This is a genomic window from Deinococcus alpinitundrae (assembly GCF_009982895.1).
GTDB classification, from domain to species: domain Bacteria; phylum Deinococcota; class Deinococci; order Deinococcales; family Deinococcaceae; genus Deinococcus; species Deinococcus alpinitundrae.
In genome coordinates this window covers 57,672-114,488 of the sequence record NZ_WXZL01000007.1, presented here as the reverse complement: position 1 = coordinate 114,488, position 56,817 = coordinate 57,672, and the positions used below count along the sequence as shown (strand labels likewise).

Annotated in this window: 53 protein-coding genes and 1 riboswitch (2 of these 54 running past the window's edge); of the genes, 40 read left to right on the top strand and 13 right to left on the bottom strand. The window is 64.4% G+C overall.

Features of this window, described 5'->3' with window-relative positions:
- The 4 genes from GUI70_RS08530 to queA form a co-directional block, all read left to right on the top strand.
- A protein-coding gene (locus GUI70_RS08530; protein ID WP_161881882.1) for an META domain-containing protein crosses the window boundary here: on the top strand, positions 1-471 show its 3' portion. Its footprint begins 378 nt before the window's first position; the window shows 471 of its 849 coding nt (coding positions 379-849); its start codon lies off the left edge, out of view; its stop codon occupies positions 469-471.
- An 88-nt stretch (positions 472-559) separates the two neighbouring features.
- Entirely contained in the window at positions 560-1,303 is a 744-nt protein-coding gene (locus GUI70_RS08525; protein WP_161881881.1) for an AIM24 family protein, read from the top strand.
- Between the two features lie 295 nt (positions 1,304-1,598).
- Positions 1,599-2,141 carry a LabA-like NYN domain-containing protein gene (locus GUI70_RS08520; protein WP_161881880.1) on the top strand — a complete coding sequence of 181 codons (543 nt, stop codon included), beginning with the start codon at positions 1,599-1,601 and terminating at the stop codon, positions 2,139-2,141.
- 5 nt (positions 2,142-2,146) lie between these two features.
- Complete coding sequence (gene queA / locus GUI70_RS08515; RefSeq protein ID WP_161881879.1) at positions 2,147-3,190, top strand: tRNA preQ1(34) S-adenosylmethionine ribosyltransferase-isomerase QueA; 1,044 nt, start codon at positions 2,147-2,149, stop codon at positions 3,188-3,190.
- Here the strand turns inward: queA and GUI70_RS08510 are convergent.
- The gene (locus GUI70_RS08510) at positions 3,187-4,179 is read right to left on the bottom strand and encodes a GNAT family N-acetyltransferase (protein ID WP_161881878.1); all 993 of its coding nucleotides are present in this window, start codon (positions 4,177-4,179) and stop codon (positions 3,187-3,189) included. The two genes, queA and GUI70_RS08510, sit on opposite strands and share 4 nt — an antisense overlap.
- A gap of 61 nt (positions 4,180-4,240) precedes the next feature.
- On the bottom strand, positions 4,241-6,481 hold the full coding sequence (locus GUI70_RS08505; protein ID WP_161881877.1) for an ATP-binding cassette domain-containing protein: 2,241 nt from the start codon (positions 6,479-6,481) through the stop codon (positions 4,241-4,243).
- Positions 6,482-6,769: 288 nt separating this feature from the next.
- Here GUI70_RS08505 and GUI70_RS08500 point away from each other — a divergent pair, with 288 nt between their 5' ends.
- The 18 genes from GUI70_RS08500 (at position 6,770) to GUI70_RS08415 (ending at position 25,851) form a co-directional block, all read left to right on the top strand.
- The gene (locus GUI70_RS08500) at positions 6,770-8,845 is read left to right on the top strand and encodes a M3 family metallopeptidase (protein ID WP_161881876.1); all 2,076 of its coding nucleotides are present in this window, start codon (positions 6,770-6,772) and stop codon (positions 8,843-8,845) included.
- 73 nt (positions 8,846-8,918) lie between these two features.
- The gene (locus GUI70_RS08495) at positions 8,919-10,076 is read left to right on the top strand and encodes an ATP-binding protein (protein ID WP_161881875.1); all 1,158 of its coding nucleotides are present in this window, start codon (positions 8,919-8,921) and stop codon (positions 10,074-10,076) included.
- 372 nt (positions 10,077-10,448) lie between these two features.
- Positions 10,449-10,775 carry an NADH-quinone oxidoreductase subunit A gene (locus GUI70_RS08490; RefSeq protein WP_161881969.1) on the top strand — a complete coding sequence of 109 codons (327 nt, stop codon included), beginning with the start codon at positions 10,449-10,451 and terminating at the stop codon, positions 10,773-10,775.
- A gap of 28 nt (positions 10,776-10,803) precedes the next feature.
- Complete coding sequence (locus tag GUI70_RS08485) at positions 10,804-11,340, top strand: NuoB/complex I 20 kDa subunit family protein (RefSeq protein ID WP_124867232.1); 537 nt, start codon at positions 10,804-10,806, stop codon at positions 11,338-11,340.
- Positions 11,328-11,996, top strand: a complete 669-nt coding sequence (locus GUI70_RS08480; protein ID WP_306468283.1) for an NADH-quinone oxidoreductase subunit C — start codon at positions 11,328-11,330, stop codon at positions 11,994-11,996. The genes GUI70_RS08485 and GUI70_RS08480 overlap by 13 nt, the downstream gene beginning before the upstream one ends.
- A gap of 193 nt (positions 11,997-12,189) precedes the next feature.
- Positions 12,190-13,359 (top strand): NADH dehydrogenase (quinone) subunit D, encoded by a 1,170-nt coding sequence (gene nuoD, locus GUI70_RS08475; RefSeq protein WP_237724800.1) that lies wholly within the window; start codon positions 12,190-12,192, stop codon positions 13,357-13,359.
- Positions 13,356-13,733: a DinB family protein gene (locus GUI70_RS08470; RefSeq protein ID WP_161881874.1), complete on the top strand. Its 378-nt coding sequence runs from the start codon at positions 13,356-13,358 to the stop codon at positions 13,731-13,733. The genes nuoD and GUI70_RS08470 overlap by 4 nt, the downstream gene beginning before the upstream one ends.
- A gap of 6 nt (positions 13,734-13,739) precedes the next feature.
- Positions 13,740-14,195 carry a hypothetical protein gene (locus GUI70_RS08465; protein ID WP_161881873.1) on the top strand — a complete coding sequence of 152 codons (456 nt, stop codon included), beginning with the start codon at positions 13,740-13,742 and terminating at the stop codon, positions 14,193-14,195.
- The gene (nuoE, locus tag GUI70_RS08460) at positions 14,192-14,821 is read left to right on the top strand and encodes an NADH-quinone oxidoreductase subunit NuoE (RefSeq protein ID WP_161881872.1); all 630 of its coding nucleotides are present in this window, start codon (positions 14,192-14,194) and stop codon (positions 14,819-14,821) included. Before GUI70_RS08465 ends, nuoE begins: the two co-directional genes overlap by 4 nt.
- Positions 14,818-16,152, top strand: coding sequence for an NADH-quinone oxidoreductase subunit NuoF (nuoF, locus tag GUI70_RS08455; protein ID WP_161881871.1), 1,335 nt, complete (start codon positions 14,818-14,820; stop codon positions 16,150-16,152). Before nuoE ends, nuoF begins: the two co-directional genes overlap by 4 nt.
- 58 nt (positions 16,153-16,210) lie before the next feature.
- A complete protein-coding gene (gene nuoG, locus GUI70_RS08450; RefSeq protein WP_161881870.1) occupies positions 16,211-18,370 on the top strand; it encodes an NADH-quinone oxidoreductase subunit NuoG in 2,160 nt (719 codons plus the stop codon).
- Entirely contained in the window at positions 18,370-19,545 is a 1,176-nt protein-coding gene (nuoH, locus tag GUI70_RS08445) for an NADH-quinone oxidoreductase subunit NuoH (protein ID WP_161881869.1), read from the top strand. Before nuoG ends, nuoH begins: the two co-directional genes overlap by 1 nt.
- 35 nt (positions 19,546-19,580) lie before the next feature.
- Positions 19,581-20,120 carry an NADH-quinone oxidoreductase subunit NuoI gene (gene nuoI / locus GUI70_RS08440; RefSeq protein ID WP_161881868.1) on the top strand — a complete coding sequence of 180 codons (540 nt, stop codon included), beginning with the start codon at positions 19,581-19,583 and terminating at the stop codon, positions 20,118-20,120.
- Positions 20,117-20,671, top strand: coding sequence for an NADH-quinone oxidoreductase subunit J family protein (locus tag GUI70_RS08435; protein ID WP_161881867.1), 555 nt, complete (start codon positions 20,117-20,119; stop codon positions 20,669-20,671). The genes nuoI and GUI70_RS08435 overlap by 4 nt, the downstream gene beginning before the upstream one ends.
- A gap of 1 nt (position 20,672) precedes the next feature.
- Complete coding sequence (nuoK, locus tag GUI70_RS08430; protein WP_161881866.1) at positions 20,673-20,981, top strand: NADH-quinone oxidoreductase subunit NuoK; 309 nt, start codon at positions 20,673-20,675, stop codon at positions 20,979-20,981.
- 4 nt (positions 20,982-20,985) lie between these two features.
- Entirely contained in the window at positions 20,986-22,896 is a 1,911-nt protein-coding gene (nuoL, locus tag GUI70_RS08425; RefSeq protein WP_161881865.1) for an NADH-quinone oxidoreductase subunit L, read from the top strand.
- Entirely contained in the window at positions 22,893-24,320 is a 1,428-nt protein-coding gene (locus tag GUI70_RS08420; protein WP_161881864.1) for an NADH-quinone oxidoreductase subunit M, read from the top strand. The genes nuoL and GUI70_RS08420 overlap by 4 nt, the downstream gene beginning before the upstream one ends.
- A gap of 76 nt (positions 24,321-24,396) precedes the next feature.
- Positions 24,397-25,851: an NADH-quinone oxidoreductase subunit N gene (locus tag GUI70_RS08415; protein WP_161881863.1), complete on the top strand. Its 1,455-nt coding sequence runs from the start codon at positions 24,397-24,399 to the stop codon at positions 25,849-25,851.
- 76 nt (positions 25,852-25,927) lie between these two features.
- Here the strand turns inward: GUI70_RS08415 and GUI70_RS08410 are convergent, their stop codons facing one another.
- The 10 genes from GUI70_RS08410 to menC form a co-directional block, all read right to left on the bottom strand.
- Complete coding sequence (locus GUI70_RS08410; protein ID WP_161881862.1) at positions 25,928-26,782, bottom strand: MurR/RpiR family transcriptional regulator; 855 nt, start codon at positions 26,780-26,782, stop codon at positions 25,928-25,930.
- Between the two features lie 12 nt (positions 26,783-26,794).
- Positions 26,795-28,453: an N-acyl-D-amino-acid deacylase family protein gene (locus tag GUI70_RS08405; protein WP_161881861.1), complete on the bottom strand. Its 1,659-nt coding sequence runs from the start codon at positions 28,451-28,453 to the stop codon at positions 26,795-26,797.
- Positions 28,450-29,892: a serine hydrolase domain-containing protein gene (locus GUI70_RS08400; protein ID WP_161881860.1), complete on the bottom strand. Its 1,443-nt coding sequence runs from the start codon at positions 29,890-29,892 to the stop codon at positions 28,450-28,452. Before GUI70_RS08400 ends, GUI70_RS08405 begins: the two co-directional genes overlap by 4 nt.
- A gap of 39 nt (positions 29,893-29,931) precedes the next feature.
- Entirely contained in the window at positions 29,932-31,395 is a 1,464-nt protein-coding gene (locus tag GUI70_RS08395) for a serine hydrolase domain-containing protein (RefSeq protein WP_161881859.1), read from the bottom strand.
- A 48-nt stretch (positions 31,396-31,443) separates the two neighbouring features.
- Positions 31,444-32,904 carry a serine hydrolase domain-containing protein gene (locus GUI70_RS08390; RefSeq protein WP_161881858.1) on the bottom strand — a complete coding sequence of 487 codons (1,461 nt, stop codon included), beginning with the start codon at positions 32,902-32,904 and terminating at the stop codon, positions 31,444-31,446.
- A gap of 123 nt (positions 32,905-33,027) precedes the next feature.
- Positions 33,028-34,701: an ABC transporter substrate-binding protein gene (locus GUI70_RS08385; RefSeq protein ID WP_161881857.1), complete on the bottom strand. Its 1,674-nt coding sequence runs from the start codon at positions 34,699-34,701 to the stop codon at positions 33,028-33,030.
- A 37-nt stretch (positions 34,702-34,738) separates the two neighbouring features.
- On the bottom strand, positions 34,739-35,737 hold the full coding sequence (locus GUI70_RS08380; RefSeq protein ID WP_161881856.1) for an ABC transporter permease: 999 nt from the start codon (positions 35,735-35,737) through the stop codon (positions 34,739-34,741).
- Positions 35,734-36,762 (bottom strand): ABC transporter permease, encoded by a 1,029-nt coding sequence (locus tag GUI70_RS08375; protein ID WP_161881855.1) that lies wholly within the window; start codon positions 36,760-36,762, stop codon positions 35,734-35,736. The genes GUI70_RS08380 and GUI70_RS08375 overlap by 4 nt, the downstream gene beginning before the upstream one ends.
- Positions 36,756-37,550, bottom strand: a complete 795-nt coding sequence (locus GUI70_RS08370; protein ID WP_161881854.1) for a GNAT family N-acetyltransferase — start codon at positions 37,548-37,550, stop codon at positions 36,756-36,758. Before GUI70_RS08370 ends, GUI70_RS08375 begins: the two co-directional genes overlap by 7 nt.
- Complete coding sequence (gene menC, locus GUI70_RS08365) at positions 37,547-38,683, bottom strand: o-succinylbenzoate synthase (RefSeq protein WP_161881853.1); 1,137 nt, start codon at positions 38,681-38,683, stop codon at positions 37,547-37,549. Before menC ends, GUI70_RS08370 begins: the two co-directional genes overlap by 4 nt.
- 359 nt (positions 38,684-39,042) lie before the next feature.
- Between menC and GUI70_RS08360 the strand changes: the two genes are divergently transcribed.
- From GUI70_RS08360 to GUI70_RS08350, 3 genes are all read left to right on the top strand, one after another.
- Positions 39,043-39,693 carry an HAD family hydrolase gene (locus GUI70_RS08360; protein ID WP_161881852.1) on the top strand — a complete coding sequence of 217 codons (651 nt, stop codon included), beginning with the start codon at positions 39,043-39,045 and terminating at the stop codon, positions 39,691-39,693.
- Positions 39,694-39,769: 76 nt separating this feature from the next.
- Complete coding sequence (locus GUI70_RS08355) at positions 39,770-40,240, top strand: hypothetical protein (protein ID WP_161881851.1); 471 nt, start codon at positions 39,770-39,772, stop codon at positions 40,238-40,240.
- A 119-nt stretch (positions 40,241-40,359) separates the two neighbouring features.
- Positions 40,360-41,478, top strand: a complete 1,119-nt coding sequence (locus tag GUI70_RS08350; protein ID WP_161881850.1) for a pyridoxal phosphate-dependent aminotransferase — start codon at positions 40,360-40,362, stop codon at positions 41,476-41,478.
- 8 nt (positions 41,479-41,486) lie between these two features.
- Here GUI70_RS08350 and GUI70_RS08345 read toward each other — a convergent pair whose 3' ends face one another.
- On the bottom strand, positions 41,487-42,083 hold the full coding sequence (locus GUI70_RS08345) for a toast rack family protein (protein ID WP_161881849.1): 597 nt from the start codon (positions 42,081-42,083) through the stop codon (positions 41,487-41,489).
- A gap of 351 nt (positions 42,084-42,434) precedes the next feature.
- On the opposite strand from GUI70_RS08345, the gene GUI70_RS08340 reads away from it, so the two are divergent.
- The 15 genes from GUI70_RS08340 to GUI70_RS08270 form a co-directional block, all read left to right on the top strand.
- Complete coding sequence (locus GUI70_RS08340; RefSeq protein ID WP_161881848.1) at positions 42,435-43,682, top strand: argininosuccinate synthase; 1,248 nt, start codon at positions 42,435-42,437, stop codon at positions 43,680-43,682.
- A gap of 2 nt (positions 43,683-43,684) precedes the next feature.
- Complete coding sequence (locus GUI70_RS08335; RefSeq protein WP_161881847.1) at positions 43,685-44,122, top strand: DinB family protein; 438 nt, start codon at positions 43,685-43,687, stop codon at positions 44,120-44,122.
- Positions 44,119-44,589 (top strand): GNAT family N-acetyltransferase, encoded by a 471-nt coding sequence (locus tag GUI70_RS08330; protein WP_161881846.1) that lies wholly within the window; start codon positions 44,119-44,121, stop codon positions 44,587-44,589. Before GUI70_RS08335 ends, GUI70_RS08330 begins: the two co-directional genes overlap by 4 nt.
- Complete coding sequence (locus GUI70_RS08325) at positions 44,586-45,074, top strand: GNAT family N-acetyltransferase (protein WP_161881845.1); 489 nt, start codon at positions 44,586-44,588, stop codon at positions 45,072-45,074. The genes GUI70_RS08330 and GUI70_RS08325 overlap by 4 nt, the downstream gene beginning before the upstream one ends.
- A 209-nt stretch (positions 45,075-45,283) precedes the next feature.
- Positions 45,284-45,460, top strand: a complete 177-nt coding sequence (locus GUI70_RS08320) for a hypothetical protein (protein WP_161881844.1) — start codon at positions 45,284-45,286, stop codon at positions 45,458-45,460.
- Between the two features lie 26 nt (positions 45,461-45,486).
- Positions 45,487-46,908, top strand: a complete 1,422-nt coding sequence (gene argH / locus GUI70_RS08315) for an argininosuccinate lyase (RefSeq protein WP_161881843.1) — start codon at positions 45,487-45,489, stop codon at positions 46,906-46,908.
- Positions 46,905-47,387 carry an HIT family protein gene (locus tag GUI70_RS08310; RefSeq protein WP_161881842.1) on the top strand — a complete coding sequence of 161 codons (483 nt, stop codon included), beginning with the start codon at positions 46,905-46,907 and terminating at the stop codon, positions 47,385-47,387. The genes argH and GUI70_RS08310 overlap by 4 nt, the downstream gene beginning before the upstream one ends.
- Before the next feature lie 46 nt (positions 47,388-47,433).
- Positions 47,434-47,943, top strand: a complete 510-nt coding sequence (locus GUI70_RS08305) for a GNAT family N-acetyltransferase (RefSeq protein WP_161881841.1) — start codon at positions 47,434-47,436, stop codon at positions 47,941-47,943.
- Between the two features lie 132 nt (positions 47,944-48,075).
- A complete protein-coding gene (locus GUI70_RS08300; RefSeq protein WP_161881840.1) occupies positions 48,076-48,537 on the top strand; it encodes a GNAT family N-acetyltransferase in 462 nt (153 codons plus the stop codon).
- Positions 48,538-48,649: 112 nt separating this feature from the next.
- The gene (locus GUI70_RS08295; RefSeq protein ID WP_161881839.1) at positions 48,650-49,177 is read left to right on the top strand and encodes an N-acetyltransferase; all 528 of its coding nucleotides are present in this window, start codon (positions 48,650-48,652) and stop codon (positions 49,175-49,177) included.
- A gap of 66 nt (positions 49,178-49,243) precedes the next feature.
- On the top strand, positions 49,244-50,941 hold the full coding sequence (locus GUI70_RS08290; RefSeq protein ID WP_237724790.1) for a hypothetical protein: 1,698 nt from the start codon (positions 49,244-49,246) through the stop codon (positions 50,939-50,941).
- 302 nt (positions 50,942-51,243) lie between these two features.
- On the top strand, positions 51,244-52,428 hold the full coding sequence (carA, locus tag GUI70_RS08285; protein ID WP_161881838.1) for a glutamine-hydrolyzing carbamoyl-phosphate synthase small subunit: 1,185 nt from the start codon (positions 51,244-51,246) through the stop codon (positions 52,426-52,428).
- Between the two features lie 468 nt (positions 52,429-52,896).
- Positions 52,897-52,981, top strand: a riboswitch (cyclic di-GMP riboswitch).
- Between the two features lie 101 nt (positions 52,982-53,082).
- A complete protein-coding gene (locus GUI70_RS08280) occupies positions 53,083-53,535 on the top strand; it encodes a hypothetical protein (protein WP_161881837.1) in 453 nt (150 codons plus the stop codon).
- Between the two features lie 118 nt (positions 53,536-53,653).
- Positions 53,654-55,642 (top strand): DUF11 domain-containing protein, encoded by a 1,989-nt coding sequence (locus tag GUI70_RS08275; protein ID WP_161881836.1) that lies wholly within the window; start codon positions 53,654-53,656, stop codon positions 55,640-55,642.
- Positions 55,643-55,850: 208 nt separating this feature from the next.
- On the top strand, positions 55,851-56,817 hold the beginning of the coding sequence (locus tag GUI70_RS08270; protein ID WP_161881835.1) for a DUF11 domain-containing protein. It continues 1,826 nt past the right edge of the window; the window shows 967 of its 2,793 coding nt (coding positions 1-967); the start codon lies at positions 55,851-55,853; its stop codon lies off the right edge, out of view.

Below are 56,817 nucleotides of genomic sequence, written 5' to 3'. Positions count from 1 at the left end.
CAGTACCTCAAGCTGCTGCGCCGGGTCAACCGCTTTGAGATCAGTGGCACGCCCGGCAACCAGACCCTGACGCTGTTTTCCGGCAGCGCCGACAGCCTGGTGTTCGGGCAGAGCGTGGGCACGGGCGAGGTGGCGACGGTGGGGATTCGCAGCAAGTACGACGGCACCTGGGTGCTGACGCGTGCGCCCGCCGGGCTAACGATTTCACCCGATGCCCGCGCCACCCAGTTCACTCTGCGCGGTATTGAGATCAGCGGTTTCGACGGCTGTAACCAGTTCAGCGCCAAGGCCAACACCTCCAGTGGCCGTTTGACCTTCGCCGGGCCGGTCACGTCCACCAAAGTCGCCTGCCCACCGCAGTTCGCCAACCTTGCGCCGCTGCTGACTGCCGGAGCCGCCGCCAGCGTGCAGGGCACGACCCTCACGCTGGTGGGCACGGGCGGCGAGCAGTGGATCTTTAGCAAGCGCTAAGCCGCTGGGCTGGGCGCGGGGCCGGGTGATTAGTGGTCACGGCCCCGCGCCTTCATCCTGGCTTGATTTTTGAAATGTAAACTGGGCCATGATTCCTGACCTACCCAATCCGGCGGAGATTGACGGTGAAGCCAAGAGCGGCATGAACTACCGGATTTTCGGCACCATCCAGCCGACCCTGATCGTGGACATCAGCAGTCGGCACGGGATGTTCAGCGACGCGGGCGGCATGTCGTGGATGAGCGCCACTGTCGAGATGAACACCAGCCTGAACGGCGGCGGGGGCGGTGGACTGCTCTCCGGCCTGGCCCGGATGGTGGGCGGCGGCACGCTGTTTCTGGTCCATTTCACCACCCGCAGCGAGGGGCAGATCGCCTTTGCCACTGACTTTCCCGGCAAGATCGTGCCGCTCGATCTGGCTCCCGGCGAGAGCATCATCATGCACAAGCATGCGTTTCTGGCGGCGGAAGCGGGCGTGACGCTGGCCGTGACCTTTACCCGCCGTTTTGGGGCCGGTCTGGTCGGCGGCGACGGCTTCGTGCTGCAAAGTGTGACCGGCCCCGGCATGGCCTTCGCCGAACTCGACGGAGACGCCATCGAGTACCACCTGGCGGCGGGCGAGACGCTGCTCGTCGAGCCCGGCCACGTCGCCATGTTCGAGCAGAGCGTCACCTTCGACGTCCAGATGATGAAGGGCCTGCGCAACATCATCTTCTCCGGCGAGGCACTGTTTTTTGCTCGATTGTCGGGGCCGGGGCGGGTGTGGCTCAACAGCATGTCGGCCAGCAAGGTGGCCCACCGCATCGGGGAGTACCTGCCCAAAGGCAGTTGAGAGCTGGCATATGGCCGCACCTCGCGCGGCGGAGCTTAGAGCATCTGTCATGAAAATACGTCTATTTTTATGACCGAGCGTAGCGAGTGAAAGACGTGCTGGAGCAGATGGAAGTGGCGTGGGTGGGGTGCGCTACCCGCACACGGAACGGACAAATGCTCTAGGATGTGGGGCGGTGAAGGCCACCGACTGTTTCGGCGGGCGGCACCGCGCCGCTTGCGCCCTTGCTTTCATTTTCAGGGCACTATCTCCCCGCTGCCCCGTTCCTTTTTGAGAATGTCCCCTTTGGAGAACCATGCACTACGTTGTTCACAAACCCAGAATCGGTCTGTTTATCGATACCCAGAACCTCTACCACTCGGCGCGCGATCTGGCCGACCGCACCGTCAATTTCGAGACGCTGCTCAATATGGCCCGGCAAGACCGCGAACTCGTTCACGCCATCGCCTACACCGTCGAGAAGGACGGCGAGAGCACCTCGCGCCCGTTCATCTACAAGCTCTCGGCGCTGGGCTACAAGGTGCGGCGCATGACGCTGAGCCTGCACCACGTCACCGACGGAGGCAAACCCATCTGGGAAGGCAACTGGGACATGGGCATGGTGGCCGACATGGTCCGAATGATGGACCACCTGGACATCATCGTGCTGGGCAGCGGCGACGGCGACTTCACCGACATTGTGGAACTCCTGCAGGAGCGCGGCAAGCGGGTGGAGGTGATCGCCTTTCGCGAACACACTGCCCAGAAACTGATCGACGCCGCGGATAAGTTTACCCACCTGCCGGACGTGGACGAGGCCCTGATGCCTGCCCGCGTGCCCAAGCCCGCGCCGGTCTGAGCCGCGTGTCTGCGCCGGAATCTGCCGACGCGGTGCTGGCGCGGCTGAATTTTGGACTGCCCGAATCGCGCATTGCCCAGACGGGGGCCGAGCCGCGCGACAGCAGCAAGCTGATGGTGGTGGGGGAGAGCCTCCAGCACCGAATCTTCAATGAGTTACCTGAGCTGCTGCGCTCCGGCGACCTGCTGGTGTTCAACCAGTCGCGGGTCATTCCCGCCCGCGTGATGGCCCGCAAGCCGCTGGTCAACAGGCAGGGTGGTGGACTGATCGAGGTGCTGCTGCTGCGCGAGGAGGCGACGAATCTCTGGAGCGCTTACCTCAAACCCGCTCGCCGCGCCGGGAAGGAGCTGTGGCTCGGCGACCATAAGGCGGAAGTCGTCGGTGTGCTGGACGACGGCGCGCGCCTGCTGCGCTTCGAAACCGATCTCAAGCCGCACCTCGACGAGATCGGCCGCCTGCCGCTGCCACCCTACATCGCGGCGGGCGACGACCGGGTGTGGCGTGAGCGCTACCAGACCGTCTACGCCCGCGACGACGGCAGCGTGGCCGCGCCCACCGCCGGACTGCACTTCACGCCGAAATTGCTGGCCCGCCTGGATGAGCGCGGCGTCGAGCAGGCCCACGTGACCCTGCACGTCGGAGCCGGAACCTTCAAGCCGGTGCAGGGCAGCGTGGCCGACCATGTGATGCACGCCGAGCGCTATGCGGTGACCCCGGCAACGGCGGCGGCCATCAACCGGGCCAGGGCCGAGGGGCGGCGGGTGGTGGCGGTCGGCACCACCACCGTCCGCACCCTGGAGAGTGCCTGGGACGGCCAGCAGGTGCAGGCAGGCGAGGGAGACACCCGCATCTTCATCACGCCCGGCACGCCGGTCAACGTGCCGGACCTGCTGATCACCAACCTGCATCTGCCAGGCAGCACGCTGCTGCTGCTGGTGGCGGCCTTCGCGGGCGAGGCGCGGATCAGGGCGGCTTACGACGCGGCGCTGGCGGGCGACTACAGGTTCTACAGCCTGGGCGACGCGATGCTCCTAGAAAATCAGCGCTAGTTCGGCGCTCCCAGTTCTCGCCGCAGTCCCACCCGCGCCCGCTCCCGCACGAAGCCCAGCTGTTCGTTGATCGTCAGCATCGGCACGTTGCCCGCATGGTTGCTGGTGTTGGCCGCCGCCCAGCCTCGCGCTTTGGCCCGCGCCGCCGCTGTGAGCTTGAGCAGCCAGGCCCCGCCGAGGCCCCGCCACTCGCGCCTCACGCCGGTCAGACCCTGGTGCAGTGTGCCGGGCCGTGTCGGATCGGGCCGGTAGAGTTCGCAGACACCGATCCACTCCTGCTGCGGGCTGAGCAGGACAAAAAAGCCCTGCGCGTCGAAGTCGGGGGCGTTCAGAATTCGTTCTCGCCAGATCTCAAACGGCCAGGGTGTAATCGGCTCGCTGAACGGCACTTCCGAGAGCAGATGAACCATCAGAGCGTAGAGGCGGCGCTGCGGCGTTTCACTCTCCAGATCGGCCACTTCGGCAATCGGCAAGACCCTCAGCCCCGCCGCCTGCGCCCGCTCGGTGTGACGCTGAAATCCGTTCGGATCGAAGGTGCGCAGATCCAGCGTGCTGGTCCACATCCGCTCGTGTTCGGTGAAGTCGTGTGCCCGGAAGACTTCCTCCTGCCACTCACCTTCCATCACTGTGGCCAGGAGCACGCACCCGCCTTGAGGCAACTGGGCTTCGGCGCGGCGCAGCAGTTCGCCCGGCAAGTCGCTCCGAAGCCAGTCGGGATGCAGGCTGAGGCTCAGGGCGTACCAGCCGGGTTTATCGTGCGACCTCGGCACCTGCGTTTCAGCCAAGCCGATGAGCTGGCCGCCCACACGGGCCAGCGTCAGCGCGTGGTGCTGCCCGGCGGGGCGCTGCTCGTCACCACGGCGGAGTGCCTCGCCGGTGTGGGCACTGTGAGGTTCGGCCAATGTCAGGAACGTTGCCCACTCGTCGTAAAGCTGGTCGGTCAGGAGCAGCTGAGGGCGCAGTACTTCCCAGATCACATAAGGGTCCATGGCCCAGTCTGCCGACTTCGTGGCACGGCGGCATCTGCCATCTGGCGCAGAGCGAGCGCCCTCAAATAAACTGTCCTGTCAAGCTTCGCTCGCACGCCTTCAACCCGTCGGGCGGCCCCTGGTACAGCACCTCGCCGCCCGCACTGCCGCCTTCGGGTCCCAGGTCAATGACCCAGTCGGCCTGCCGGATCACGTCCAGGTGGTGCTCAATCAGAATCACCGTGTTGCCGCTGTCCACCAGGCGGTCGATCAAGCGCATCAGCATCCCGATGTCCGAGAGGTGCAGGCCGGTGGTGGGTTCGTCCATCACGTAGACGCTGCCCTGCTTGTGCAGTTCGCCCGCCAGCTTGAGGCGCTGTCCCTCGCCGCCCGAGACGGTGCTGAGCGGTTGCCCCAGCTTGAGGTAACACAGCCCCACGTCGGTCATGGCCTGAAGAACCGGGCGCACCTTCTTCTCCTTGAAAAAGGCCAGCGCTTCCTCGGCGGTCATCTCCAGCACGTCGGCGATGGACTGGCCGCGCAGACGGTATTCCAGCACCTCGGCCTTGAAGCGTTTGCCCCCGCAGAGTTCGCAGACGGAAGTCACGCCCTCCATGAACGCCAGATCGGTGTAAATCACGCCCAGCCCGCTGCATTCGGGGCAACTGCCCTCACTGTTGAAGCTGAACAGCGCCGGGCTGACCCCGTTGGCGGCGGCGAACGCCTTGCGAATGTCGTCCATGATGCCGGTGTAGGTGGCAGGAGCCGAGCGGCTGTTGGCCGTCACCCGCGATTGGTCGATGACGACCGCGCCGGGATGCTGCGCCAGAAATACCTCGTTAATCAGCGAGCTCTTGCCGGACCCGGCCACGCCCGTCACCACCGTCAGCACGCCTGTAGGAATGTCGACCGTCACGTTCTTGAGGTTGTGCAGGTTGGCATTCTCGATGGTCAGGTGACCCGTCGGCGGGCGCACCTTTGTCTTGATCGGCAGGTGCTGATTCAGAAACTGCCCAGTGAGGGTGTCGGCGTGCTGGAGGTCGGCGTAGCGGCCCTCAAACACCACCCGCCCGCCGTGCGTGCCCGCCCCCGGACCGATGTCCACGATGTGATCGGCTTCCCGGATCACGTCGGGGTCGTGTTCCACCACCAGCACGGTGTTGCCTTTGTCGCGCAGCTTGCCGAGCAGTCCGGTCAGGCGGGCCACGTCGCGGGCGTGCAGGCCCACGCTGGGTTCGTCGAGAATGTAGAGCATCTCGGTGAGGCTGTTGCCCAGGTGCCGGATCATCTTGAGGCGCTGCGATTCGCCGCCCGACAGCGTGGACGTCTCGCGGCTCAGGCTCAGGTAGCCCAGCCCGATGTCTGAGAGGTGCTGCAGGCGCTCGGTCAATTTGCTTGCAACCCGCGCTGCCGCTGGGTCGCTCAAGGTCTTCAGGAACAGGATCAGCTCGCCAATTTCCAGATTTGAGAGTTCGGCAATGTTGCGTCCGTCGATCCGGCACGCCAGCGCCGCCGCGTTGAGCCGCGCGCCCTGACACAGCGGGCAGGTCTGCGAGGTGGTGAACGACTCGAACACGGCCTTGCTGCGCGGCGACATGGCTGCCGCGTCTTTCTTGAGGTACATGCGGGTGAAGCGCTCGATCAGACCCTCGTATTTCAAATTGAAATCGGTGAAGGCCACCTTGTGATCGCCCGCGCCGTGGAGCAGGAGGTGCAGCTCCTCGGGGCTGTAGGCCTCGATCGGCTTGTCGTTGTCGAAAAATCCTGACTGGGCGTAGGTTTTCCAGGTCCAGTGGCTGCCGACTTTGAAATCCGGGTGCAGGATCGCGCCGCCGTTGAGTGACAGGCGGCGGTCCAGAAACTTCTCCAGATCGAGCTGGGTGGTCGTGCCGATGCCCTCGCAGTCGGAGCACATGCCCTGCGGCGTGTTGAACGAGAAAGCGAAGGCTGGCCCGGCGGCAGGCTGCCCGAAGCGCGAGAACAGCAGTCGCAGGGGCGCACTGAGATCGGTATACGTTCCCGCCGTCGAGCGCGAACCACCACCCACCCGCTTCTGGTCGATGATGATCGGCGCATTGAGATGCTCGACCCGGTCCACGTCCGGCTGGCCGTAGTGCGGCAAGAAGCCCTGCACGAAGGCGGTGAAAGTCTCGTTGAGCTGGCGCTGCGCCTCGGCGGCGATGGTGTCGAATACCAGAGACGATTTGCCGGACCCCGACACCCCGGTAAAGACGGTGAGCTGGCCTTTTGGAATGTTGAGCGAGACGTCTTTGAGGTTGTTTTCACGTGCGCCGTGGACTTCGATAAATTGTCGTGGGTTCATAGCTGGCCTCCGTGGACTTCCAGGCTCTCTGAAGAAAATGTGAAAACACCCCACGGTTGAGCTTTATCGAGTCTTTATATTCGGGGAGTTTGAGCGCGCTAGCCAGGACGGGGAAGGTGAGGTAGGGGCGGTAGCCCGAGCAAAAACACTGCTGCTGTTGAGCCACCGTCAGCCAGCTCCAGCCAAGCCAAGAATCCCACTGCCCCCGCGCCTCTAGGCCATCTGGCCTACGCTGCGGCTTGAGCCACGTTCAAGTTCCCTCTCACTTCGTTTTTCTATACTCGCCCCATGACCCAAAGCGCATCTGTGCCCACCACCAGTGTCAATCCCCTGCTCAATCTGGGCTTCGAGATTCCCTTCGATGAGATCAGGCCCGAGCATGCCGAGAGCGCCGTGGACGCCCTGATCGAGCAAAGCCGCGCCGATCTGGAGGCGCTGGCCCAGGCTCCCGAGCGCCAGTTCGCGGGCTTCTTGCAGGGCCTGGATAGTCTAGGGCAGCAACTCGCGGCGGTGCAGACGGTGGTGGGCCACCTCAACGCGGTGGTGTCGAGCGACGGCTGGCGGGCCGCCAATGAGGCCATCTTGCCCAAGGTCAGCACCTTTTTCACCGAGCTGGGACTCCACCCCGGATTGTGGGCCGCGCTCAAGACCTATCAGCAGAGTGAGGCGGCTTCCGCGCTCAGCCCTGAGTGGACCCGCTTCCTGACCCTGACGGTCGACGAGTTCCGTCGCGGCGGGGCCGACCTGGACGAGGCGGGCAAGGCGCGACTCACCGAGATCAACGTTGAGCTGGCCGATTTGACCAACACGTTCGGCAAGAACGTCATGGACGGCATCAAGGCCTACGAGCTGTATGTGAGCGCCGAGCGGATGGTGGGTGTGCCGCCGCGCTTGATCGAGGCCACCGCCGCCGACGCCGAGGCGCACGGACACGCGGGCGAGCACCGCTTGACGCTGCACGGCCCGGTGCTGGGCCCGGTCCTGACCTACGCCGACGACCGCTCGCTGCGTGAGGAACTCAGCCGCGCCAACAATCTGGTCGGTATCGGTGAGAACCGTGACAACCGCGAGTTGTTGCCCCAGATTCTGCGCCTGCGCCGTGAGCGGGCCGCGCTGCTGGGCTTCGATACCTTCGCCGATCTGGTCACCGCCGACCGGATGTCCGGCAGCGCCGGGGCCGCCCTGGCCTTCGAGCGCGACCTAGAAGCCCGCACCCGGCCCTTCTTCGAGCGCGAGAACCAGGAACTCTTGGACTTCTACCGCCAGCAGTCGGGCGAATCTGCCCCCGAGCTGGCTTCCTGGGACATCGGGTACTGGGCCGAGAAATTGCGCCAGGTGCGCTACGACTTCGACGAGGAGGCGCTGCGCCCCTACTTCCCGATGCAGCAGGTGCTCTTGGGCCTGTTCGAGATTACCCGGCGGGTCTTCGGTATCACGGTCAAGGAAGCGCAGGCTCCCGGCTGGCACCCCGAGGTCAAGTACTACGACATTCACAGTGAAGGTCCGGATGGAGCGGCGGGTGAGCACGTCGCCAGCTTCTACACCGACTGGTTTCCGCGTGACAACAAGCGCGGCGGCGCGTGGATGAATGCCCTCTATACCGGCGGTCCACGCGAGGAAGGTTTTGCGCCGCACCTGGGCCTGATGTGCGGCAACCTCAACCCGCCCTCGGGCGAGACGCCTTCGCTGCTGTCGGTAGGCGAGGTCGAGACGGTGTTTCACGAGTTCGGTCACCTGCTGCACCACGCCCTATCGCGGGTGCCGGTGCGCTCGCTGAGCGGCACCCGGGTCGCCTGGGACTTCGTGGAGTTGCCCTCGCAGATCATGGAGAACTGGGTCTGGACGCCGGAGGGCCTGGGGCTGATCGCCAAGCACTACCAGACCGGCGAAGCCCTGCCGGACGACCTCTATCAGAAGATGCTCTCGGCCCGCAACTTCCGCGCCGCCGCCACCGCCATGCGCCAGTACAGTTTCGGCACCGTCGATCTGTCGCTGCACGCCGAGTATGCCGAGACCGACGGCGACGTGCTGGCCTACGCCCGCAACGTGATCGGCCGCTACTCGCCGGTGCCGCCACTGCCGGACAGTGCCTTCATCGCCCAGTTCGGCCACCTGTTTTCCAGTCCGGTGGGCTACGCGGGCGGCTACTATAGCTACAAATGGGCCGAGGTACTCGACGCCGACGCTTTTTCCCGCTTCGAGCAGGAAGGAGTCTTCAACCGTCAGACCGGGCGCGAGTACGTTGACAAGCTGCTCTCACGCGGAGGCTCGGTGGACGCCGGGCAGCTCTACCGCGACTTTATGAACCGGGGACCCGATCCCGAGGCACTGCTGCGCCGCAGCGGCCTGAACTCGCTGCGCTGACAGCCTGCCCACTACTGGCCCTGTTCATCCTTTCCCACGTTCGGCTTTACGGGAACCGCTATGATGTGAAGCGATGGCGAATTCCGTGAAGCCCACCGTGCTGGTCGCGGCCTCCAACTCAGCGCGAGCAGTGGCCTTGGCTGGACAGCTGCCGCAAGCAGAGGTGGTGTACTGCCGCAACGGCGACACGCTGCTGCGCGAATCGCACCAGCAAGTGCCGGACGTGGTGGTGCTGTACACCGACCTGAGCGCCGCCGTGCCGCTGGGCGAGTTGCTGAGCATCCTGCGGGGCCGCGAGGACCTCAGTCTCACCCATTTTCTGGCGGTGGGCACCCAGGGGCTGGGCGCGCTGCTGAGCGCTGGGGCCGACGCCCTGATGAGTGACAGCACCGCGCCCGAAGCGTTGGCCCACCTGGTCGGCACCCTGCTGAACCGTGCCCGGCAGCAGCGCGAGCTGCACGACAAGAATGCCGGACTGCTCAAGAAGCTCGACAACTGGGAGCACGAGGAGCGGGTGCGCGATCAGCTCGTCCACATGCTGGTTCACGACCTGAAGAACCCCATAGCGGCAGTGCTGGGACTCATGGAAATCGTCGAGGAAGATGCCCGGCTGCCCAAGGACCTGATCGAACTCGTTCGGTTGTCGCGCGAGGAAACCCAGCATTTGCTGCACCTGTCGGTCAATATGCTCGATGTGCGCAAGATTCAGGCCGGAAAGATGAATCTGGATTTCGAGTTGATGTTCTCGCCGATGTTCCGTGAGGTCATCGAACTGGCCCAGGGTGACGTGGGCGCGGGCCTGAGTGACCGCAAGCTCAACGTCGAGGTCGCGCCCAACCTCTCCCCGGCGCGCGTCGACCCGGCCATCTTGCGGCGCATCTTTGCCAATCTGCTCAGCAATGCCATGAAGCACACCAAGGCGGGCGGCCAGATTGACGTCAGCGTGCGGCAGGTCAACGACGATCTTCAGTTCAGCATGAGTGACGACGGCGAGGGCATTCCCGCAGACGACATTCCCAACCTGTTCGCCGCCTTCGAGCAGTCGCGCCTGACCCTGCATGGCCGCTTCGATACCGGCATGGGCCTGGCCTTCTGCAAGCTGGCCATCGAGGGCCACGGCGGACGCATCTGGGTGGAGTCGGTGCGCGGTCACGGCTCGACCTTCACGTTTCTGCTGCCGCTGGCCCGCGACGAGGAAGACGACGAGGATTTCGCCGAACTGGTGAGCTGACGCGGCATAGGGCGTTCGGTGGGGCCGCGCTCGGGCTTACTCTGCCGGGTACGACCTTGCCGTTTTCGGAGCGGCTCCGGGAAGGTGGGTCGTCGGCAGCGCGCTTGCCGTTCTCGTAGCCTCTGATATCTGGCCCACCGTCACCTTTTTTGCCGCTGGGCGTGGTAAAACTAGGGACGTAAGCATAACTGTTTTGGCAACTCTTCGCTGCTGCCTCCCGGCGTTCCCCGTTCGCACCGACCGACTTCCCGCGCCCGCTGTGTGTGTTGAGCTCGTGAAAAACGGCACAAGTCGGGTGGCACAGACGAAACCGAGTGGACGCGGCCAGCCAGGAGAAGGAGGACTATGAGTGAATTCGCGCACCTGATCGTGATGCTGCTGATTGCGGGCGGCATCGGCGTGCTGGCGGTGGTGGTCAGCATTCTGCTGGGGCCAAAGAAGCCCAGCGCCAGCAAATTGATGCCGTACGAAAGCGGCAACGACCCCGAAGGCACGGGCCGCGAACGCTTCCCGGTGCATTTTTACCTCGTCGCCATGCTGTTTATCGTGTTCGACATCGAGACGGCCTTTTTTTACCCGCTGGCGGTGGCATATCAGAACGTGGGTGCCTTCGCCTTCTGGGAAATGGTGACCTTCGTGATTCTGGTGCTGGTGGGCTACTTCTACATTCTGAAAAAGGGCGTACTGGAATGGAACTGAACGTCTTTTCTGCGCCGGGAGGCTTCGGATGCCACTAAAAGAACTCTTTGAACGTGACTGGCAGGAACTGGAATCCGAGGGCATCCTCTTTTCCAGCTTGGAAAAACTGGTGGCCTGGGGGCGCAGCAATTCGCTGTGGCCCGCCACCTTCGGCCTGGCCTGCTGCGCCATCGAGATGATGAGCGCCACCGATGGGCGCAACGATCTGGCGCGCTTCGGCTCGGAGGTGTTTCGCGCCTCACCCCGCCAGGCCGACGTGATGATCGTGGCCGGGCGGCTCAGCAAGAAGATGGCCCCGATCATGCGCCGCGTCTACGACCAGATGCCCGATCCCAAATGGGTCATCAGCATGGGGGCCTGCGCCAGCAGTGGCGGCATGTTCAACAACTACGCCGTCGTGCAGAACGTGGACAGCGTGGTGCCGGTGGACATCTTCGTGCCGGGCTGCCCGCCCCGGCCCGAGGCGCTTATCTTCGCTGTGATGCAGCTTCAGAAGAAAGTGCGCGGCGAGGCCTTCGATCAGCTCGGCAATCAACTGCCGATGGTGGACGCATGGACGCGCTAGGCGGCAAGGACCAGGTCGTGTTCACGGTGGGTGGTGGGGCCACCGAGACGCCTGCGATGGCCAGACCTGACCCGGTGGCCCAGCTCGTTCAGACGTTGGGCCTGAAAGCAGAGGACGCCGCCGAGCCGACGGCGCTCGTCACCGCAGGTGATCTGGAAGCCGTCGCTGGGAAGCTCAAGACGGCAGGCTTCATGCTGATGGACGTGGTCGGCGTGGATTACGGCGCGTATGTGCAGCCGCGTCCCCAGCGCTTCAGCGTGCTCTACAACGTCTATCACCCCTACGACCACCGCCGCCTGTTTCTGCGCGTCTGGCTCCGCGACGGCGAGTCGCTGCCGAGCCTCTTTCCGGTGTGGAAGTCGGCCAACTATCTGGAGCGCGAGGTCTACGACCTGATGGGCGTGGTGTTCGATAACCACCCCGATCTGCGCAAAATTCTGACGCCCGACGATCTGGAAGGTCACCCGCTGCGCAAGGACTTTCCGATCGAGGAAACGCCCACGCTCTTTCGTGACGGGCGCTTTATCGATCCGCCGACGTTTCGGGCCGGCATGACCGGCCAGAGTGCGGGCCTGACTGGCTGGCGCGGCAGCCTGCGCAAAGGTGGGACCCGCGAGATGGAGCCGCCGGTGATGCCGGAGGGAGGACCGAAATGAAGCGTTTGAAGCGGGGCGGCGCGCTGGTCGGGGGGATTCGTTTCTGGACCGAGGTGACAGCATGAGTCTCAAAGACCGTCCGCCGGTGGACAAGCAGAGCGGCACCCTGCCGAGAAGCCAGATGCAGCCCGATCATCAGGAGAGCACCCGCCCGGAGCGCGTCGGCTCGCTGACGGCCCAGCAAGGCTCGCTGATGCACACCGAGGTGATGAGCCTCAACGTGGGGCCGCAGCACCCCTCGACGCACGGCGTGCTGCGGCTGGTTGTGGACATGGACGGCGAGTACGTCATCAAGGTGACGCCGCACATGGGCTACCTCCACACCGGCTTCGAGAAGACTTTCGAGCACCGCACCTACCAGCAGGGCGTGACCTACGCGCCGCGCACCGATTACCTGCACTCGTTCGGCCACGAGCTGGCCTACGTGCTGGGCGTGGAAAAGCTGATGCAGGCCGAGGTGCCGGAGCGGGCCACCACCGTGCGGGTCATCCTGCACGAACTGGGACGCATCCACTCGCATCTCGTGTTTCTGGGTACGGCGCTGATGGACCTCGGCGCGATCACGCTGTTCTTCTACTGCTTCCGCGAGAAGGAAGCGGTGCAGGACCTCTTCGAGGAAGTCTGCGGCTACCGCATGAACCAGGGCTACTTCCGGGTGGGCGGGCTGTCGCGCGACATTCCTGACGGCTGGGCCGACAACGTTCAGAAGTTCGTGGACAGCTTCGACAAGCACGTGGACGAGTACGCCAGCATGTTCGCCACCAACCCGATTTTTCTGGACCGGGCGGTGGGCGTGGGCGTCATTCCGGCGGACGTGGCCATCGACCTGGGCCTGACTGGGCCGAATCTGCGGGCCTCGGGCGTGCCGCTCGATCACCGCAAGGCCAACCCCTACTGCGGCTATGACAGCTACGACTTCGACGTGCCGGTCAGTCAGGCCGGAGACTCGCAGGCCCGCTTCGTGCTGCGCCTCGACGAACTGCGCGAGAGTGCCAAGATCGTGCGGCAGGCCCTCAAGCGCCTCAAGCCGGGGCCGGTGAAGGACCCCAACCGCAAGATCAGCTTGCCGCCGCGCCACGAACTCGAAACCAGCATGGAAGCGGTGATCCACCATTTCAAACTGGTTACCGAGGGTTTTCACCCGCCGCTTGGCGAGGTGTACGTGCCGGTCGAAACCGCGCGCGGCGAGGTCGGTTACTACATCATCTCGGACGGCGGCTCAATGCCGTACCGGGTCAAGATTCGTGCGCCGAGTTTCGTCAACCTTCAGGCCCTGGAATATGCCTGCGTGGGCGGGCAATTTGCCGATCTGATCACCGTACTGGCGACCATCGACCCGGTGCTGGGGGACGTGGACCGGTGAGCGTCGCGGATCAGCTCGCTCACATGGCGGGCTTTCGCAAGGACTGGCTGAGTGAAATCTCGCCTGCCCACGCCGACGCGATTGACTTCGAGCTGGGACCGAACAACACGCTGATGACCCGCGACATCAGCGAATTGCGCCGGGCCTTCACCGAGAGCGACGCCGCCGTGCTGGCCGCTGTTGAGGACGCGCTCAGCGAAGGCCGGAACTTCGAGGGCCATTACGAGAGCCATCCGGTGCATTTCATGCAGCACACCCTCGTTCACGACGCGCACCACCGGGGCCAGTTGATGACGCTGCTGCGGCAGGGTGGGCACAGTGCCGAGCAGATATCGGCGCTGGAAAGGGCCACCTGGCCGGTCTGGAGGGAGTGAAGAGAAATGCAGCCTGCTGCACTTCAAGCCGGTCCAACCGAGCCGCGACGGCTGGTTCTGGACGTCTTGCTGGGCGTTTTGCCGGTGCTGCTGCTCCTGGCCCTCGACTTGTGGAGTCTGACTTGGCTGCTGGAAGACTGGCCCCTCTCCTGGCCGACCCAATTGGCCGTTTTGGCGGTCCTGACACTGGGCCTGGCGGCGGGGTTATGCTTGGTGGCACTCATCTTCAAACCGAGGCCGCTGAAACCAAACGACGGGTTTGTGCGTTACGGACGTTTTTTGCTGCCTTTCGGTGCGTTTTTGGCCGTGATTCCGGGCCTATCCAGCTTGGTCTTTCTCGGCAGCATCAATGCCTGGCCTGAGAAAGTGCTGATGGTGGCCGAGGCGCTCAGCAGCTTGCTGGCCATCATCACGGCACTGAGATACTTACATCTGCTGCGTCATTTGGGAGGCTTTACTTGAGTTACTTCGCCGACAAATCCGAACTGGTGGCCGATATTCTCAGCCGCTACCCCGACTCGCCGCAGGGCAAACGTTCGGCCTTGATGCCGCTGTTGCGGGAAGTGCAGGACGCCGAGGGTTTCATTCACGAGTCACGGATGGACGAGATCGCCGCCCTGATTGGCTCGACGGCCACCGAAGTCCGCTCCGTCATGAGCTTTTATTCGACCTACCACACCCTGCCCACCGGCAAATACCACCTTCAGGTCTGCTCTACGCTGATGTGTGCGCTTTCGGGCAGCGACGAGCTGTGGGATTACCTGGTCGAGACGCTGGATGTGCAGCCGGGCGAGGTCACGCCGGACGGAATGTTCAGTGTGCAGAAAGTCGAGTGCCTGGGCAGTTGCGGCACCGCGCCGGTGATGCAGCTGGGCGACGACGGTTATTACGAATCGGTCACCCGCACCCGCTGCGACGCGCTGCTGCAGGCCATGCGGCTGGGCAGCGCACCGGCGGTCGATCACCATCCGGTGCCGGTGGTCGTGGCCGAGGACGGACGCCAGTCTCTTTCCAGCGGTGAAGCAGCAGGCGGCAGCACCGATGCCCTCTACCCGCTGACCCACGCCGCCAACGGGAAACAACCATGACCATCGCTCCCCCCAGACCGATTACCAGCGCCAAAGACCCGCGCTTTGCGCCGACACTGTACGCCAACGTGGGCCGCCCCGAAAGCTGGACGCTTCAGAGTTATCTGCTGTCGGGCGGCTATCAGGCAGTGCAGCGGGCCTTTGCCATCGGCAACGACGCCGTCATCGACGAGGTCAAGAAGTCGGGCCTGCGCGGACGCGGCGGCGCGGGCTTTGCCACCGGCCTCAAGTGGTCGTTCATGCCGCTCAACGACGGCAAGCCGCACCTGATTTTGTGCAACGCCGACGAGTCCGAACCCGGCACCTTCAAGGACCGCTACCTGATGTCGGAAGACCCCCACCAGCTCATCGAGGGCATGATCATCGGTGGGTTTGCCATGCGGGCTTCTCTGGGCTACATCTACATCCGGGGCGAGTATGTGCAGGCCGCTGAGCGCATCCGGGCCGCCATCGTCGAGGCGCGGGAAGCCGGATTCCTGGGCAAGAACATTCTCGGCAGCGGCTTCGACTTCGACCTTCAGGTTCACCGGGGCGCGGGTGCGTACATCTGCGGCGAGGAAACCGCACTGATGAACAGCCTGGAGGGCCTGCGAGCCAATCCGCGCCTCAAGCCGCCGTTTCCCGCCGCTTCAGGCCTCTACGGGCTCCCTACCACCATCAACAATGTCGAGACCTTCTGCGCCGCCACCCAGATTCTGAAATACGGCTGGGAATGGCACGCGGGTATGGGCACCGAGAAGAGCAAGGGTACCAAGCTGTTTCAGATTTCCGGCCCCGTCGCCCGGCCCGGCATTTACGAGTTGCCGCTGGGTACCACCTTCCGCGAGCTGATTTTCGACTGGGCCGGTGGGCCGCTGGAAGACATCAAGGTGATTATCCCCGGCGGCAGCAGCTGCATGATGCTGCCCTACACCGAGGCGATTCTCGACACCGGTATGGATTATGAGGCGCTGGCGGCGGCGGGCAGTTCGCTCGGCACCGGCGGCGTCACCCTGATTCCCAAGGCCGACTGCATCGTCAACGCCACCTGGAACATCGTGCGCTTTTATGCCCACGAGTCCTGCGGCAAGTGCACACCCTGCCGCGAGGGCATCGGCAGCTGGATGGTCCGAATGTACGAAAAGCAGGTGCGCGGCCAGGGGCAGCCCGGCGACGTGCAGCTGATTCTGGACATGTGCGACAACATCGGCGGACGCTCGTTCTGTGCCCTGGCCGACGCCTGTCTCTCGCCCGTGATGAGCAGCATCAAGCTGTTCCGCGACGAATACGACGCGCTGGCAACCACCGGCAAGCCGATCTATCCAGCACGCAAAAGGTGGCGGGAAGCGTGAAGGCTAAGCAGACAGGGACATTCGCGGCCCTCACTTCACCCGCCGCTGGAGGCCACCTATGAAAGTTCATGTCGACGGCATTTCCCTCGACCTTCCTGCCGGAACCTCCGCCATCGACGCGGTGTTTCACGCTGGAAAAGACGTGCCGTATTTCTGCGCCCACCCGTACCTCTCGCCTGTCGGGGCTTGCCGGATGTGCTTGATCGAATCCGGCAGCCCGCGCAAGAACCCGGATGGCACGTTCATCATGGAAGGCGAGGGCGACGCGGCCACCCCCAAAATCTTCTGGTTCCCCAAGCCGATGGCTGCCTGCACCATGCTGGCCACCGAGGGCATGCAGATCAAAACCGCCGCGACAAGCGAAGTCGTCGCCAAGTCGCAGGCGGGCATGATGGAATTTACCCTGCTCAACCACCCGCTCGACTGCCCGACCTGCGACAAGGGCGGGGCCTGCGAGTTGCAAGACCGCGCCTTCGAATACGGCTACGGCGCGTCGCGTTTCGGCTTCGACCGCCGCCACGCCGAGAAGCACTATCCGCTCTCCGACTACGTGATTCTGGATCAGGAGCGCTGCATTCACTGCAAGCGCTGCGTGCGTTACTTCGAGGAGGTGCCGGGTCAGGAAGTGCTGGACTTCATCGAGCGCGGCAGCCACACCTTTATCGACACGGCGGAGGGCGGCCTGCCGGTTGGCTTCCAGGGCAACATCACCGACATCTGCCCGGTGGGCGCGCTGCTCGACAACGTGGCCCGTTTCCGGGGCCGCAACTGGGAATACGACCACACCCCCACCACCTGCACGCTGTGTCCGGTGGGCTGTTCCATTACTGTGGACGCCCGCAACGGCAGCCTGGAGCGCATCGTGGCCGGGGAAAACAGGGAAGTGAACGAGGCCTGGATCTGCGACGCGGGCCGCTTCGGGCACGTCTTCGCCTCCGAGGGCCGCCTGACCACGCCGATGATCCGCAATGAGGACGGTCAACTCGTGACCGCCACCTGGGATCAGGCCGTGGACGCCATCCGTGCCGGGATGGTTGGTCTGGACGCGCACGATCTGGCCGTCTTCCTGAATGCCGATTCCACCCTGGAAGAGGGCGTTGCCGCTGAGGCCTTCGTGGGCTTGACTGGACTGGCCAGCGTGGACCACTGGCCGCGTCAGCCGGGTTACGGAGCTGACGCGCCCACCCTGACCGAAATCGCTCAGTCCGACGGCGTGGTGGTGCTGGGAGCCGACCTGGGCGAGGAAGCTCCGGTCCTGGAACTCCGCATTCTGGAGATGCTGCGCGGTGGCCTTCTGCCTGCTGAGTTTCATCATGGGACCGCGATTGCCGATCTCAGATTGGTGGAGCGCCCCGCCCGCAAGCGCGAGAAGCTGGCGGTCATCTCCAGCAAGCCCAGTCGCCTGAGCGAAAACGCCGGATTCACGGCCCAGCTTGACGCCGCCACCGCATTGGCCGGGCTGACCGGCAGCTCCGACAACGCCGCCGTCAAAGCCGCCACCGAGTTACTGAACAAAGCCGAGCGCCCGATTCTGATTCTGGGCGCGGAAGCGCTCTCCAGTCTCAGCGGCGCGGCCCGCAGTGCCCTGCAAAGCCTAACCCAGCGCACCAGGACCCGCATCCTGGCCCTGCCCGCCGGGGCCAACGCGCGTGGCCTGGCCTCGCTGAATCTGGTGCCGCGTTCGGGTGGGCTGCGCTATGACCAGCTCTCGCAGGCGCGGGTGGCGCTGGTCAGCCGCCTCGACCCGCTCGCGGAAGGGCAGACCCGACCCCGCTTCCTCATCTCCCACGACACCCACCTGACCGCCACTGCCCAGCAGGCCGACGTGGTGCTGCCCGCCGTGACCAACTACGAGAAGCGTGGCACCACCGTCAATCTGGAAGGCCGCCTGCTGCCGCTGCGCCCGGCGGCGCTCAAGAACGGCGAGGCCGCCGATCTGATTCGCGCCCTGGGGATCGTGGCCGAGGCGCTGGACGTCAAGACCGGCATTCGCGGTATCCGCAGCGCCCAGACCCTGCTCAGCGAACGGTTGGGCGTCAACGTGGCCGAGCTGCCCATTCACGGGCTGATCGCGCCGCTGGGGATGCGCTACGACGCGCCTGCCGCCCCGTACACCCCGCAACTCTGGAAGGAAGGCATGAAACGCTCTGATCCTGTGTATAGCGCTGGAATGATCGAACTGCCGATGGCCCCCACGTTTGTGGCCGGTGACGACTGATGCCTGACACCGCCTGGTGGCTGGATTTGCTGTGGACGGTGGTCAAGGGCGTGCTGGTGGCCTTTGGCCTGCTGACTACATTCGCTTACATGACCCTGGTGGAGCGCCGCCTGCTGGCCCGTATGCAGATTCGCTGGGGTCCCAACCGCGTCGGGCCGCTGGGGCTGCTGCAACCGCTGGCCGACGCCGTCAAGAGCATCTTCAAGGAAGACTTGCGGATCACCAAGGCCGATCAGCTGGTTTACACCCTGGCCCCCTTGATCGCCATCACCTGTGCGCTGACCGCTTTTGGTGGCATTCCGGCTGGCCCCGCCGGGAGCTTCTTCGGCCTCGATCCCTGGGTCTACAAGCTGGACGTGGGCGTCATCGGTCTGCTGGCGATCACCAGCATGGGCGTCTACGGCATCTTCCTGGGCGGCTGGGCCTCGGGGTCCAAGTACCCGCTGCTGGGTGGCCTGCGCAGCGCGGCGCAGATCATCTCCTACGAACTCGGCATGGGCCTGAGCATCCTGGGCATCCTGATGCTGGTGGGCAGCGCCTCGTTTCAGTCCATCGTGGGTTGGCAGGCCAACAATGGCTGGCTGATCATCTTTCAGCTCTTCGCCTTCGCCACCTTTCTGGTCAGCAGCTTTGCCGAAGTCAACCGCACCCCCTTCGACCTCCCCGAGGCCGAGCAGGAACTGGTGGCGGGCTACCTCACCGAGTACTCGGCGATCAAGTGGGCACTCTTTCAGATGGCCGAGTACGTCAATATGATCACCGCCTCGGCGCTGATGAGCACGCTGTTTTTCGGCGGCTACAAGGGGCCGGTCTTTCTGGAAGGCGTCATCCCCGGCATCTCCAACTGGCCGTTCATCTGGCTGATTCTCAAGATCGCCTTTTTTCTGTTCGTGTTCATCTGGGTGCGGGCCACCCTGCCGAGGCTGCGCTACGACCAGCTGATGCGCTTCGGCTGGAAGCTGATCTTCCCGCTGGCGCTGACCAACACCATCGTCACCGGCTTTTACCTGACCTACTTTCGGTCTGCCGGGCTGTGGCCGTTGGCGCTTCTGGGCCTCATCGGCTTCGTGCTGCTGGTCGTCCTGAGTGACCGCGCCCGCAAGCTGTGGAACACCCCCACCCACCGCCCCGACGCCGAGCGCCCGGCGGCGACCCGGCCGCTGGGAGGCGACTGAATGTTTTGCTTCGACAGCTTTACCGGAGGTTTTCAATGGGCGTTCTAGAACTCGCCAAGGGCATGGGCGTCACGCTCGGCAAGCTGTTTACCAAGCCCGTCACCGTCAGTTATCCCGAGCAGCGGGCCTCCATCAAGCCGCGCTTTCGCGGAAGGCACGTGCTGACCCGCCACCCCGGCACCGGCCTGGAGAAGTGCATCGGCTGCTCGCTGTGCGCCGCCGCCTGCCCGGCCTACGCCATTTATGTGGAGGCCGCCGAGAACGACCCGGCCCACCCCACCTCGCCCGGCGAGCGCTACGCCAGCGTCTATGAGATCAACATGCTCCGCTGCATCTTCTGCGGGATGTGCGAGGAAGCCTGCCCGACCGGCGCGGTGGTCATGGGCAACGAATTCGAGATGGCCGATTACCGCTACCGCGACTTCGTGTACGCCAAGGAAGACATGCTGGTGGGCGTGGACGGCTCGATTCCGCAGCGCCGTGAGGCGGCCCGCAAGCACCAGGCGGTGCGCACCGGCTTCAAGGTGGAGGGCGGCCCGCGCGCCGAACTGGAAGGGGTGAAGTACCCGACATGATCACTTTTCTCGTGCTTTCCCTGCTGACCTTGGTAGGCGGCATCATCACCATCTCGGTGCGCAACGCGGTTCACGCCTCGTTGGGGCTGGTCGGGACCCTGCTGATGGTGGCGGGCCTCTACGCCACCCTCAACGCCTCGTTTCTGGCGGCGACCCAGGTCATCGTCTACGCGGGCGCGGTGATGGTGTTGTTTCTCTTCGTCATCATGTTGCTTGACGCCAACCGCCCGGTGGAGGACGCCAACCCGCTGCCCTTCATCGCGCCGCTGGCGGGTGTGGGCGGGGCCATCCTGGCGGGCGCGTTCGCCATTCTGGCCTTTACCTACAAAGACCCGCGCCCGCTGGCGGAGAGCACCGCTGCGCTGGCCAACGGCGCTCCCGGCCCGGTCGGTGAGACCCTGCTGACCCGCTTTCTGCTGCCGTTCGAGGCGGTCAGCATTTTGCTGCTGGTCGCGGTGGTCGGCTCAGTGGCCCTGGTGCAGCGCCCCGCCGTGCAAGCCGACCCGCAGACGCAACCGGGAGCCGCAAGGCTGGAAGGGGAGGTGGCCTGAGATGGAATCTGTTCCCACCTCCTACTACATCGCCCTGTCGGGCATCCTGTTTGCACTGGGCATGATCGGTGTGCTGACGCGGCGCACTGCCATCATGGTCTTTTTGTCAGTCGAGCTGATGCTCAACGCCGCCAACCTCTCACTGGTGGCTTTCGCCCGTGCCTGGGGCGATCTGGTCGGCCAGACGGCGGTCTTCATCGTGATGACGCTGGCCGCCGCCGAAGTGGCGATTGGGCTGGCGATTATCGTGGCGATTTTCCGCAAACGCGAAACCACCAACGTGGACGATCTGGCGTCCCTCAAGGGGTAGTTGAATGGCACTCTACTGGCTTCCCCTCCTGCCGCTCATCGGTTTCCTACTGCTCATCGTGGGGGGCCGCTGGTTTTCCGGCACCTCCGGCGGCTGGCTCGGCTCCGGCTTCATCGGCGCGGCCTTCGTCGTGGCGCTCGTTCGGTTCTTCGGTCTCAGTGACGTTCCCGCCCACGAAACCCTCTGGACCTGGCTGCCCAACATGGCGCTCGGCACCGGTGGCGTCTCGGCCAACCTCAACGTCGGCTTCTACCTTGATCAGCTCTCGTCGGTCATGACTTTAGTGATTACTGGCGTCGGCTTTCTGATTCACGTCTATTCCATCAGCTACATGCGCGAGGACGCCCGCTTCACTCGCTTCTTCGCTTTACTGAACTTCTTCGTCGCCATGATGCTGATTCTGGTGCTGGCCGATTCCTACCCGCTGATGTTCGTCGGCTGGGAAGGCGTGGGCATGGCCAGCTACCTGCTGATCGGCTTCTGGTTCGCTGGACACAAGGACCACAACGCCGCCGATGGGGTCAACAACTCCAACGCCGCCCGCAAGGCGTTCATCATGAACCGCATCGGCGATCTGGGCTTCATGCTGGGCATGTTCCTGATCTACAAGGTGTTCGGTACGCTGGTCATTCCCGAACTGGCCGGACAGGAAGGCACGCTGGCGGTCACCTCGCGGCCCCTGATCGAACTGATCTGCCTCTTCCTCTTGGTTGGCGCAGTCGGCAAGAGCGGTCAACTCCCGCTCACCACCTGGCTGCCCGACGCGATGGCGGGTCCGACCCCCGTTTCGGCGCTGATTCACGCGGCCACCATGGTCACGGCGGGCGTGTACCTGATCGCCCGCAGCAACTTCTTCTACGATCTGGCTCCCGGCGCTTCGATGTGGGTGGCCTGGGCAGGTGGCCTCACTGCGCTCTACGGCGCACTCTCGGCGCTCAACCAGACCGACATCAAGAAGATCCTGGCGTACTCCACCGTTTCGCAGCTCGGCTACATGTTCCTGGCGGTGGGGTTGCACAGCTACACGGCGGCCATTTTCCACCTCGTCACCCACGCCTTCTTCAAGGCGCTGCTGTTCCTGGCGGCGGGCGCGGTTATCCACGCGCTGCACGAAGAGCAGGATGTGCGCAAGATGGGCGGGCTGGCCAAAAGTATGCCGTTTACCCACATCGTCAGTCTGATCGGCGTGCTGGCGATTTCCGGCATCCCGATCTTCGCGGGCTTCTTCTCCAAGGACGGCATTCTGGCCTCGGCCTTCGCCCAGAACATTCCGCTGTACCTGATCGGCTTGTTCGTCGCTTTCCTGACCGCCTTCTACATGGGCCGCTGGTATTTCCTGGTGTGGCGCGGCGAGTACCGGGGCGACACCAAGCTGCACCCGCATGACGGCGACGCCGTGCTGAGCGCGCCGCTGGGCATTCTGGCGGCGCTGGCGACGGTGGGCGGCTTCCTCAACGTGCCTTCGTTCCTGGGCGGCGGGCACGTTCTCGACAACTTTCTGGGCCGGGCCATTCCCGTTCACGAACACGAGATTCTGGCAAGTACCGAGTGGCTCGCCACCTTGATTGCGGTGGCTGTCGCGCTGGCGGGCCTCGGCTGGGCCTTTTACGAACACCGTCGCCGCGCCCTGCAAGTCGGGCCGCTGGGTCAGTTCAGCTTTCAGGCGCTCTACCTCGACCGGCTGTACACCGCCGTCGTCGGCAACGGCAGCAAGGTCATCTCGCGCGGTCTCGACACCGTAGACAACGGCGTGGACGGAGCCATGAACGGCATCGTCAGCAACGTCGGCGCGCCCGGCTGGCTCGTCACCATCTGGCAAAGCGGCTTCGTGCGGGCCTACGCCCTGAGCATGCTGCTCGGCACCGCCCTGATCGTCGGGTACTGGGCTCTCAAAGCCATCGGAGGCGGTTTGTGATTCACTTTTTCATCTTCCTGCCGGTGCTCGCCAGCTTGCTGATTTTCCTGGTGCCGGTGCGCTGGCGCGAGGAGTTCGCGGGCGCGGCGGCGGGGCTGACCCTGGCGGGCGGACTGTGGTCCTGGTCGGTGGGCGGGCTGTCGGCCTACAGCATCAACTGGATTCCGGCGCTGGGCGTCACCTACAGCGTGCAGATGGACGGCGTGAGCCTGCTGCTCGGCATCGTCACCGCCTTCATGACCCTGATCGCCATCATCTACGCCGGGAAGCGCATCCCCAATCCTGGCACCATGCTCTCACTCATTCTGATGATGGAAACCGGGCTGCTGGGTATCTACGCCGCGCGCGACCTCGTTTTGTTCTACGTGTTTTTCGAGGACGCCCTGATTCCGGCACTGCTGATGCTCGCCATTTACGGCAAGGCACACCGGATGGCCGCCCTGATCAAGTTCGCCGCTTACACGCTGTTCGGCAGCCTGCTGATGCTGATCTCCATTATCGGCGTCAAGTATTACGGCGGCAGCCCGACCTTCGCGCTGGCCGATCTGCAGGCCCACCCGGTCACGGGCACGGTTCAGACCTGGCTCTTTTTGGGGTTCCTGGCGGCGATGGCGGTCAAGTTGCCACTATTTCCGATGCACGCCTGGCTGCCCGATTTCCATGCCCAGAACCACGACAGCGGTGTGGCCGACGTGATGGGCACGCTCTACAAGGTCGGCGCATACGGCCTCTTCCGGTTTGGGGTCATCCTGTTTCCCGACGCCATGCTGGAACTGCGGCCCATCTTGATGGCGCTGGCGGCCTTCACCGCCCTCTATGCTGCCTGGATCGCCTTCTCGCAGACCGACTGGAAACGACTGCTGGCTTACGCGGGTTTATCTCACATGGGACTGGTCGGGCTGGGCATCTTCTCCATGAACGAAACCGCCATGATCGGCGCGCTGTTTTTGCTGGCGTTCCAGAACGTCTACACCGGGGCGCTGTTTCTGGCCGCCGGAATGCTTCAGGAGCGGGTCGGCAGTCTCAGCACCAAAGTCGGCGGCATCATGACCCAGGCCGGAGCGCTCAGTGGCCTGACCATGACCCTGTGGTTCGCCTCGATCGCCGTGCCGGGGCTGGCAGGGTTCATCGGTGAGTTCAGCATTTTGCTCGGCGCGTATCAGGTGTCGCCCTGGCTGGCGTTCCTGGCGGGCCTGTCCACCATCGCCGCCGCTGCCTACGCCCTCACCGCTTACCAGACGACCTACTGGCAGGTGCGGCCTGCCGGAGCGGTGCTGGCTCACGACCTGCGCGACCTCGACTGGCTGATTCTGGGCGCTCCGGTGGCCGTCGCCATCTTCTTCGGCATTTACAGTGGTCCGGCCCTGGCCCTGGTGCAGCCGGTGGTGCGCGCCTGGATGAACGGATTGGGGGGCGGCGTATGAGCGGCACAATGTTGGCTTTCAGCTTCTCCTGCGCCCCTTGCTCTGGGCTCCGTATCTACCCTAAAAGGGGCCTCTCTTGAACACCCCACTCATTCTCCCCGACGTGGCCCTCGCGCCGCTCTTGCCCATCGCCATCACCCTGCTCGGCGCGATTGCCGCCACGCTGCTGGGCTTCTTCCTGCCCCGGCGGGCCATTACCCTAATCAGCATGGTCTCGCTGGTCTTGTCGGGCGTCAGCATGGTCACGCTCTGGAACGGCGGGCTGACCTCGTTTGGTGGCAGCCTGCAAGCCGACAACGTGGCCCTCTCCATCGGGCTGATCATCCTGCTCGGCTCCTTGATGACGCTGCTGGTCACCTACGACAGCGCCGCCCGCGCCAAGCTGGCCTTTCCTGAATTCGACGCCATGTTGATGTACGCCGTCACCGGCACGCTGCTGATCGCCTTTTCCGGCGACCTGGTAACCATGCTGATCGGTCTGGAAGTCATGAGCCTGTCGGGCTACGTCATCGCCACCCTGCAAGACAGCCGCCGCGCCGAGGAAGCGGGCATGAAGTACTTCCTGCTCGGCGCGGTGGGCAGCGCCATCCTGATCTACGGCATCGCGCTGGTCTACGGCGCAACCGGCACCCTCAGCTACGTCGGCATTCGCGACGCCACTGCCGGGTTGCAAGTGCAGAACGTCGGCCTGCTGGTCGTCGGCGCTTTGCTGCTGCTGTGCGGCTTCGGCTTCAAGGTGGCGCTGGCTCCCTTCCATCAGTGGACGCCGGACGTCTACGGCGGCGCGCCCACCAGCGTCGGCTTGTTTCTGAGCACGGTGGTTAAGGTGGCGGCGTTTGCGGGCATGCTGCGGGTCTTCGGCGGCGCGATGCAGAATGTCCCGGCTTGGGCGGGGGTGCTGCAAGTGCTGATCGTCGCCACCATCGTGGTTGGCAACCTCGGCGCACTCTTCCAGACCAACTTCAAGCGCCTGATGGCGTACTCGGCGGTGGCGCACACCGGCTTTCTGGCGCTGGCCCTGCTGGGCAATCCGGCGACCGGCGGCCCGGCCCTGACCTACTACCTGCTGGTCTACACCCTGATGACGGCGGGCACGCTGGCCGTCGTGAGCGCCCTCCAGCGCACCGAGGCGGCCTTCACACTCGACGACATGCGCGGGTTGTTCTACCGTCACCCGGCCTACGCGGTGGCGCTGGCGGTCTGCCTCGGCTCGCTGGCAGGGTTGCCGCCGTTCGCGGGCTTCATGGGCAAGTACCTGGCGTTCCAGGCGGCGTTTCAGGCCGGGTACGTGGGCCTGACCATCATCGCGGCGATGGGCAGCGTGGCCGCGCTCATCTACTACCTGCGACCTGCCATGTTGATGTTCATGCCCGACCGCACCCCCGCCCGCGAGTACCCCGGCGAGCGCACACCCACCACCGCCGCCGTCGTTATCGGCGTGGTCGGCGTGACGGTGCTGGGCATCTTGCCGAACCTGGCCTACGGCTTGGTCGCCAACCCGGCCATCTGGACGGTGCTAGCGGGGCGGTAGCCGAACTGAGTCAGAAGAATAAGGGCCGCCGTCTGTGAATAAGACGGCGGCCCCTTCTTTTTGGTTTGAACCCGCTTCAGTACTCGTAGACGCTGAACTCGCCGTTGAGGTCCTCAGCCTGCTTGAGGTGCCCGCCGCGCAGTTCCTGGGCCATCAGCGAGGCGATCAGGGTGATCAAGCTGACGAAGGGCGAGAGCGAGGCGAGTACGTCCGAACCCTGGGTGGGCAGCCGCAGACTCTGGTCGGCGATCTTGCCCAGCGGAGACACGCCCTGATCGGTGAGCAGCAGCACCCTCGCGCCGTAGTGGTGCAGGGCCTGGGTGATTCTGGTGGTCGCGCGGCTGTAGCGCCGCAGGGTAAAGACCAGCACCACGTCTCCGGCGGCCACTTCCAGCAGTTGCTCGGGGCGGCTGAGCAGCAGGTCTGTCGAATACGCCCGCACGCGGGGACGAAACGATGAGAAGATGGTTTCGGCAATCAGCGCCAGCCCATACGACGAGCGCGCCCCCACCACCCAGATTTGCCCGGCCTGGGCCAGGCTGCGGGCAAACCGCAGCAACTGGTCTTCGGCCAGGTCTTGTAGGCCGTCCAGATTGCTGCGCTCGCTGGCCCAGAAGTGCGACACCGTGCTGCCTGGCTGGCCCGGCTGTTTCATGCCCAGGGTGGCCCGCAACTCCTGACGAATCCTGCGCTGGAGATGCGGATAACCCTCGTAGCCGACCCGCTGGGCAAAGCGGGTGATGGCCGCGCCGCTGACCCCTAGGGTCTCGGCGATTTCCCCGGCGCTCAGAAAAGGAATTTCTTCGGCGTGGTCGATGAAGAAGCGGGCGATTGATTGGTCCCGCTGCCCGAACCCGTCCAGGCCAGTGCGCAGCAGATCGATGGCGGTGGTGGCCTGGACTTTGGTGGCGGCGGCAGAGGCGGTGATCACAGGTGCCTTCTCTTAAGCGCCTGTGCGGCGGCCTGCGGCGCTGCGGACACGGGCTCCCGGCCCGTACAGCCGGACGCCCGGCAGCGCTCCGGTATGCTTGCTGGCCTTCAAGGTCTGTACCCCGTTGACCCACACGTCACGTACGCCCACCGAGAGTTTGTTGGACTCGGTGTAGGTGGCCTTGTCCTGAATGGTCCGCGGATCAAAAATCACCACGTCGGCGAAAGCCCCCTCCCGCAGCACGCCGCGCCCGATGAGGCGCAGGTGTTCGGCGGGCAGGCTGGTGATGCGGCGCACACCTTCCTCCAAGTCCATCAGCCCCAGATCGCGCACGTAGTGGCCCAGCAGCCGGGTGAAGTTGCCCAGCGCCCGGGGATGGCCGCCCGCGAAGCCGCCTTCCTGATCGCCGGGATCGTCGCCCGCTGCGTCGGAGCCGAGCATCACCCAGGGTTCTTTGAGCTGAGACTGGATGTTGGCTTCGCTCATCAGGTGATAGAGGGTGCCGATCCCCTCCGGCTCCGCCTCGATCAAATCCAGCACCGTGTCAATCCAGTCCTGGCCGCGCTGACTGGCGATCTCGGCCAGCGAGCGGCCCCGGTACCCGGCGTGTTCGGGCAAGCTCAGGCCCACCGGGTAGACGCCTTGCGGCCCGGCCAGGCCACCCAGCGGCTCCCAGGTGCCGTCAGGTGCCAGCATGGCCGCCCGGATCTTGGCGCGGGTCTCGGGATCGCGCAGGCGCTCCTTGAGCAGGTTGTCCTCGCTGGCCCAGGGCGGGCAGGACGCCGCCAGGCCAGTGCCGCCTGCCGTATACAGGTACATGTCGGCGTAGATATCCTTGCCTACTGCCTTCTCGGCGTTGATGCGCTCAATGAGGGTCGCCATCTTCGGCCAGGCCGGCTGCCCCGCTGCCTTGAGGTGGTAGAGGTGCAGCCTTGCTCCGCTGCGGGTGCTGATCTCCAGGGCCTCGGCGAAGCCTTCCAGAATCCCCTCGCCCTCGGAGCGCATGTGGGTGATGTAGATGCCCTGCGCGGCGGCGACTTCCTCGCAAATGGCGACGAGTTCGTCAGTGCTGGCGTAGCTGCCGGGCGGGTAGATCAGCGCCGAGGCGACTCCATAGGCGCCGTCCTCCATCGCCTCGCGGGTCACGCGGCGCATTTCATCCAGTTCCTGCGGCGTGGCCTCGCCCGCCGCGTGGCCCTTGCCGACCATCCTGACGGTGGTGGCGCCCAGAAACGAGCCGAAGTTGACGGCCGCGCCCACTCCCTCCTGCGCGGCCAGCCAATCGCCGAAGCGTGTCCAGCCCTTGGCCCGCTCGATCCAGCGCTCGTCGCCGCCCGGCAGACCATGAACGGGAAAGGCGTGGGCCTCACCCGCTACGGCGGGGGCCGGAGTCCAGCCCTCGCCCATGATCTCGGTGGTCACGCCCTGCGTCACCTTGCCCACGCTCAGGCCGTCGGCCAGCAGATTCGAGACCGAGTGGCTCATCACGTCGATGAAGCCGGGGGCCACCACCAGCCCGGAAGCGTCCACCACCTCGGCCCCCTCGGGGACGTCGCCGCCGGGGGCGCTGATCCGGGCAATCTTGTCACCTTGAATCAGCAGATCCGCCTGGCGGGCGGGCGCTCCGGTGCCGTCGATCAGGGTACCGCCCCGAATCCAAGTCTGATTCATAACTGTCCTCCACTTTGCGGCGCTCCAGTGTGCTGCGCTCCGCTCTGACGCGGACAAAGCCGCAACCCCAGCCGCATGAACCGGACCTCACCGTCTTCACGCAAAAATTCCACGCTGATACCGTCCGCGTCGCCGCCCACCACGACGGCGTGATCTGGAGCGATGAAGCGCACGGGCAAGTCTCTGCCACTAGGCGAGCCGTCCGGCAAGGTGACCACCAATCGGCCCTGTTGCAGTGTCGTGGCAATGGGCTGCGCTTGGCCGATCACGCTGTAGTAACCCAGCAGCGGCTGAAGTTCAGCCTCGCCAGGGTTGAGGTCCGCGGCAGGTGATTCGCTCAGCCCCAGCACTTCATGCTTGACCCACTCGCTCAATTTCTGATTCATGGCGTGGCCGTTGGGGGCGTTGGTCAGCGAGACGAAGCCGACCTGGCGATCCGGCGAGACCCACAGGTTGGACTGGTGTCCCAGCGTGCTGCCCCCGTGACTGATCAGCAGTGCGCCCCCGGACTGATCCAGAAACCAGCTCTGGCCGATGCGCCTCTGTGTGCCGGGCGGGCCGCTGGTAGACGGGCCGATTTCGCGCACGGCTGTCCACAGGCGGGCACGGTCCAGCGTTGCCAGCGGCGGCTGTTCGCGGTTCTCGTCGTCGGCTGCTTCCTGCGGGGCCAGCCTGCCGGACAGCATGTAATGAAGGTACTTGACCAGATCGCGCGCACTGGAGCAGCAAGTGCTTCCGGCTGGCCCCCCAGAGCGCATCATCAGCCAGGGGCGCTGCACCACCATCTTGTCGCCGACCTTGTTGTAACCGGTGGCAAAGCGGTACGTCATCACCTCGTTGGCAGAAAAGAAGGTGTGATCCATCCCCAGCGGCTTCAAGACCAGTTCGGTGACGGCGGCTTCATAAGTCAGTCCCGACACCAGCTCGATCACCCGCCCGGCAATGTAAAATCCGGCGTTGCTATAACTCCAGTGCGTCCGCATCGGTACGACCTGCGGCAAAGCGGCCACCGCGTCCACGACCCTGGCTAGCGCGTCGTCGCCCTCGCCGGTATCCTGAAAAAAGTCGCCTTGAAAGCCGCCCTGGTGGGTCAACACGTCCAGAATGGTCAGGTTCCCCGCCACCGAGGTGTCTTTCATTTTGAAGTCGGGAATATGGTCGCGCACCCTGTCGGTGATGTTCAGCTTGCCCTGCTCCGCCAGGGCTGAGAGGGTCAGCGAGGTCAGGGTTTTGGTGATGCTGCCGATCTGAAAAATGGTGTCGTCGGTGACCGGCAGCGGATTGTCGATACTGGTGACGCCGAAACACAGGAAGTGGTCGCCGTCCGGCAACATCAGGGCCATGCTCACGCCCGGCACCTTGAATTCGTCCATCAAGCGCTGGGCTTCTTGCTCAAAGGCGGCGGCGAGTTCGGTACTGCTCGCGGTGATCGCGGTCATCGGTCGGCCTCCCTGCGGTGCGGTGGTGGCGTGCGGCTCTTACAGCGCAGCGGTGACTGGCGGCTGAAGCACTTCGGTGGCGCGTGGATAGAGCCGCGCGCCGAAGCGCATAAACTCGACCTCGCCGCCTTTTCTCAAAAACTCCACCCCGAGGCCCTCGGCGTCGCCGCTCGCCACAACGGCGCGGTCCGGGGCGAGGAAGTACAGGGCCAAGTCCTGTGTGTCTCCCGAGGCCCCATCGGGGATGGTCAGCACCAGTTGGCCGCCCTCCACCTTCGCGCCGAGGGTGTAGCTCTGGCCCACCACGTCGTAGGTTCCCGTCAATGCGTCCAGTTCGCCTGCACTCAACTTGACTTCTTCCTGCTCCGGCTGACTCAGCCCCAACACCTCGTGCTTGACCCATTCGCTGAGCTTGCGGTTCATGGCGTGGCCGTTACTGGCGTTGGTCATGGCGATAAAGCCCACCTTGCGGTCCGGTGAGACCCAGAAGTCCGATTGATGGCCCAGCGTGGTGCCGCCGTGACTGATGACGGTGGCGCTGTCGTACTGATCGATAAACCAGCTCTGCCCAATCTGCCCTTCCTCGCCGGGAAAGGCGTTAATGCCGACCCCCACGCTGCGAACGGGTGTCCAGAGCTGGGTGCGGTCCAAAGTCTTGACGGTCGGTTCGGCGCCGGGTTCGGCGTCTGCTTCCTGGCCGTCTACCTTCTCGGTGGGTTTGGTCTCGGGCAGCGTGCCCGACATGATGTAGTGGGCATACTTCGCCATGTCGCTGACGGTGGATGAGCAACTGCTGCCCGCTGGGGCCGCCGAGCGCATCATCATCCAGGGGCGCTGCACCACCATCTTGTCACCGACTTTGTTGTAACCGGTGGCGTAGCGGTAGGTCATGATCTGACTGGGAAAGAAGAGGGTATGGTCCATGCCCAGCGGCGTCAAAACCAGTTCGGTGACGGCGGCCTCGTAGGTCTTGCCGGTGATCATTTCAATGACCCGCCCGGCCACGAAGAATCCGGCGTTGTTGTAGCTCCAGTGGCCCCGCAGCGGCACCACCTGCGGCGACCCGGCCAGCACGTCCAGCACCTTGGCGATGGCGTCGTCACCCTCGCCGGTATCGTCGAACAAATCGCCCATGAAGCCGCCCTGGTGGGTCAGCACGTCGCGGGTGGTCAGCGCGGCGGCCACCGATTCGTCCTTGAGCTTGAAGTCCGGCAGGTAGGTGCGCACCGGCACGTCCAGATCCAGTTTGCCCTGCGCGACCAGCACCGAGCAGGTCAGCGAGGTGATGGTCTTGGTGGTGCTGCCGATCTGGAAGATGGTGTCGTTGGTGATCGGCAGGGGATTTTCCAGGTTGGTGACACCGAAGTTGAAAAAGTGGTCGCCGTCGGGTGTCAGCAGACCCAGGGTGACGCCGGGGATCTTGTATTCCTCCATCAAACGCTGGGCTTCCTGCTTGAAGGCGGCGGCGAGTTCGGTGCTGCTCTTGGGTGTGGTTGCGGTCATGTTGGATCCTCCTGGCGACTTGAAGCGGTAAACCAATCGGGTGGGTTGTTAAATGTCGGTCAACGGCAGGGTTTGAGCGGCGTTCTGGCTCTCCAGCGGGTAGAGCCTGACCCCGATGCGCATGAATTCCACCTGGCCGCCCACGCCGCGCAGAAACTCGACGCCGGTGTCGTCCAGATCGCCGCCGCCAGTGACCAGGGCACGGTTGGGGGCGATAAAACGGAGCGGGGCGGGCTTGGTGCCGCTCGCGCCGGGCGTGGTATCGGGGATGGTGAGGGTCAGCCGCCCAGCTTCTATATGCGAGCCGATTTTCAGCGGCATCCCGATAATCAGGTACTCGCCCACGAAGTCGCTCAGGGCGTCCGGGCTGACAACATGGTCCGGCTGCTCGGTGCCGCTGAGATTCAGCAGCTCGCGCTTGATCCATTTGCTGAGCTTGCGGTTGTAGGCGTGGCCGTTGCTGGCGTTGGTCATGGCGATGAAGCCCACTTTGCGGTCAGGCGAGACCCAGAAGTCCGATTGGTGGCCGTGGGTGGTGCCGCCGTGACTGATGATGGTGGCCTGCGGGTACTGATCGATAAACCAGCTCTGCCCGATCTGGCCCCGCTCACCGGGAAAGCCGTTGAGGGCGTCGCCGATGGGCCGCTGTGGTTGCCAGAAGTGGGAGCGGTCCAGCGCCGCCAGGGATGACGCTTCGGCGGGCTGGGCCGCGTCACCCTCCGTTTCCGGCACGTCCGGCAGCGTTCCCGACATCATGAAGTGGGCGTAGCGGGTCATGTCCCGCAGCGTGGAATTCAAGGTCCCGCCTGCCGGAGCCGATGAGCGCGGCAAGATCCAGGGGCGCTGCGTCACCATTTCGTCGCCGATCTTGTTGTGGCCGGTGGCAAAGCGGTAGGTCATCACCTGATTGGGGAAGAAGAGGGTATGGTCCATGCCCAGCGGCGCTAAGACCAGTTCGGTGACGGCGGCTTCGTAAGGCTGGCCGGTCAGCACCTCGATGACCCGCCCAGCCACGTAGAATCCGGCGTTGTTGTAGCTCCAGTGGCCCCGCAGCGGCACCACCTGCGGCGACTCGGCCAGGATGTCCAGCACCCGCTCAAGCGCGTCGTCGCCGTTGCCGGTTTCCTCGAAGAGGTCGCCCTGGAAGCCGCCCTGGTGCGTCAGCACGTCGCGGGTGGTCAGCGCGGCGGCCACCGATTCGTCCTTGAGCTTGAAGTCGGGGAGATAGGTGCGCACCGGCACATCCAGGTCCAGTTTGCCCTGCGCGACCAGCACTGAGCAGGTCAGCGAGGTGATGGTTTTGGTGGTGCTGCCGATCTGGAAAATGGTGTCCGCATCAATCGGCAGCGGGTTTTCCAGACTGGTGACGCCGAAGTTGAAAAAGTGGTCGCCGTCGGGCGTCAGCAGACCCAGGGTGACGCCGGGGACCTTGTATTCCTCCAGCAAACGTCTGGCTTCCTGCTCGAAGGCGGCGGCGAGTTCGGTGCTGCTCTTGGTGGCGGCGGTCATGCGGTTCTCCTCGGACTGGCAGTGGAGGCGGGCGAACGAGCGGCGGCGGGTCGGCGTGACCGGTTTTTCCTGCCGCCGCGCTGAGGTGGGCGCGGCGGGCCGCAAATGACCGGTTTGAGAGGCTTACTTGCTCAGCACCTTGAGCAGGTTCGTCTTGTTGAAGTTCTCGTAGCCCTTGAGGGACGAAACGGTGGCCGCGAAGATCGACGGCTGCGGCAGCGGGAAGGCGTAGGTCTGCTGATTGAGATAGGTCAGCAACTCCTTGTAGATCGGCTTGCGGGCAGCCTGACCCACCGCGTCGCGGGCCTGATTGAGCAAGGTTTCCATCTTGGGATCGTTGATGTTGGTGGCTGCCGCCAGAATGCCCCCGGAGCTGTACAAACCGCGCAAATTGGTGTCGGGGTCGGCCCCGCCCCAGGTCAGCGGGTTGAGGGCCAGCTTGCCGCCGAGGAGAGAGGCGTTGGCGGCGCTGAGTTCGAGGTTACTGACGTTGGCGTGGAACTTGGGATTCAGGGCCTCAATATTTTGTTTGAAGATACCCGCCACCACTTCCGAGACGCCACTGCCCGAGAAGATGGAGAGCGGTACGGTAAAGCCGGTGGTCCACAGCTTGCCGCCGAACGCCTGCTTGAGTTCAGCCTCGGCAGTCTTGAGGTTGTAGGCAGGCGGGTTGAGCGTCTTGACTTCGGCCCAGTTGTTGGTGGGCAGGGTGGTATGCCGCGCCAGGCCGTAGCCCTTCAAGGCGTCGCGGAGATAGGTTTTGGTGTCAAACAGCGCCGCGAAGGCCCTGCGGACATGAACGTCGCTGAAGAAGTTGACCGGCATATTGTTCTCGGCCAATTGTCCGGCGGGCAGCAACTTGTCGTCCTTGACGTTCTGGTTGTACAGCACCACGCCGGTCAGGTCGTGGGTGGGCAGATCCTCGTAAACCTTGACGCCGGAGACGCCCTTGAGCTTGGCGAGGGTGTCGCGGTCGGGGATGATGGCGATGTCGGCGTCTCCCTTTTGCAGCGCCAGCACGCGGGCGGTGTCACTGTCCACCTTCTGGAGAATCACATTCTTGAGCGCAGGCACGCCGCCCCAGTAGCCGTTAAAAGCTTTCATCACGAAGCGGCTGGGATCGCGGGCCACGAACTGATACGCGCCGGTGCCGTCGGGTTTCTGAGCCAGCGACGAGTTCGACATGTCCTTGCCGAGAAAGGCGTCAAAATCCTTGGCGGTGCCGCTCCAGTCGCCGCCCGCCACCGCTACCTTCATCGGCACGATGTAGGTCTGGGTGATTGAGTCCAGCAAGCTCGGCACGTTGCGGTCCAAGGTCAGCACCAGTTGCCCCGCCGCGTTGCACTTGACCATGCTCGAGAGCTTGGCGAAGGTGTAGGTCTTCTTGACCTCGGGCGTGAAGCCGGAGAGATTCAGCAGATTGGCACGAATCTGGGCGGCCTGCGAGGTTTCGTTGCCGACCAGCAGGGTGCGGCGTATCGAGTACTCGGCGTCAGTGCAGCTCATTACCGAGCCGTCGTGGAACTTGACATTCTTGCGCAGGGTGAAGGTGGAGACCTTGCCGTCCTTGCTCTGGGTAAAGCGGGTGGCCAGCAGCGGCTCGTACTTGCCGAAGTTGTTGAGGTACAGCCCCTCGTACATCTGCATCAGCGGCAGCACATCATACGTGGCAACAGGCTGGACAGGTTCCAGGCTGCCGATGGCCGAGGCAATCTGGTAGACCAGCGTATCGGCGGGGGTGGCCAGGGCCAGCGAGGTGCCGAGGGCAACGGTCAGTGCGAGAAGGGAACGGTTCATAATGACCTCCAAAAGGCGGAAGAAGAAAGGCGGGTGTTCAGCGGTTGCGCGGATCGAGCTGCTCGCCGAGCGCGTCGCCCAGCAAGTTCCAGCCGAGGCTGTAAAGGGCGATGCACAGCCCCGGAAAGAGGGTGACGTACCAGTAGGCGAACGGCTCGCCCGGCGGTCCCTGAATCCACTTCTGGGCCAAGGCAATGAGTTGGCCCCAGTCGGCGAAGCCCAGCGGCGTGCCCAGGCCCAGGAAGGAGAGTGCCCCGGCCACGATCGGCAGGCTGCCCATTTCCAGCACCACGATGCTGAAGACCGGCCCGAGCGCGTTGGGCAGCACGTGGCGCAGGGCAATTCGCCAGCGCTGGCTGCCGAGGCCGTGCGCCGCCGCCACGTAGTCCAGTTCCCGCAGCCGCAGGACTTCCGACCTGAGCACGCGGGCCAGCCCCGCCCACGACACCAAGCTCAGCGCGATGATGATGTTTTGCAGCCCCGGCCCCAGCGCGGCCACCAGCACCAGCACCAGAATCAGGCCGGGAAAGGCGAAGGTGATGTCGGTGAGCCGCATCAAGATGTTGTCCAGCCACCCTCCGAAAAAGCCCGCCGCCAGCCCGATGAAGCCGCCCACCGTCACGGTGATGGCGACCACCGCGATGCCCAGGAAGAAGGCCGTGCGGGTGCCCCACACCAGGCCGTAGCGAATGTCGTAGCCGCCCACGCTGCCCAGAGGCGTGCCGGTCTCGGGCGGTTTGGGCTGGGCCGCGAAGCCCTGGCGCGGCATCTGGAGGCACTCGGCGGGCGGAGCCAGCAGCTCGCGCAGGTACGCCGCCGGGCCGGGCACCACCTGTGTTTCGGAGAGCGTCAGCGCCCGGCGGCAGTTCCCTTGCGGCGGGGCCAGCACGGGGGCCAGCAGCGCCACCAGCACGTACAGGCCGATTAGCACAGCCCCCACCCGGGCGGGCAAGTTACGCCGGAAAGTGCGGGCCAGCACCGAGCGCGAGGCGGGTCTTGAAGCGCGTTGGGCCGAGTTGGGCGTCACGGCGCTCATGCATACCTCACGCGCGGATCGATGACGGTGTAGGCCAGATCGGTCAGCAGATTGATGACGGCCACGATGGTCGCGGCCATCAGCGCGAAGCCCAGCACGCCGGGCAGGTCGCCCGCCGCCGCCGCCTGGGCCGCCCAGGCCCCCACGCCGGGATAGCCGTAGAGCGTCTCGGCCAGCACCGCGCCTTGCAGCAGGCCCGACACGCTCAGGCTGATCAGGGTCGCCACTGGCAGCAGCGCGTTGCGGCGGGCGTGCTTGTGAATGACCGTGCGCTCGGTGATGCCCTTGGCGCGGGCGGTGCGGATGTAATCGCTGTGCAGCGCGTCGATCATGCTGGCTCGGGTTCCCTTGATCAGTGCTGGAATGCCCACCACCAGCAAAGTGAAGGCAGGCAGGATCAGGTGCTTGAGGCCGTCCCACAACACGTCCAGCCGCCCGCTCAGGAGCGCGTCGATGGTGACCAGGCCGGTGACGTGGCGCACGCTGCCGGTCATCAGCAAGACGGCACTGTCGTTACTGATGTTGCCGGTGCCGGGCAGCCAGTCCAGCGCGCCGTAAAAAATGACCAGCAGCCAGACCCCCAGCACAAAACTGGGAATGCTGTAGCCCAGCACGGCGATGATGCGGATCACGGCGTCGGGCAGGCGGTTGCGGTGGACGGCGGCCTGTCCGCCCAGCCAGACGCCCACCCACACCAGCGGCACGAGCGTAAAGAGGGTCAGCTCCAGCGTGGCGGGAAAGCGGGAAAGCAGCGTCGCCACCACCGTCTCCCCACTGGTGCGCGAGAAGCCCAGGTTACCGCCCAGCGCCTGCCCCAGCCACAGCCAGTACTGCTCGAAGACGCTGCCGTCGAGATGGTTGGTCTTGATGATCTCCTGCACCCGGCCCAGCTGCTGCAAATTGGTGGTAAAGGCCACCGCCCGCTGCTCCGGCGGAATGAGTTGCATCACCAGCACGATCAGGAACGTCACCGCCAGCATGATCAGCGGCAGCGTCAACAGGCGGCGAATGACGAAGTTCAGCATTCGGCCCCGTGGTCATCCCGACCGCGCTCGAAGAGGTACTGCTGGCGGCTGAGACTCACGTCCGTCAGGGTGTAGCCCTCCGCGAACAGCCGGGTCAGCAGCGGCCCGGTCGTGCGCCGCCAGTCGAGCGCCTGTGCGTTGTCCTCGCGCAGCAAGCGGTAAAAGTCCGCCGGGACGCAGATGGCCAGCGCTGCGGGCAACTTGCTGGGCAAGTCGTCTCGCAGGGGGTGGAAGGTGTCTTCGGGCCAGACCTCACGGGCGGCTCCGGCCAGATGCGCCGCCGTCCGCTCACCGTCCAGAGGCCACTCGGCTTCGAAACGGTCGGAAGGTGCGCCCGCATTGATGCCGCCCATCACGCCGTAATAGTTGGGCAGGAAGGTTCGCACGACTGCGCCCAGCCGGTGAACGTTGAGGTGGGCGTTGACCAGCAGGAGCGGGTCGAAGGTCCAACGAATCTGCCTGATGCCGCGCTCCAGACACCACTCGCGCTGAAAACGCTTGAGCCGCTCGCCCAGATGCTGCTTGCGAACACCCGGATGCACGCCCAGGCGGTGCGAGTGCTGGGTGTCGGCGTCTTTGGTGGGAAGACCGACCAGGTAAGCCCACATCTGCCCCTCCTCGTCCACCGCGCCCGCCACCAGGCCGCCGATATGCTGCACCGCCAGCAGCAAGCTGGGATCTTCCGGCCGGTCGTCCTGGCCCCAGACGGCCCGGGCCAGGGGCGGCGTCTGTTCGAGTTCGCCCAATCCGCTCAGCTCCCGAATATTCAGGGAGGTGAGCGGGTTCATGTCGCGGTTCCGGCCACGGCGCGCCGCTCCGGCGTCACGTCCACCTTCATGCGGGTGACGCTGTCCAGAAACGGCAGATCCAGCGTCACGCCGATGCCCGCGCCCTTGGGCACCGCCATCATTCCACCCGACGTTTCCAGCGGCTCGTGAATGATGTCGCGTGCCCAGTAGCGCGAGGAACTGCTGGTGTCGCCGGGCTTGGTGAAGTTCTCCAGGGTGGCGAGGTGGATGTTGTGCGCGCGGCCCACGCCGCTTTCCAGCATGCCGCCGCACCAGACCGGGGCGCTGAACGAGGCGGCCACATCGTGGACGCGCCGCGCTTCCAGGTGCCCGCCGACCCGCCCCACCTTGATATTCACCAAGCGGCAGGCGGCCATTTCCAGCGCCTTGCGGGCGTCCTGCGCCGAGGTGATGCACTCGTCCAAGCACAGCGGGGTGTGCATCAGCGCCTGCAACTTGGCGTGGTCGCGCATGTCGTTCCAGGCCAGCGGCTGCTCGATGTAATCCAGCCCCAGGGTGTCGAGTTCGCGCAGCACGTTGATGTGGGCCAGAGAGTAGGCGGCGTTGGCGTCCACCGTGACCGGCAACTCGCCCAGGGCCTCTTTGACCGCCCGCACCATCTTGACGTCCCAGCCCGGCTGAATCTTGAGCTTGATGCGCTTGTAGCCCTGCTCAGCGTGGCGCGTGGCACTGTCCACGGTGGCCTCAATGCTCGGCTGAATGCCCAGCGACACCCCCACCGCCACCTCGCTTCTGACGCCGCCCAGCACGCTGGAAAGGGGCAAGCCCAGGCTCCTGGCCCACAGGTCCCAGAAGGCCATTTCCAGGGTCGCCAGCGCCATGCGGTTGCCGCGAATGCCCGCCAGGGAGCGCATCAGGTGCTCGGGATTGGTGAATTCCTGGCCCAGCACACTCGGCAACACGGTTTCTTGCAACAAGGCCAGCGCGCCGCTGATGGTTTCCTCGCGAAAATCCGGGCGCACGTCCATGACGCCCTCGGCCACACCTTCCAGACCCTCGCCGAACAGCCGCAGCAGCACGAAGGTCTTGTCGGTCATCTCGCCGAACGAGGTGCGAAAGGGCTTCAGAAGCGGCAGCGAGACCAGCCGCAGTTCGGCGCGCTCAAGGCGCATAGATCACGCAGCCCTGTGCAGCTTGGACCGTAAGCCGGGCGTCGGCTGAATCCAGGTTCGGCGAAAACTGGGTGTGGTCAAAACGGATCGGCGACATGGGCGGCTCCTTGGCGAGGACAACCTGAAAGGACGAGGCCAGCCCGGACAGGTGCGAACCGGACGTGCCTGGGAAGGGCGGACGCGATCTGTATTTGGATTTGCAATATATTAGCCGCTTGCAGAATGATTTGCAAGCCAGTGCCGAAGCCGCCCGTCGCGGCGATAACCGCTGAAGCGCTGAGACTGCGGGCCAGGTTGCCTCAACGTTCTCGCAACCCGGTCTGTGCTGCCGGGCCACGCCTGTCCGCTAGCCTGCGTTCATGACCCGTTCTTCTCTGCGTGCCGTCATTCTGGATCTCGACGGCACCCTGATCGACAGCAACGACGCCCACGCCCGCGCCTGGGTCACCTCCTTTCAGCAGCACGGCTTTGACGTTTCCTTTGAACAGGTGCGGCCCCTGATGGGGATGGGCGGCGACAAGGTGGTGCCCAAGCTGACGGGCGTTGACGCCGAGAGCGATGTGGGCAAGGCCCTCACGAAAGGCTGGGGAGAAGCCTTCAAGCCCATGATTGCCACCCTGAAAGCCACCCCCGGCGCAGCCGAGCTGGTCACCGGACTGAGAGAACTGAGCCTCAAGATCATGCTGGGCAGCAGCGGCGAGGATGAGATCGTGGAGAAGGAGTTGCAGCACCTGGGCTTGGAGCAGCTCAACGGCTCGCGCGTGACCTCCAGCGAGGTCGAATCCAGCAAGCCCGACGCCGACATCCTCGGGGTGGCCCTCAAGAAGCTCGGGACAACAGCGGACGAAACCCTAATGGTGGGTGACACCGTCTACGACGCCGAGGCGGCCCGTAAGGCAGGGGTACGCTGCGCGCTGCTTCGCTGCGGTGGAAACACCGATTTGTCCGGCGAAGTGTACAGCGATCCAGCGGCGCTGCTGGCAGCTCTGCGCGGCAACGTCCGAGAATAAAATGCAAGCGTTCGGCGGTTCAGCATTAAGAAGATATATGCGCAGTGGGCCGGGGCCGTGAACCATACTGCCTGACATGAAGAACCTTCTGAAAGTAACGACGCTGATCCTGGCATCAGCCTCTATGGCCTCAGCGGCCAATTATATAGGCGGTTCGGTCGGGTCCGGTCTGTCGGTGCATTACAAGAGCGATTTGACCGACACCTCCGCCGTGCGCTACGGCCTCAACCTCGACGCCCTGAACTTCAACTTCGGCCAGGTTTCGGTGGGCGGCACCGTGGACTACCTCAGCGATCTCAGCAGCCAGAATTTCGGCGGCCTCTCACCTTACTACGGCTTTGGCCTGGGCGCGGGCGTGGGGCTGGGAAGCTTCACCGGCGTCTCTATCTATCCCCACGCGCTGGCGGGTCTGAAGTACAACATTGTCGGCGGCCCGTTGAGCGTCTTTGGTGAGCTGAACGCAGGTGTCCGGATCTCGGTCGGCGCTGGCACTGGCGTCGGCGTCGGCACCGGTGTGCGTATCGGCCTGGATTACCAGTTGCCCTGATCGCTTTCAGCTCCGAGTCCCCGCCCCAGTGGTGGGGACTTTTTTTGTGGGCCCGTATCCGGCTGCTTTTGTCTGGACGCTGCCGCTTGACCGCGCGCCGAGAGGCGCAGACTGATCCTATGCCCAGCTTGCACGACCGCACCCGTCTGTCTGCCGAGAGCATCTTCTCGCGCATGAGCCGCCTCGCCGCCCAGCACGGCGCAGTCAACCTCGGCCAGGGCTTTCCCAGCACGCCACCACCTGATTTTTTGCTGGACGCTGCCCGCCGCGCGGTGGGCACCGTCGACCAGTACTCGCCGCCGATCGGGCTGCCCGCGCTGCGCGAGGCGGTGGCCCACGACCTGGGGGCCGAGGCGAGTCAGGTGGTCATCACCTGCGGGGCCACCGAGGCGATGTTCGCGCTGGCCCAGACGCTCTACGGTCCCGGCGACGAGCTGATCGCCTTCGAGCCGGTCTTCGACATCTACCGTCCTCAGACTGTGATGGTGGGGGCGACCTTCGTCGGCGTGCCGCTGACCCTCTCGGCAGCAGGCTGGCAACTGGATATTGATGCACTGCGCCGCGCTGTAACGCCGCGCACCAGGGCGCTGATCGTCAACAGTCCCTTCAACCCCACCGGCAGCGTGCTGAGCCTGACCGAGTTGCAGGAGATCGCTAATCTGGCCCGTCAGCACGACTTCTGGCTGATCAGCGACGAGGTCTACGACGAGTTGTACTACGCCGAGCGGCCCGTGTCGCTGCGAACACTGGCCCCCGAGCGCACGTTCACGGTGGGCAGTGCAGGCAAGCGGCTCGACGCCACCGGCTGGCGGATCGGCTGGATTCTGACGCCCCAGGGTGTTGCCCCGGAAGTCGCGGGGCTGCACCAGTGGACAACGTTCTGTGCCCCGGCTCCCTTGCAGGCGGCGGTGGCTGAAGCGCTCGGCACGGCGCGAACCAGCGGCTTTTACGAGGCGTTGCGCTCCAGCTACCGTGCCCGCATGGAAACACTTGCCGCTGGCCTGCGTGACCTCGGGGCGGAGGTATTCACGCCGCAGGGCACCTATTTTTTGACGGCCCGTCTGACGGGGGTGAATGCCGAGCGCCTCGTCACCGAGGGCGGGGTGGCGGTCATCCCGCTGGACGCGTTTTACCGCACCCATGCCGCGCCACCGGAAATGCTGCGCCTGGCCTTCTGCAAGTCCCAGCTGGAAATCGAGGAAGCGCTCAGGCGGCTGGGACGGTTTCTGGGAAGCTGAGCGGGGCGCTAGCGAATGGTGAGGCTGCCGAGCTCTTTGGTGACGGTCAGCTCGACCTTGTAGCGGGCGGCCGTGTAGTTGGCGCTCTGGTAACTGCCGTCGAACGACAGCCCGTCTGCGACAGTCTTGCCGCCGATGATCAGGGTACCCTGCTTGAACGATTTGACATCCACCCGAATGCCGGTGTTCGGTGCAAGCATGAGGGTGGTGTCGCCCTGCTGCTGGTCGAGCGTGGCCTTCAGGTTGGCGGCGGGCAGCTTGATGTCGAGGTTGCCCAGCGTCTGCTTGAGGCTCAGGGCTGTGAGCTTCAGCGAGCGCAGATCAAGCTGGGCGTCGCCCTGGGTTCGGTCCAGAATCAGGCTGAGCGGCAGCTTCGGACTCAGCCCGATGGCCCAGTCCCCCTGTGAGTGGGACGCGCCCACGTAGGCGACTCCATTCTTGATCGGTGGATTGCGCACGCCCAGCACGGGTGAGGTGGCGTTGTTCGGGTTCACCACCAGCGAGCCGAGTTCCTGCTTGAGGGCAATGCTGACGCTGGTATACGTCGCGGCCAGTGCGGATGAGCTGCTCAGCGTCAGCAGAGCGGCCAGATACAGGGGTTTCATAAACTGACCTCCGTGGAACGTGGGTCGAAAGCAGGGGCAGCCCTGAAGCACAGCTTGACAGGTTGATCGTCACCCGGTCAGGTGAGCAGAGAAGTGGGAATCAGGCAGCCTGGGAGAGCTGGCTCTTCAGATCGTGGCCCTCTGCCGTGTGCGGAAGGCGACGCACGCTTGCATAGCTATGCGGCAAAGCTGTATAACCATACGTAGCTAATGCTAACCCCCGCCGCCCGACGCTGATTCTGCCCGACCCGCTCTTTGTGAAGCGGGCGGACAAGACCAGTGCCGGGCGGCGTGCTGTGGTTTTCAGGCCCATCCGCCGCTTTGCACCGTACTGTCTGGGAGAATACGAACATGACACAAACCGAGAAAAAACCCGAAGCGAACGCCGTCAAGCCCAAGATCGTGCTGGCCTATTCCGGCGGCCTCGACACCTCCATCATCCTCAAATGGCTGCAAACCGAACGCGGCTACGACGTGGTGTGCTTCACCGCCGATCTGGGGCAGGGCGACGAGGTGGAAGAAGCCCGCCTCAAGGCCCTCAGAACCGGCGCGGTGGCCGCCTACGCGCTGGACCTCAAAGAGGAGTTCGTGCGCGACTACGTGTTCCCGATGTTTCGCAGCTCGGCGCTGTATGAGGGCTATTACCTGCTCGGCACCAGCATCGCCCGCCCCTTGATCGCCAAGAAGATGGTGGAAATCGCCGAGAAGGAGGGCGCGGTGGCGGTGTCGCACGGCGCGACCGGCAAGGGCAACGATCAGGTCCGCTTCGAGATGACCGCCTACGCCCTCAAGCCCGACATCGTGACGGTGGCTCCCTGGCGCGACTGGGATTTTCAGGGCCGCGCCGATCTCGAGGCCTTCGCCCACGAAAACGACATCCCGGTGCCGACCACCAAGAAAGACCCCTGGAGCACCGACGCCAACATGCTGCATATCTCTTACGAGGGCGGCATTCTGGAAGACCCCTGGACCGAGCCGCCCGCCCACATGTTCAAGCTGACCGTTTCGCCCGAAGATGCGCCGGATCAGGCGGAGTACGTGGACGTGGACTTCTTGAACGGTGACCCGGTGAGCATCAACGGTGAGCCGCTCTCGCCCGCCGCACTGCTGGAGAAAGCCAACGAGATCGGTGGACGCAACGGTGTGGGCCGCATCGACCTCGTCGAGAACCGCTTTGTGGGCATGAAGTCGCGCGGCGTCTACGAAACGCCCGGCGGCACGCTGCTCTACCACGCCCGCCGCGCTGTGGAGAGCCTGACGCTGGACAGGGAAGTGCTGCACCAGCGCGACGCCCTGGGGGTCAAGTACGCCGAACTGGTCTACAACGGCTTCTGGTTTGCCCCCGAGCGCGAGGCCTTGCAGGTCTACATCGATCACGTGGCACAGAGCGTGTCCGGCACGGCCCGCTTGAAACTCTACAAGGGCAATTGCGGTGTGGTGGGGCGCAAGGCCGAGCGCAGCCTCTACGACAAAGACCTGGTGAGTTTCGAGGCGGGCGGCGACTACAACCAGCACGACGCCGGAGCCTTCATCAAGCTCAACGCCCTCAGGATGCGGGTCCAGGCGCGGGTCGAGGCGAAGGCCAAGCAGAAGGACTGAGCATGAAGCTGCGTGAACTGGTGGCTGAAACGGTGCCGCGTCTGCAAGCCGTCAGCGAGGAGCGGGCCAGCTTCAAGCCTGCCGAGGGTGTGTGGAGCGCCAAGCAGGTGCTGGGGCACCTGATCGACAGTGGGGTGAACAACCACGCCCGTTTCATTCGGGCGGCAGCCGAGAGCGGGCTGGAGCTGCCCGGCTACGACCAGAATGTCTGGGTACGTCTGGGCGGCTGGCAGGACCAGACCTGGGCCGAGGTGCTGGGGCTCTGGGACAGCTATCAAACGGCACTGGGAGACCTCATCGACCGGTTGCTTCCTGGGGCGCTTTCCCACACGCTGAGCGTCGGCGGGGGAGCGCCGGTAACGCTCGGCTGGCTGACCGAGGACTACGTTCAGCACCAGCAGCACCACCTGGCGCAGATCTGGGAACGGGCGGAAGTATGAACCTGCCCTCCGGTTATACGCTGCGCGCAGCCACCGCCGCCGACGCGGCACGTATCGCCGCGCAGCGCGAGGCCATGTTCACCGACATGGGCACCGAGTACCGGGAAACGGTGGCGCAGTTCGCGCCCTGGGTCGAGCGGCATTTGCAAGCGGGAACATATGTGGGTTGGTTCGTGGAGCAGGGCGGTCAGGTCGTAGCGGGCGCTGGCCTGCTGATTCACGACTGGTCACCGCATTTCCTCGATCCGCAGCCGCTTCGCAGTTACCTGCAAAATGTGTATACCCATCCCGAGCACCGGGGCCGGGGCCTAGCTCGTGCTCTGACGCAGCAGGCCATCGCCGAGACGCGGCACCGGGGCATCCGCATCCTCAGTTTGCACGCTTCCCAGTACGGACGCCCGCTTTACGAGAAGCTGGGTTTTGTCGCGACCAACGAGATGCGGCTAGTGCTGGACGGCAGCCAGTGAAGTTTATCCTGCGTCCGGCTCTGCCCCACGACGTCGCTGCCTTCCACACGGTCATGATGGCTGCTGGCATGGACCCGCGCTCAAGCTGGACCCGCACGACGGCGCAGGACATTGCACGGAGTCTGGAACTCGGCGGCGGCTTCCTGGCCTGGGCAAATTTGAATGGAACAGAGGAGAGCCCGGTGGGCTGCGTTAGCTTTCGCCCGGACGGACCGCACACGTTGACCCTCAACAAGCTTGCCACTCTGCCGGAAGGGCGCGGCCAGGGCATCGGCGCAGCGCTGGTGTGGGCCGTCGAACAGGTGGCCGCCGAGCGAGGCTACGAACGGATGCTGCTCGCGGTGTCGCAATACAACCTGGATGTGCTGCCGTTTTATGAGCGGCTGGGATACATGATCGATGAGACCGCGGAGTATGCGTTTCGGAGTCCGGCGAGTCCGAGGCCAGTGGTGTTGGTGAAGGTCAATAAAGGCGGGATCAAATGAGCTTTGTTCGAATCTTTTTATCGATTCTCGTGTTTACTCTCTCACTGACTTCCTGTGCCCCCTCTATTTCTGGTCCGACAGGTCAACCCCTCCGAGTGGTGCGCGGAGTAAAATTCGCAGCCGCTACGACGCTTCCACTCAGTGCCCTCAATGACCAGACGCCTGCTTCCGCCTATGTAACTTTTTCCGATTGTACGGGAGCTGCCGTTATGGTCGCCGATGTGCGTCAGTACGGGTCAGAGGCGACCAATCGTGGGTGTAAGTTGGCGTCTTCCTCGTCCAGCATCACTGCGAGTGACGTAATCCTCATCGGTGCTGGCGGCGCGGCGGTGGGCATCGTCCTTTTTCTTGTGATTGCCCGTGCTTACATCGCCAGTATTCCGTGACTCCATTCCGCAAACCTAGGAACGCTATGACCAAGACCAAAGACAAGAAACTCTGGGGAGGCCGCTTCGCTGAAGCCACCGACGGCCTCGTCGAACTCTTCAACGCTTCCGTCAGTTTCGATCAGCGTCTGGCTGAGCAGGATATTCGCGGGAGCCTGGCGCATGTGCAGATGCTGGGGCAGGTCGGCATTCTCAGCGCCGAGGAAGTCGCCCAGATTCAGGGTGGCCTGGGTGACGTGCTGGCCGACATCCGCGCCGGAACCTTCGAGTGGCGGCTCGACCGCGAAGACGTTCACATGAACGTGGAGGCCGCCCTGCGCGACCGCATCGGGCCGGTGGCAGGCAAGCTCCACACCGCCCGCAGCCGCAACGATCAGGTGGCCCTCGACTTCCGGCTGTTTACCAAAGAGGCGGCGCTCGACCTCGCGGACAAGGCGCGAGCACTGCGGGCCGTCATGCTCTCGGAAGCAGAAAAGCACCTGACTTCGGACGGGGGAGAGGGCGTGATCCTGCCGGGCTACACGCACTTGCAGGTGGCCCAGCCGATCTTGCTCAGTCACTGGTTCATGGCGTATGTGGCCATGCTGGAGCGCGACGAGGGCCGCTTCCGCGACGCTGCCGCCCGGATGGACGAATCTCCGCTGGGCAGCTCGGCGCTGGCCGGAACGCCCTGGCCGATTAACCGGCACGCGGCGGCTGAGGCGCTGGGGTTCGCCCGTCCCACCGCCAACAGCCTCGACGGGGTGGGCAGCCGCGACTTCGCGCTGGAATTCCTCGCGGCCTGCGCCATCCTCAGCGCCCACCTCTCGCGCCTCTCTGAAGAACTCATTCTGTATTCCACCTTCGAGTTCGGCTTCCTGACCCTGCCCGACAGTCACACCACTGGATCGAGCATTATGCCGCAGAAGAAAAACCCCGACGTTTCCGAGCTGGCACGCGGTAAGGCCGGGCGGGTGTTCGGCAACCTGATGGGCCTGCTGACGGTGGTCAAGGGCACGCCGCTGGCCTACAACAAGGACCTTCAGGAAGACAAGGAAGGCGTGTTCGACAGCTACGACACCCTGTCTATCGTGCTGCGCCTCTATGCCGAGATGCTGCCCAAAACCCTCTGGCATGCCGAGAAAACGAAAGCTGCCGCCGCGCGTGGCTACTCCACCGCCACCGATGTGGCCGACTTTCTGGCGCGGCAGGGCGTGCCGTTCCGCGAGGCGCACGAGGTCGTGGGTGGGCTGGTGGGCGTGGCGAGTCGCTCGGGCCGCCAGCTGTGGGAACTCACGGACGCCGAGTTGAAGTCGGCCCACCCGCTGCTGAGCGCCGAAATCGCCCGCAGCCTCACCGTCGAGGAAAGCATCAGGAGCCGGCTGAGCTACGGCGGCACCGCGCCTGTGCGGGTGCGTGAAGCGGTGGAGGCGGCGAAAGTGTTGCTGGGGTCAGGGACCATGGAATGAAGGTCACCCTAGCGCTGGACGGCACGCTGCTGGGCAAGCGTCAAACCGAGTGGGCGCATTGGCTGGCCCATCCCGCTGAGAATCCCCTTTCCACGCGGGCCGATTTTGCGGGCGGTGAGTTGCTGCTGGAAAACGAGCTGTGCGTTTACTCGCAAGACTCGCGTTACGCAGACGGCCTGCCGTATTCCGGCTTCATCGTGACCCGGCGGCCCTGCCAGACTGTGTTCGACCTGACCCCTGCCGAGACCGTCGCCACCCACGCGCTCCTGGCCGAGGTGCGGGCGCATCTGGACGCCACCGCTCAGCCCGACGGTTACACGGTGGGCTGGAATGTGTTTCCGGCGGGAGGCGCACACATCCCGCACGTTCACCTGCACGTTATCCCCCGCTGGAACATCGATGCGGCGGCGGGCGCGGGGCTGCGCTACTTCCTGAAAGCGGCGGCGCGAGTGCAGGAACAGGAGCGACGACGACAGTGAGCGAAGCGATTGCCCTGATCAAGCCCTTCTCGCCGAGGTTTTGCCTATGACTGCTGCCCATGACGCTTACAACTTCCTGCACATTGATCTTCGCCGGGCCGAAACCACCGACCTGGACACCATCCGCGATCTGATTCTGGCGGTGGGCCTTAGCACCGAGCGCAGTGCCATCACCGCCACGCTGGCGGGCTGCACCTACTGGATTGCCGATCTCAACGGCGTTCCGGCGGGCTGCATCGGCCTGGAACACGGCGAGCCGAATCAGGAGGGGAGCGTCAGTCTGCTCAGATCGGCCAGCGTGTTGCCCGCTGCGCGCCGTCAGGGGTTGGGGCGGGCGCTGGCCCTGAGTGCCCTGACCTACGCTTCTTTGCGCGGCGACCGGGCGCTGTACTTGTTTTCCAGCGACGCTGGGCCGTTCTGGCAGCTGTTCGGCTTCGTGCCGGTTAGCAGCGCCGAGGTGCTGGCCGCCCTGCCTGCTGCGCCCCAGGTTGTCAGCGGCGAGTGCCGGGGCTGGATTCACACCGAACTGGCCTGGAAACGGGTGGTGAATTCGTGAACCCTGGCTTGACCATACGCTGGCCCAAAGTTCAAGTGCTAGACGAACAGGCGAGTAAGGGTGCAGACTACGCTTATTCCCCGCGCTGCCCTTTCAACCCACTTCACCGTTTCTTTCCCAGGAGGAATTCACATGACCCAGACCACCAGCCTGCAAGGCCAGCTCCGGCCCGCGACCCCCAACGATTACGCCGCCGTCGTCAAAGTGATGCAGGACGCGGGCCTTTCCCCCGACGCCGTGATGGTGGTCGGCACGACCTACTGGCTGCTGGAGCAGGACGGACAGCCGGTGGGAGCCATCGGCCTGGAGCACGGCGACAAGGCTTCACTGCTGCGCGGGGCCGCTGTGGTGCCCTCGGCGCGCGGGCAGGGACTGGGCCGTCAACTGGTGCAGAGCGCAGTGGAGCATGCCCGCGAGCACGGCGACACGGTGCTGTACATGTTCTCCACCGGTGGCGATTGGGAGAGCTTCGACTTCCAGCAGGTGCCGTTGGCCGTCGTGATGGGCGATCTGCCCGACGCTCCGCAAGTGGCCCACTACCGCGCGGCAGGCACCCGGCCCGGTGGCACCACCTGGATGCGCAAACTGTCCTAACGACCTGGTTCGTGATGGTGCCGGGTTCGATGTTGGCAGGGAGTGGGTCGCGGCACGCAGAAACGGCCTCCACCGCGCTCCCCGTCCAGCACACTACGGCTGAGGTTGCGTTATGACCCTGGCGCTCGATTCCATCATGCTGCCGGAGATTCACCCGGACGCACCCGTCCACACCCGCAAGGCCAAGCTCTCGGACATCGACGCCATTCACGCCCTGATCGGCTACTGGGCGGCGCGAGGCCAGATGCTCGTTCGGTCACGCACGCTGCTTTCCGAGAACATCCGGGACTTTCAGCTGGCGCTGGTTGAGCCGCTGGACGGCTCTCCCGGCGGGCTGGCGGGCGTTTGCGGCCTGCATATGCTGGCTCCCGATCTGGCCGAGGTGCGCGGGCTGGCGATTCATCCAGCCATGCAGGGGCGTGGCCTGGGCAAGCTGCTGGTCGCCGCCTGCGAGGTCGAGGCCCGTGAGATCGATCTGCCCGCGCTGTTTGCCTGGACGTATCAGCAGGGGTTTTTCGAGAAGTGCGGCTTTACGCGAATCGAGAAGACCAATCTGCACCCCAAGGTCTGGAGCGAGTGCCAGCGCTGCGCCTTCTTCGAAAATTGCAACGAGATCGCCATGTACCGGGTGTTGGACTGAGCCCAGTCTTGCGGCCAAAGCCAGAAACCTGCGGCTAACGGGGCTGGCTTGTCTTAGAATTCTCTTATGAAAAACCTGCTGACCCTGACCCTGCTGTTGACTTGCGTGAATGCTGCTGCCCAGACAACCCGACTGGCCGATCAACTCCCTGCCGGAGCGCTCCTCACCCTGGAAACCCACAACGCCGGTGCGGCCATTGACCGCTTCGCCGGGCTGGTCGGTGGGGTCATGAAGGCGGCGGGTGGGGCCCAGGGCCTGGGTGACATGACGACCGAGCTGGGCGGCATGCAGCAGATTCTCAAAAGCTCGGTGGGCAAGGAAGCGGTGCTGGGAGTGTTCAGTGTGGGCGCGGCCCCGCAGGGGTTTAAGCCGCAACTGCTGGCTGTCACGCGTGTCGATGAATTTTCCAGCGAATTTTTCCGCTCGATGATCGCCAAGAAGCCGGGCGCAAAGGTGGGCCTTTATCCCTTCGTGCGCCAGGACGGGCTGTTCGTGGGACAGGCGCGCGGCCTGGTCTACCTGTCGAGCGACAAGACCCTGCTGATGAACTACCTGGCCCGGCTCAGCGGCAAGGTGGCCCCGCGCCTGAACCGTTCGGCGGCCTATAGCACGCCGACGCAGGCGACCGGCGCGCAGGAATTCTCGCTCTTTTTCAATTTCTCGGCTATTGCGAAGCTGGCCCACGCCCAGCTCGCGCGCGTGCTGCTGCCGCGCCTGCTCTCGCCCGTTGTGGACGCCATCGATACGCTGGGACAGTACGCGGCGGGTTTCTCGACCACACCCACGGGTCTCACTGCCCGCTCGGCCCACGCCGCCAACGCTTCAGGCAAGGACACGCCGCTCTACCACATCCTGACGCACAGCACCGATTTCGGTGTCCAGGCACTGATTCCAGCCAGCGCCGAGAGCGTGGTGGCCCGCGCCTGCGCGCCGGAGCAGAGTGCCTACACGGCCCGCTGGCTGACCCGCATCGATCTGTTCGACCCCTTCGGCTTTCTCACCGACAGCCAGCTCGCCAGCCATTTGGAGCAGTCCTCACGCTACCTCGCGGATGAGTGCGCCCAGGTGTCGCTGGCCGGGGGGATGGCGGCAGCGTACGGCGGCAGCGACCCTCTCAAGGCCTTCGATTACAGCGTGACCTACCAGAAAGTGAGCGACATGGCGGCGGCCCAGGCGGTCATGCCCGAATACGCCGCCACGCTCAACAAGGCCATCGCCAACCTGCCCAAAGCGCTGGGCACGCTGATCAAGAGTGCCAACTCGGCCAGCATGCGGGGGCTGGCGGAGGAGGGCGGAATGTCGGCGCTCACCTTCGGCGCGGCCACCTCGGGCCTGTCGCAGAGCATGAAGCAGCTCGACGCACTGCTGGGCCGCCTCAAGCTGGTCTACGCCTTCAAGGACGGCTACCTGATCACCGCCTACAGTCCCGTCGCGCTGGCCGCCGCTCTGGCCGACACCGCGCCCCGACTGGCCGACGACGCGGCTTTCCAGGCCGCCCAGCTCGACCTGAGCGCCTCGGCAGGCTGGCAGTATGCCCGTGCGCCCCAGAAGGTCAGCAGCGCACAACTGATGAAGCTCTTTACGAAGAGTTTGCCCGCCAATTCGAGCGGCCGCGATCAGCAGGAAATGAGCAGTGTCCTGAAGCCAGTCTCTGCCGTAATGAGTGACCTGATCAATCGCTACGGCGGCATGGCCTCGCAGAGCAGCGTCACGAACAATCTGGTGACCAGCCAGTCCAGTGTGGCGTACCGCTGGGGCAAGTGAAGTTGGAATAGAGATATTCAAAGAATATGCAACTCCATGCATCAATTTCGAGCGATCTGACAATAGGCTATCCAAAGAGACCCTAACAAAACCTGCCCAGAACGCTTTAAGCGGTCGGGTAGGCTTTTTTGTGATGTTGGCTTGGATGCATAAGAAATCATACCCTGTATACTTGCGCCAGCAGTTGGACCGCTCGCGGCAGCGCACGGTTGGGCCGGGTGCAGCCCGCTATGATGGCCGCCGCACCATCAAAAGCGTCCCGCGAGGCGCGAATGGAGGAGAAGAAATATGGGAGCAGCACCATGATTCGCAAGGAACGCGCCGTGCTGGCGTTGGAAGACGGAACGGTCTACCGGGGCTACGCCTTCGGGCACCGCGGTGAGACGGTGGGCGAGGTCGTGTTCAACACCTCGATGACCGGTTATCAGGAAATCATGACCGATCCGAGCTACAACGGTCAGATTGTCACCATGACCTATCCGCATATCGGCAACTACGGTGTCGCCATCTACGACATGGAGAGCAACAAGCCGTTCGTGCGCGGTTTTATCGGGCGCGAGTTCAGCGAAGGCTTTTCCAATTACCGCGCCCAGGAATCGCTGGAATCGTTTATGAAAGGTCACGGCGTGGTCAGCATTCAGGGCATTGACACCCGCGCCCTGGTGCGGCGGCTGCGCGAGGGCGGCGTGGTCAAGGGCGTGGTGGCCCACCGCTCGCACACCCACCCCGAGGACCCTTACGGCGAATTCAGCGTGGAGGAGGAGCAGGCATTGGTGGCCCGCGCCCGCCAGCACGAGGACATCGACGGGCGCGACATGACCCAGGAGGTCACCACCGCCTTGCCTTATGCCTTTCCCACGCTGCGGCACGGCAAACGGGTGGTTCTGATGGATTTCGGCATCAAGCACACCATCGTCGAGCGCCTCTCGGAAGTCGGCATTGAGCCGATCGTGGTTCCGGCCCAGACCACCGCCGCGCAGGTCATGGCGCTCCAGCCGCATGGCCTGTTTCTCTCGAACGGCCCTGGCGACCCGGCAGCTCCCACCTACGCCCACCGCACTGCCTGGGAACTCATGGGGCTCTTGCCCACCTTCGGTATCTGCCTGGGCCACCAGATCCTGGGCCTGGCGGCGGGTGGACAGACTTTCAAGATGAAGTTCGGCCACAGGGGCGGCAACCAGCCGGTCAAGAACCTGCTCACCGGCAATGTCGAGATCACTGCCCAGAATCACGGCTACGCGGTGGACCTTTCGACCATCCCCGACGGCGAATTCGTGGCCACGCACCTCAACCTCAACGACAACACCCTGGAGGGGATGGCCCACAGCCGCTACCCGGTGTTCAGCGTGCAGTACCACCCCGAAGCCTCGCCCGGCCCGCATGACAGCCGCTACCTGTTCGAGCGCTTCATCGAGGAGATTAATCTCTTTGACGAGGCCACCGGCACGCCTGTTGAGAAGGCGGCGACAGGGCGCTACGGCGTTTAGGGAAGGGCCTGAGGGCTGAAGTGGGATGAGCCGGTTCGGTGCATCACCTTCCCACCACATCCTCAAATGAGTAGATAATGAATCTCTAATAAGTCGGAGATGAACAACTGACTGGGTAGAAGTCAGAGCGAGAAGGGGGCGAGTGGCATTTCTTGGCTGCTCGCCGCTTCTCTTGACTGGGTTCAGGGATTGGCAGCGACATTATGCCGCCTCTCATATTTCGCTGACCGGTGGGGGAAATGGGAGAGAAAGGGGCATTGACAAGCGGACTCTCGCCGGGCCAGGCCTAACAGACGTCTTACAGAACGCTACAGAATTGTGAAGAATATAGCTTTCGGCGATGGTATTTGCGAAGAATTCGTCGGGCGAGTCATCTTCGTTCGTCGTATATTTCACCCACCCCCCCCAAAATATGAAAAACTTCGCGTTGGGGGGCTTGCGTGAGGACTCTGAGAATACGCTAATATCTGGGCGTTCAGGAGCGATGAAACATCTGGCCTATTCGGGCGCCTTACCAGATGTGGAGCGAGTGGCGCGACCGACAGAACGGGGAGAAGCAGTTTCCCTGGCTGTCGTTTTTTTTGGTTTTCCGGAGGCACATTGATGAAGCGTCAACTTTTCCTTCTCGCCGGTTTGAGCGCTGCGCTCTGGAGCATGGCCACTGCCCAGGGCAACGCCGCTGTCAAACTCACGCTCGACCAGGACCTGATCCGCACGGTTCAGAAAGACGGCAAGGCTGCCGAGGAGCGCGTCAATGCGCCGTCGTCGGTGTTGCCAGGCGCAGTCCTGATCGAGGAAGTCACGGCCCAGAACGTCTCGGGCAAACTGCTCACCAAGCTCAGGCTCGGCATTCCTGTGCCGCAGGGCACCCAGTTCGCTGGCTCGGTGACGCCCACCAACGAGCGCTGGACCACCCAGTTCACGGCCCTGTGCGCTGGAAAAGCCCTCGACTACGCCGAAGCGCCGCTGAAATGCACCGAGACAGTGGACGGCAAATCGGTCACGCGGGACATCAAGCCCAGTGAGTACACCAATGTGCGCTGGCTGCTGGGCACCTTGAAAGCGGACGAAACGTTGAAGCTCAGCTTCCGCGTGAAAGTCAATTGAGTACGCAGGCGAGCGCGGGGCCGAGTCGGCGTCGGGAGCAGGTCCCTGAGCAGCACCGCCGCTGGAGTGCGGGCAAGGCACCGAGCGGCATCACTTTTTGGAGTTTGGAGGAGAACACATGAAAAAGTACTGGTCAATTGTTTCTTTGATGGCGGCCATGGCCGCGAGCGCGGCAGGCGCGGCGACCACCACCCCCCCCACCCCCGCTGGCACCGTCATCATCAACACCGCCACCCTGAACTTCTCGGATTTCGGCGGCACGCCGCAGCCTCCGGTAGATTCACCCCCCGTCACCACGACGGTGTTGCCGGTCCCGAGCTTCGTGCTCACCCCCAACGACGGCAGCGCCGACGTGACCAAGCCGGACTACACCAAGCCCGGCCAGACCAACAACAACGTCAAGCCCGGCGACGTGGTGGTTTTCCCCTATCAGATCACCAACACCGGCAACGTGCCCGGCGAGTCGTACACCCTGGGCAACCTGCCTGATCCGACCAACACGGTCAAGCCTGGCACCAACGTCTTGTACTTCCTGGCCAATCCCGACACCAACACCGACGGCTTTATCAGCCCGACTGAATTGGCGGCGGCGGGCGCACCGATCACGACCATCAGCGGCGTCAACCAGGACCAGACCTTCAAGTTCTACCAGGTGTACACCGTTCCCGCCACGGCCCTCAACACCGAAAAGTACGGTGCGGACCCGACCGGGACCCGCAACCCCAACCCCACCAAGGACCAGGGCCTGACCTTCAACCTGCCGGTGGACGCCAACAACTCCAACACCACCACCATCGCCCGCAAGGACGGCGGCGTCATCGGGCCGAAGAACGACCCCACCGCTGCGGGCGGCACCCCGGTCTACAACTCGCCCGAGGGTGTGGCGATCACGCCTGACCAGAACGGCAAAGACACCCAGACCGCCAACGCCACTGCCACCACCACCATCATCACCTTCACCAACACCATCCAGAACAACGGCAACCGCCCCGACACCTTCACGGTGACGCCGAACAACACCGATTTCCCGGTTGGCTACAACGTCGCGCTGCTCAACCCCGACGGCACGCCGTTTACCCAGACGCCCAGCGTGGCCCCCGGCCAGACCACTAACATTCTCGTCAAGGTGACGCTGCCCGCGGGTGCGACCTCCGCCGACGCGACCAAGCAGCCCACCGTGACCCTGACGGTGATCAGCGGCAATGACGCCACCAAGACTGATACCACCAAGGACATCGTCAACCTGCCGGGAGCCAAGTTCGGCGACGTGGATCCCAAGAACCCCGGGACCGAGCCCAACCCCACCCCCGCCGTTCCGGCCACCCCGGCCAACCCCGATCCCAAGGACCCCACGGCGGTCAATGTCGGCCCCACTTGTACCAACACCACCAACGCTTTCTTGCCGATGGGCGTCAAGAACACCGGCGGCGCGCCTGACCGTTTCGTGATCTCCGGCAGCACCACGGTCAAGCTGACCAGTGGCGCAGACCAGGCCGTCACCGTGACCTACTACACCGACACCAACGCCAACGGCATCCTGGATGCAGGCGAAGTTGCCCTGCCCACGGTGCAGGGCGGCCAGGACACCGGGCTGATCGCTCCCGGTGCGACCCTCAAGCTGGTTGCCGTTATCCCCGTGCCGTGCGCTTCGGCCCAGGGCCTCTACACCATCAACCAGAAGGCCGTCTCGCCCACCTCCGGCACCATCCCGGATACCAACGATACCGTCAAGGTCGGCGGCAACGGCACCCCGCCCGTCGTGACCAAGACCGTGGACAAGACCAAGGCCCAGCCCGGCGACGTGCTGACCTACGTCATCTCCGGCACCAATAAGGCCAACGCCAACATCACCGGCGCAGTCCTCAAGGACACGGTCCCGGCCAACACCACCTACGTGAGCTTCGCGGCCACCACCACTTCGACCGGCAAGGTGCTCTACAGCATCAACGGCACCAGCTGGAGCCCGGCGGCCCCGGCGGCTCCCCAGGCGGACGGCACCACCGTCTATGCGGGCGTGGATACCAACAACGACGGCACCATCACCATTGCCGACGTGCTCAAGCCCGGCGAGAGCATCAGCGCCACCTTCAAGGTCCAGGTCAAGTAAGTCCCCGACGCGGCGCGCTTCTCAGTGGTGTGATGAAGCGCGCCGTTTTTCTACCGGCTTTTCCCGCGCGGGAAGCGGCCCCCCAACATCAGAAACCCAGTTTTCGATTTTCCATTTGGCAACACGATTTTCGTGACGATCCTCATTTCCTGGCTCAATAAAGCCGCACCTGCACCACGGTTACCCGAATTCTTTCTCTGGAGGCTCTGTGCGAAACACCTTGATACGGAACACACTGGCGGCACTGTTCCTGGCGCTCGGCGGCGGTGGCCTGGCGGCCAATGGCGTGCCCAGCAAAACGCCCGCTGGCACGGTGATCGAAAACCGCGCCACCCTCGATTATCAGCCGGAAGACCAGAACTCGCCGCCGGGAACGGTGGTCAGTCCACCGGTTCAGACGGTGATCATCGCCCAGTGTGTGCCCAGCGTCTTGCCGGACGGCAGCGTGGGCAATCCCGGTCAGGTGGTCACTGTGCTGCCGGGCGAGGACGGCCTGCTGCGCTATACCCTCGCCAATTCAGGCAACACCGACAGCACCTTCGCCCTGAGCGCGCCGCAGGATCCGGCCTCGGCCTTCAATCTCAGCGGGGTCACGATCTACGCCGATTACAACGGCAACAACCAGATCGACAGCAATGAGGGGCCGATCACCAGCCTGCTGCTCAAGGCCGATCAGGTGGTTGCGCTACTGGTCAGCTTCAACACCAGTTCAGCTGCGCGTGGAGCCGCCTACCTCAATCTGGTGGCGGCCTGCCCCACCGCTGAGGGCGGCGCGGTGGACGACAACAACGTGGGGAAGGTGCAGGCCAGTGAGCCGCCGGTGCTGAACCTGGGCAAATCGTTCAGCCAGTCGGTCGTTCGCCCCGGCGATCAGGTGGGCGTCACCGTGACGGCCAACAACAGCGGTCAGGGCGCGTCGCGCGAGGTGGTCATCACCGACCGGCTCGACACGCCGGACCTGATCGACTTCAAGTTCATCGGCGGCTCGGCCTCGACCAATGCCGGAACCCTCGAATACACCGCCGACGGCACCACCTGGGCCACCTCGGAGCCGGGCACCGTGCGCGGCGTGCGGGTCCGGGTCGCCTCGCTGCTGCCCGGCGCGTCGGTGACCTTCGGCTTCCGGCTGACCGCGCCGGCCCAGGCTTCGGGTACCCGCACCAACCTGGCGATCC

What these genes read in the sequence shown, in the direction of transcription:
- GUI70_RS08510 (WP_161881878.1), bottom strand. Translation starts at nt 4,179, where the DNA reads ATGGACCCTTATGTGATCTGGGAAGTACTGCGCCCTCAGCTGCTCCTG.
- GUI70_RS08480 (WP_306468283.1), top strand. Translation starts at nt 11,328, where the DNA reads ATGGACGCGCTAGGCGGCAAGGACCAGGTCGTGTTCACGGTGGGTGGT.
- GUI70_RS08360 (WP_161881852.1), top strand. Translation starts at nt 39,043, where the DNA reads ATGACCCGTTCTTCTCTGCGTGCCGTCATTCTGGATCTCGACGGCACC.
- GUI70_RS08525 (WP_161881881.1), top strand. Translation starts at nt 560, where the DNA reads ATGATTCCTGACCTACCCAATCCGGCGGAGATTGACGGTGAAGCCAAG.
- GUI70_RS08280 (WP_161881837.1), top strand. Translation starts at nt 53,083, where the DNA reads ATGGCCACTGCCCAGGGCAACGCCGCTGTCAAACTCACGCTCGACCAG.
- GUI70_RS08300 (WP_161881840.1), top strand. Translation starts at nt 48,076, where the DNA reads ATGACCCAGACCACCAGCCTGCAAGGCCAGCTCCGGCCCGCGACCCCC.
- nuoK (WP_161881866.1), top strand. Translation starts at nt 20,673, where the DNA reads ATGGAATCTGTTCCCACCTCCTACTACATCGCCCTGTCGGGCATCCTG.
- GUI70_RS08465 (WP_161881873.1), top strand. Translation starts at nt 13,740, where the DNA reads ATGCAGCCTGCTGCACTTCAAGCCGGTCCAACCGAGCCGCGACGGCTG.
- argH (WP_161881843.1), top strand. Translation starts at nt 45,487, where the DNA reads ATGACCAAGACCAAAGACAAGAAACTCTGGGGAGGCCGCTTCGCTGAA.
- GUI70_RS08310 (WP_161881842.1), top strand. Translation starts at nt 46,905, where the DNA reads ATGAAGGTCACCCTAGCGCTGGACGGCACGCTGCTGGGCAAGCGTCAA.
- nuoL (WP_161881865.1), top strand. Translation starts at nt 20,986, where the DNA reads ATGGCACTCTACTGGCTTCCCCTCCTGCCGCTCATCGGTTTCCTACTG.
- GUI70_RS08485 (WP_124867232.1), top strand. Translation starts at nt 10,804, where the DNA reads ATGCCACTAAAAGAACTCTTTGAACGTGACTGGCAGGAACTGGAATCC.
- GUI70_RS08385 (WP_161881857.1), bottom strand. Translation starts at nt 34,701, where the DNA reads ATGAACCGTTCCCTTCTCGCACTGACCGTTGCCCTCGGCACCTCGCTG.
- GUI70_RS08345 (WP_161881849.1), bottom strand. Translation starts at nt 42,083, where the DNA reads ATGAAACCCCTGTATCTGGCCGCTCTGCTGACGCTGAGCAGCTCATCC.
- GUI70_RS08395 (WP_161881859.1), bottom strand. Translation starts at nt 31,395, where the DNA reads ATGACCGCAACCACACCCAAGAGCAGCACCGAACTCGCCGCCGCCTTC.
- GUI70_RS08290 (WP_237724790.1), top strand. Translation starts at nt 49,244, where the DNA reads ATGAAAAACCTGCTGACCCTGACCCTGCTGTTGACTTGCGTGAATGCT.
- GUI70_RS08495 (WP_161881875.1), top strand. Translation starts at nt 8,919, where the DNA reads ATGGCGAATTCCGTGAAGCCCACCGTGCTGGTCGCGGCCTCCAACTCA.
- GUI70_RS08505 (WP_161881877.1), bottom strand. Translation starts at nt 6,481, where the DNA reads ATGAACCCACGACAATTTATCGAAGTCCACGGCGCACGTGAAAACAAC.
- nuoF (WP_161881871.1), top strand. Translation starts at nt 14,818, where the DNA reads ATGACCATCGCTCCCCCCAGACCGATTACCAGCGCCAAAGACCCGCGC.
- menC (WP_161881853.1), bottom strand. Translation starts at nt 38,683, where the DNA reads ATGCGCCTTGAGCGCGCCGAACTGCGGCTGGTCTCGCTGCCGCTTCTG.
- GUI70_RS08370 (WP_161881854.1), bottom strand. Translation starts at nt 37,550, where the DNA reads ATGAACCCGCTCACCTCCCTGAATATTCGGGAGCTGAGCGGATTGGGC.
- nuoH (WP_161881869.1), top strand. Translation starts at nt 18,370, where the DNA reads ATGCCTGACACCGCCTGGTGGCTGGATTTGCTGTGGACGGTGGTCAAG.
- GUI70_RS08435 (WP_161881867.1), top strand. Translation starts at nt 20,117, where the DNA reads ATGATCACTTTTCTCGTGCTTTCCCTGCTGACCTTGGTAGGCGGCATC.
- GUI70_RS08405 (WP_161881861.1), bottom strand. Translation starts at nt 28,453, where the DNA reads ATGAATCAGACTTGGATTCGGGGCGGTACCCTGATCGACGGCACCGGA.
- carA (WP_161881838.1), top strand. Translation starts at nt 51,244, where the DNA reads ATGATTCGCAAGGAACGCGCCGTGCTGGCGTTGGAAGACGGAACGGTC.
- GUI70_RS08375 (WP_161881855.1), bottom strand. Translation starts at nt 36,762, where the DNA reads ATGCTGAACTTCGTCATTCGCCGCCTGTTGACGCTGCCGCTGATCATG.
- GUI70_RS08320 (WP_161881844.1), top strand. Translation starts at nt 45,284, where the DNA reads ATGGTCGCCGATGTGCGTCAGTACGGGTCAGAGGCGACCAATCGTGGG.
- GUI70_RS08305 (WP_161881841.1), top strand. Translation starts at nt 47,434, where the DNA reads ATGACTGCTGCCCATGACGCTTACAACTTCCTGCACATTGATCTTCGC.
- GUI70_RS08520 (WP_161881880.1), top strand. Translation starts at nt 1,599, where the DNA reads ATGCACTACGTTGTTCACAAACCCAGAATCGGTCTGTTTATCGATACC.
- GUI70_RS08330 (WP_161881846.1), top strand. Translation starts at nt 44,119, where the DNA reads ATGAACCTGCCCTCCGGTTATACGCTGCGCGCAGCCACCGCCGCCGAC.
- GUI70_RS08400 (WP_161881860.1), bottom strand. Translation starts at nt 29,892, where the DNA reads ATGACCGCGATCACCGCGAGCAGTACCGAACTCGCCGCCGCCTTTGAG.
- GUI70_RS08335 (WP_161881847.1), top strand. Translation starts at nt 43,685, where the DNA reads ATGAAGCTGCGTGAACTGGTGGCTGAAACGGTGCCGCGTCTGCAAGCC.
- GUI70_RS08340 (WP_161881848.1), top strand. Translation starts at nt 42,435, where the DNA reads ATGACACAAACCGAGAAAAAACCCGAAGCGAACGCCGTCAAGCCCAAG.
- GUI70_RS08380 (WP_161881856.1), bottom strand. Translation starts at nt 35,737, where the DNA reads ATGAGCGCCGTGACGCCCAACTCGGCCCAACGCGCTTCAAGACCCGCC.
- GUI70_RS08500 (WP_161881876.1), top strand. Translation starts at nt 6,770, where the DNA reads ATGACCCAAAGCGCATCTGTGCCCACCACCAGTGTCAATCCCCTGCTC.
- GUI70_RS08350 (WP_161881850.1), top strand. Translation starts at nt 40,360, where the DNA reads ATGCCCAGCTTGCACGACCGCACCCGTCTGTCTGCCGAGAGCATCTTC.
- GUI70_RS08490 (WP_161881969.1), top strand. Translation starts at nt 10,449, where the DNA reads ATGCTGCTGATTGCGGGCGGCATCGGCGTGCTGGCGGTGGTGGTCAGC.
- GUI70_RS08275 (WP_161881836.1), top strand. Translation starts at nt 53,654, where the DNA reads ATGAAAAAGTACTGGTCAATTGTTTCTTTGATGGCGGCCATGGCCGCG.
- GUI70_RS08295 (WP_161881839.1), top strand. Translation starts at nt 48,650, where the DNA reads ATGACCCTGGCGCTCGATTCCATCATGCTGCCGGAGATTCACCCGGAC.
- GUI70_RS08355 (WP_161881851.1), top strand. Translation starts at nt 39,770, where the DNA reads ATGAAGAACCTTCTGAAAGTAACGACGCTGATCCTGGCATCAGCCTCT.
- nuoG (WP_161881870.1), top strand. Translation starts at nt 16,211, where the DNA reads ATGAAAGTTCATGTCGACGGCATTTCCCTCGACCTTCCTGCCGGAACC.
- nuoI (WP_161881868.1), top strand. Translation starts at nt 19,581, where the DNA reads ATGGGCGTTCTAGAACTCGCCAAGGGCATGGGCGTCACGCTCGGCAAG.
- GUI70_RS08390 (WP_161881858.1), bottom strand. Translation starts at nt 32,904, where the DNA reads ATGACCGCCGCCACCAAGAGCAGCACCGAACTCGCCGCCGCCTTCGAG.
- nuoD (WP_237724800.1), top strand. Translation starts at nt 12,190, where the DNA reads ATGCACACCGAGGTGATGAGCCTCAACGTGGGGCCGCAGCACCCCTCG.